The sequence below is a fragment of the Sinobaca sp. H24 genome (assembly GCF_023845525.1).
Map to the genome: position 1 here is coordinate 1 of NZ_JALBWT010000016.1, position 56,481 is coordinate 56,481.

The 56,481-nt window shown below is 44.1% G+C and carries 62 protein-coding genes and 6 pseudogenes (1 of these 68 only partly in view); 54 read left to right on the forward strand and 14 right to left on the reverse strand.

From position 1 onward, the window contains the following. The first annotated feature begins 248 nt into the window (after nt 1–248). The 3 genes and pseudogenes from MMY81_RS18455 to MMY81_RS18470 all read left to right on the forward strand — a co-directional run bounded on the left by MMY81_RS18455 (nt 249) and on the right by MMY81_RS18470 (nt 2,213). A complete protein-coding gene (locus tag MMY81_RS18455; RefSeq protein WP_252314021.1) occupies nt 249–1,169 on the forward strand; it encodes a ketopantoate reductase family protein in 921 nt (306 codons plus the stop codon). Between the two features lie 27 nt (nt 1,170–1,196). Further along, nucleotides 1,197–1,583, forward strand: a complete 387-nt coding sequence (locus MMY81_RS18460) for a rhodanese-like domain-containing protein (RefSeq protein WP_252314022.1) — start codon at nt 1,197–1,199, stop codon at nt 1,581–1,583. Then, a pseudogene (locus tag MMY81_RS18470) lies at nt 1,570–2,213 on the forward strand (hypothetical protein). Before MMY81_RS18460 ends, MMY81_RS18470 begins: the two are co-directional and overlap by 14 nt. A gap of 103 nt (nt 2,214–2,316) precedes the next feature. Here MMY81_RS18470 and MMY81_RS18475 read toward each other — a convergent pair. Beyond that, on the reverse strand, nt 2,317–3,729 hold the full coding sequence (locus MMY81_RS18475; protein ID WP_252314025.1) for a peptidoglycan-binding protein: 1,413 nt from the start codon (nt 3,727–3,729) through the stop codon (nt 2,317–2,319). A 264-nt stretch (nt 3,730–3,993) separates the two neighbouring features. Between MMY81_RS18475 and MMY81_RS18480 the strand changes: the two genes are divergently transcribed. From MMY81_RS18480 to MMY81_RS18510, 8 genes are all read left to right on the forward strand, one after another. Next, nucleotides 3,994–4,986, forward strand: a complete 993-nt coding sequence (locus MMY81_RS18480) for a LacI family DNA-binding transcriptional regulator (protein WP_252314026.1) — start codon at nt 3,994–3,996, stop codon at nt 4,984–4,986. A 97-nt stretch (nt 4,987–5,083) separates the two neighbouring features. Next, nucleotides 5,084–6,496, forward strand: coding sequence for a sucrose-specific PTS transporter subunit IIBC (locus tag MMY81_RS18485; RefSeq protein WP_252314027.1), 1,413 nt, complete (start codon nt 5,084–5,086; stop codon nt 6,494–6,496). A 104-nt stretch (nt 6,497–6,600) separates the two neighbouring features. Continuing rightward, nucleotides 6,601–7,974, forward strand: a complete 1,374-nt coding sequence (locus tag MMY81_RS18490) for a hypothetical protein (RefSeq protein WP_252314106.1) — start codon at nt 6,601–6,603, stop codon at nt 7,972–7,974. A 25-nt stretch (nt 7,975–7,999) separates the two neighbouring features. Further along, nucleotides 8,000–8,896 (forward strand): ROK family protein, encoded by an 897-nt coding sequence (locus MMY81_RS18495; protein WP_252314028.1) that lies wholly within the window; start codon nt 8,000–8,002, stop codon nt 8,894–8,896. 71 nt (nt 8,897–8,967) lie between these two features. After that, entirely contained in the window at nt 8,968–10,173 is a 1,206-nt protein-coding gene (locus MMY81_RS18500) for an MFS transporter (RefSeq protein WP_252314029.1), read from the forward strand. Between the two features lie 283 nt (nt 10,174–10,456). Next, nucleotides 10,457–10,582: a hypothetical protein gene (locus MMY81_RS33425; RefSeq protein WP_256497959.1), complete on the forward strand. Its 126-nt coding sequence runs from the start codon at nt 10,457–10,459 to the stop codon at nt 10,580–10,582. Between the two features lie 17 nt (nt 10,583–10,599). Further along, complete coding sequence (locus MMY81_RS18505; RefSeq protein WP_252314030.1) at nt 10,600–11,217, forward strand: DedA family protein; 618 nt, start codon at nt 10,600–10,602, stop codon at nt 11,215–11,217. A gap of 108 nt (nt 11,218–11,325) precedes the next feature. Continuing rightward, nucleotides 11,326–12,147, forward strand: coding sequence for an SDR family oxidoreductase (locus MMY81_RS18510; RefSeq protein ID WP_252314031.1), 822 nt, complete (start codon nt 11,326–11,328; stop codon nt 12,145–12,147). On the opposite strand, the gene MMY81_RS18515 is transcribed toward MMY81_RS18510, so the two are convergent. The 3 genes from MMY81_RS18515 to ytvI all read right to left on the reverse strand — a co-directional run bounded on the left by MMY81_RS18515 (nt 12,090) and on the right by ytvI (nt 15,062). Beyond that, the gene (locus MMY81_RS18515) at nt 12,090–13,082 is read right to left on the reverse strand and encodes an aldo/keto reductase (protein WP_252314032.1); all 993 of its coding nucleotides are present in this window, start codon (nt 13,080–13,082) and stop codon (nt 12,090–12,092) included. The two genes, MMY81_RS18510 and MMY81_RS18515, sit on opposite strands and share 58 nt — an antisense overlap. Before the next feature lie 29 nt (nt 13,083–13,111). Next, nucleotides 13,112–13,888: an SDR family oxidoreductase gene (locus MMY81_RS18520; protein WP_252314033.1), complete on the reverse strand. Its 777-nt coding sequence runs from the start codon at nt 13,886–13,888 to the stop codon at nt 13,112–13,114. Between the two features lie 73 nt (nt 13,889–13,961). Next, nucleotides 13,962–15,062, reverse strand: a complete 1,101-nt coding sequence (gene ytvI, locus MMY81_RS18525) for a sporulation integral membrane protein YtvI (RefSeq protein ID WP_252314034.1) — start codon at nt 15,060–15,062, stop codon at nt 13,962–13,964. Nucleotides 15,063–15,260: 198 nt separating this feature from the next. Between ytvI and MMY81_RS18530 the strand changes: the two genes are divergently transcribed. Both MMY81_RS18530 and MMY81_RS18535 read left to right on the forward strand, forming a co-directional pair. Beyond that, the gene (locus MMY81_RS18530; protein ID WP_252314035.1) at nt 15,261–16,019 is read left to right on the forward strand and encodes an SDR family NAD(P)-dependent oxidoreductase; all 759 of its coding nucleotides are present in this window, start codon (nt 15,261–15,263) and stop codon (nt 16,017–16,019) included. Nucleotides 16,020–16,032: 13 nt separating this feature from the next. Beyond that, nucleotides 16,033–16,585, forward strand: a pseudogene (locus MMY81_RS18535) (cysteine hydrolase family protein). On the opposite strand, the gene MMY81_RS18540 reads toward MMY81_RS18535, so the two are convergent. Continuing rightward, nucleotides 16,582–17,019, reverse strand: a complete 438-nt coding sequence (locus tag MMY81_RS18540; protein WP_252314036.1) for a DUF6884 domain-containing protein — start codon at nt 17,017–17,019, stop codon at nt 16,582–16,584. The pseudogene MMY81_RS18535 and the gene MMY81_RS18540 sit on opposite strands and share 4 nt — an antisense overlap. Nucleotides 17,020–17,136: 117 nt before the next feature. Here MMY81_RS18540 and manA point away from each other — a divergent pair, with 117 nt between their 5' ends. Then, nucleotides 17,137–18,105, forward strand: a complete 969-nt coding sequence (gene manA, locus MMY81_RS18545; RefSeq protein ID WP_252314037.1) for a mannose-6-phosphate isomerase, class I — start codon at nt 17,137–17,139, stop codon at nt 18,103–18,105. 98 nt (nt 18,106–18,203) lie between these two features. Here manA and MMY81_RS18550 read toward each other — a convergent pair whose 3' ends face one another. The 4 genes from MMY81_RS18550 to treP all read right to left on the reverse strand — a co-directional run bounded on the left by MMY81_RS18550 (nt 18,204) and on the right by treP (nt 23,224). Further along, nucleotides 18,204–19,163, reverse strand: a complete 960-nt coding sequence (locus MMY81_RS18550; protein ID WP_252314038.1) for a PD-(D/E)XK nuclease family protein — start codon at nt 19,161–19,163, stop codon at nt 18,204–18,206. A gap of 118 nt (nt 19,164–19,281) precedes the next feature. Continuing rightward, complete coding sequence (treR, locus tag MMY81_RS18555) at nt 19,282–19,995, reverse strand: trehalose operon repressor (RefSeq protein WP_252314039.1); 714 nt, start codon at nt 19,993–19,995, stop codon at nt 19,282–19,284. An 18-nt stretch (nt 19,996–20,013) separates the two neighbouring features. Beyond that, entirely contained in the window at nt 20,014–21,699 is a 1,686-nt protein-coding gene (treC, locus tag MMY81_RS18560; protein WP_252314040.1) for an alpha,alpha-phosphotrehalase, read from the reverse strand. A gap of 106 nt (nt 21,700–21,805) precedes the next feature. Then, nucleotides 21,806–23,224, reverse strand: coding sequence for a PTS system trehalose-specific EIIBC component (treP, locus tag MMY81_RS18565; RefSeq protein ID WP_252314041.1), 1,419 nt, complete (start codon nt 23,222–23,224; stop codon nt 21,806–21,808). Between the two features lie 255 nt (nt 23,225–23,479). Between treP and MMY81_RS34280 the strand changes: the two genes are divergently transcribed. The 4 genes and pseudogenes from MMY81_RS34280 to msrB (MMY81_RS18575) all read left to right on the forward strand — a co-directional run bounded on the left by MMY81_RS34280 (nt 23,480) and on the right by msrB (MMY81_RS18575) (nt 24,602). Further along, entirely contained in the window at nt 23,480–23,695 is a 216-nt protein-coding gene (locus MMY81_RS34280) for a hypothetical protein (RefSeq protein WP_308215395.1), read from the forward strand. Nucleotides 23,696–23,749: 54 nt separating this feature from the next. Then, a complete protein-coding gene (locus tag MMY81_RS34285) occupies nt 23,750–23,881 on the forward strand; it encodes a peptide-methionine (S)-S-oxide reductase (protein WP_308215396.1) in 132 nt (43 codons plus the stop codon). Nucleotides 23,882–23,937: 56 nt separating this feature from the next. Then, nucleotides 23,938–24,153, forward strand: a pseudogene (locus MMY81_RS34290) (peptide-methionine (S)-S-oxide reductase); the annotation flags it as partial. A gap of 20 nt (nt 24,154–24,173) precedes the next feature. Then, a complete protein-coding gene (msrB, locus tag MMY81_RS18575) occupies nt 24,174–24,602 on the forward strand; it encodes a peptide-methionine (R)-S-oxide reductase MsrB (RefSeq protein WP_252314042.1) in 429 nt (142 codons plus the stop codon). A 36-nt stretch (nt 24,603–24,638) separates the two neighbouring features. On the opposite strand, the gene mreBH is transcribed toward msrB (MMY81_RS18575), so the two are convergent. Then, nucleotides 24,639–25,646, reverse strand: a complete 1,008-nt coding sequence (gene mreBH / locus MMY81_RS18580) for a rod-share determining protein MreBH (RefSeq protein WP_120193653.1) — start codon at nt 25,644–25,646, stop codon at nt 24,639–24,641. A 136-nt stretch (nt 25,647–25,782) separates the two neighbouring features. Further along, a complete protein-coding gene (gene lplA, locus MMY81_RS18585) occupies nt 25,783–26,778 on the reverse strand; it encodes a lipoate--protein ligase (RefSeq protein ID WP_252314043.1) in 996 nt (331 codons plus the stop codon). 589 nt (nt 26,779–27,367) lie between these two features. Between lplA and MMY81_RS18590 the strand changes: the two genes are divergently transcribed. From MMY81_RS18590 to MMY81_RS18695, 23 genes and pseudogenes are all read left to right on the forward strand, one after another. Next, a complete protein-coding gene (locus MMY81_RS18590) occupies nt 27,368–28,072 on the forward strand; it encodes a phosphoadenylyl-sulfate reductase (protein ID WP_120193651.1) in 705 nt (234 codons plus the stop codon). 24 nt (nt 28,073–28,096) lie between these two features. Beyond that, the gene (gene sat, locus MMY81_RS18595; protein WP_252314044.1) at nt 28,097–29,242 is read left to right on the forward strand and encodes a sulfate adenylyltransferase; all 1,146 of its coding nucleotides are present in this window, start codon (nt 28,097–28,099) and stop codon (nt 29,240–29,242) included. Nucleotides 29,243–29,273: 31 nt separating this feature from the next. Beyond that, nucleotides 29,274–29,882: an adenylyl-sulfate kinase gene (cysC, locus tag MMY81_RS18600; protein WP_252314045.1), complete on the forward strand. Its 609-nt coding sequence runs from the start codon at nt 29,274–29,276 to the stop codon at nt 29,880–29,882. 127 nt (nt 29,883–30,009) lie between these two features. After that, nucleotides 30,010–30,660, forward strand: coding sequence for a uroporphyrinogen-III C-methyltransferase (gene cobA / locus MMY81_RS18605; protein ID WP_252314046.1), 651 nt, complete (start codon nt 30,010–30,012; stop codon nt 30,658–30,660). Then, the gene (locus MMY81_RS18610) at nt 30,633–31,442 is read left to right on the forward strand and encodes a uroporphyrinogen-III synthase (RefSeq protein WP_252314047.1); all 810 of its coding nucleotides are present in this window, start codon (nt 30,633–30,635) and stop codon (nt 31,440–31,442) included. The genes cobA and MMY81_RS18610 overlap by 28 nt, the downstream gene beginning before the upstream one ends. A 23-nt stretch (nt 31,443–31,465) precedes the next feature. Beyond that, nucleotides 31,466–32,236, forward strand: coding sequence for a sirohydrochlorin chelatase (locus tag MMY81_RS18615; RefSeq protein ID WP_252314048.1), 771 nt, complete (start codon nt 31,466–31,468; stop codon nt 32,234–32,236). Further along, nucleotides 32,229–32,687 (forward strand): precorrin-2 dehydrogenase/sirohydrochlorin ferrochelatase family protein, encoded by a 459-nt coding sequence (locus MMY81_RS18620; protein ID WP_252314049.1) that lies wholly within the window; start codon nt 32,229–32,231, stop codon nt 32,685–32,687. The genes MMY81_RS18615 and MMY81_RS18620 overlap by 8 nt, the downstream gene beginning before the upstream one ends. 85 nt (nt 32,688–32,772) lie before the next feature. Next, on the forward strand, nt 32,773–34,458 hold the full coding sequence (locus tag MMY81_RS18625) for a M20/M25/M40 family metallo-hydrolase (RefSeq protein ID WP_252314050.1): 1,686 nt from the start codon (nt 32,773–32,775) through the stop codon (nt 34,456–34,458). Between the two features lie 38 nt (nt 34,459–34,496). Next, nucleotides 34,497–35,339, forward strand: coding sequence for an MATE family efflux transporter (locus MMY81_RS34295; protein ID WP_308215397.1), 843 nt, complete (start codon nt 34,497–34,499; stop codon nt 35,337–35,339). Next, nucleotides 35,336–35,860 carry an MATE family efflux transporter gene (locus tag MMY81_RS34300; RefSeq protein ID WP_308215398.1) on the forward strand — a complete coding sequence of 175 codons (525 nt, stop codon included), beginning with the start codon at nt 35,336–35,338 and terminating at the stop codon, nt 35,858–35,860. The genes MMY81_RS34295 and MMY81_RS34300 overlap by 4 nt, the downstream gene beginning before the upstream one ends. Before the next feature lie 46 nt (nt 35,861–35,906). Continuing rightward, nucleotides 35,907–36,662, forward strand: coding sequence for a TspO/MBR family protein (locus MMY81_RS18635; RefSeq protein WP_252314051.1), 756 nt, complete (start codon nt 35,907–35,909; stop codon nt 36,660–36,662). Nucleotide 36,663: 1 nt separating this feature from the next. Then, nucleotides 36,664–36,894, forward strand: a complete 231-nt coding sequence (locus MMY81_RS18640) for a hypothetical protein (protein WP_252314052.1) — start codon at nt 36,664–36,666, stop codon at nt 36,892–36,894. 76 nt (nt 36,895–36,970) lie between these two features. Further along, a complete protein-coding gene (locus MMY81_RS18645) occupies nt 36,971–38,266 on the forward strand; it encodes a Na+/H+ antiporter family protein (protein WP_120193641.1) in 1,296 nt (431 codons plus the stop codon). Between the two features lie 115 nt (nt 38,267–38,381). After that, a pseudogene (locus tag MMY81_RS18650) lies at nt 38,382–38,731 on the forward strand (SidA/IucD/PvdA family monooxygenase). Continuing rightward, nucleotides 38,709–39,500 carry a SidA/IucD/PvdA family monooxygenase gene (locus MMY81_RS18655; RefSeq protein WP_252314053.1) on the forward strand — a complete coding sequence of 264 codons (792 nt, stop codon included), beginning with the start codon at nt 38,709–38,711 and terminating at the stop codon, nt 39,498–39,500. The pseudogene MMY81_RS18650 and the gene MMY81_RS18655 overlap by 23 nt, the downstream one beginning before the upstream one ends. Before the next feature lie 181 nt (nt 39,501–39,681). Further along, nucleotides 39,682–39,825, forward strand: coding sequence for a hypothetical protein (locus tag MMY81_RS18660; protein WP_252314054.1), 144 nt, complete (start codon nt 39,682–39,684; stop codon nt 39,823–39,825). A 139-nt stretch (nt 39,826–39,964) separates the two neighbouring features. Further along, complete coding sequence (locus MMY81_RS18665; RefSeq protein ID WP_252314055.1) at nt 39,965–40,348, forward strand: hypothetical protein; 384 nt, start codon at nt 39,965–39,967, stop codon at nt 40,346–40,348. A 15-nt stretch (nt 40,349–40,363) separates the two neighbouring features. Then, on the forward strand, nt 40,364–40,957 hold the full coding sequence (gene rnhA, locus MMY81_RS18670) for a ribonuclease H (RefSeq protein ID WP_252314056.1): 594 nt from the start codon (nt 40,364–40,366) through the stop codon (nt 40,955–40,957). Between the two features lie 24 nt (nt 40,958–40,981). Further along, the gene (locus MMY81_RS18675; RefSeq protein ID WP_252314107.1) at nt 40,982–41,980 is read left to right on the forward strand and encodes an LLM class flavin-dependent oxidoreductase; all 999 of its coding nucleotides are present in this window, start codon (nt 40,982–40,984) and stop codon (nt 41,978–41,980) included. A gap of 84 nt (nt 41,981–42,064) precedes the next feature. Next, nucleotides 42,065–42,577 (forward strand): type 1 glutamine amidotransferase domain-containing protein, encoded by a 513-nt coding sequence (locus tag MMY81_RS18680; protein ID WP_252314057.1) that lies wholly within the window; start codon nt 42,065–42,067, stop codon nt 42,575–42,577. Between the two features lie 124 nt (nt 42,578–42,701). Beyond that, the gene (gene msrA / locus MMY81_RS18685) at nt 42,702–43,235 is read left to right on the forward strand and encodes a peptide-methionine (S)-S-oxide reductase MsrA (RefSeq protein WP_120193635.1); all 534 of its coding nucleotides are present in this window, start codon (nt 42,702–42,704) and stop codon (nt 43,233–43,235) included. Beyond that, entirely contained in the window at nt 43,232–43,663 is a 432-nt protein-coding gene (msrB, locus tag MMY81_RS18690) for a peptide-methionine (R)-S-oxide reductase MsrB (protein ID WP_252314108.1), read from the forward strand. The genes msrA and msrB (MMY81_RS18690) overlap by 4 nt, the downstream gene beginning before the upstream one ends. A gap of 121 nt (nt 43,664–43,784) precedes the next feature. Continuing rightward, the gene (locus MMY81_RS18695) at nt 43,785–44,219 is read left to right on the forward strand and encodes a ferritin-like domain-containing protein (protein ID WP_120193633.1); all 435 of its coding nucleotides are present in this window, start codon (nt 43,785–43,787) and stop codon (nt 44,217–44,219) included. Between the two features lie 52 nt (nt 44,220–44,271). On the opposite strand, the gene MMY81_RS18700 is transcribed toward MMY81_RS18695, so the two are convergent. Further along, nucleotides 44,272–44,421 carry an FbpB family small basic protein gene (locus MMY81_RS18700; protein WP_252314058.1) on the reverse strand — a complete coding sequence of 50 codons (150 nt, stop codon included), beginning with the start codon at nt 44,419–44,421 and terminating at the stop codon, nt 44,272–44,274. 488 nt (nt 44,422–44,909) lie between these two features. Here MMY81_RS18700 and MMY81_RS18705 point away from each other — a divergent pair, with 488 nt between their 5' ends. The 7 genes from MMY81_RS18705 (at nt 44,910) to MMY81_RS18725 (ending at nt 49,053) form a co-directional block, all read left to right on the forward strand. Further along, nucleotides 44,910–45,380, forward strand: a complete 471-nt coding sequence (locus tag MMY81_RS18705; protein ID WP_252314059.1) for a hypothetical protein — start codon at nt 44,910–44,912, stop codon at nt 45,378–45,380. Nucleotides 45,381–45,463: 83 nt separating this feature from the next. Continuing rightward, complete coding sequence (locus MMY81_RS18710; RefSeq protein WP_252314060.1) at nt 45,464–46,264, forward strand: VLRF1 family aeRF1-type release factor; 801 nt, start codon at nt 45,464–45,466, stop codon at nt 46,262–46,264. Between the two features lie 138 nt (nt 46,265–46,402). Continuing rightward, entirely contained in the window at nt 46,403–46,789 is a 387-nt protein-coding gene (locus tag MMY81_RS18715; protein WP_253076022.1) for an OsmC family protein, read from the forward strand. Between the two features lie 32 nt (nt 46,790–46,821). After that, nucleotides 46,822–47,427: an MATE family efflux transporter gene (locus MMY81_RS35500; RefSeq protein ID WP_374562319.1), complete on the forward strand. Its 606-nt coding sequence runs from the start codon at nt 46,822–46,824 to the stop codon at nt 47,425–47,427. Further along, entirely contained in the window at nt 47,385–48,185 is an 801-nt protein-coding gene (locus MMY81_RS35505; RefSeq protein ID WP_374562321.1) for an MATE family efflux transporter, read from the forward strand. Before MMY81_RS35500 ends, MMY81_RS35505 begins: the two co-directional genes overlap by 43 nt. A gap of 25 nt (nt 48,186–48,210) precedes the next feature. After that, nucleotides 48,211–48,339, forward strand: coding sequence for a hypothetical protein (locus tag MMY81_RS33430; RefSeq protein ID WP_256497960.1), 129 nt, complete (start codon nt 48,211–48,213; stop codon nt 48,337–48,339). A 96-nt stretch (nt 48,340–48,435) separates the two neighbouring features. Then, a complete protein-coding gene (locus MMY81_RS18725) occupies nt 48,436–49,053 on the forward strand; it encodes a histidine phosphatase family protein (protein ID WP_256497961.1) in 618 nt (205 codons plus the stop codon). Between the two features lie 53 nt (nt 49,054–49,106). Here MMY81_RS18725 and MMY81_RS35510 read toward each other — a convergent pair whose 3' ends face one another. After that, a complete protein-coding gene (locus tag MMY81_RS35510) occupies nt 49,107–49,532 on the reverse strand; it encodes an AbgT family transporter (protein WP_374562324.1) in 426 nt (141 codons plus the stop codon). Nucleotides 49,533–49,560: 28 nt separating this feature from the next. Beyond that, nucleotides 49,561–50,606: pseudogene (locus MMY81_RS18730) on the reverse strand (AbgT family transporter); the annotation flags it as partial. Between the two features lie 359 nt (nt 50,607–50,965). Here MMY81_RS18730 and MMY81_RS18735 point away from each other — a divergent pair. The 6 genes and pseudogenes from MMY81_RS18735 to ald all read left to right on the forward strand — a co-directional run. Further along, a complete protein-coding gene (locus tag MMY81_RS18735) occupies nt 50,966–51,844 on the forward strand; it encodes a DNA-3-methyladenine glycosylase family protein (protein ID WP_252314063.1) in 879 nt (292 codons plus the stop codon). Nucleotides 51,845–51,857: 13 nt separating this feature from the next. After that, nucleotides 51,858–53,260 (forward strand): annotated as a pseudogene (gene rlmD, locus MMY81_RS18740) (23S rRNA (uracil(1939)-C(5))-methyltransferase RlmD). Nucleotides 53,261–53,299: 39 nt separating this feature from the next. After that, complete coding sequence (locus MMY81_RS18745; protein ID WP_252314064.1) at nt 53,300–54,019, forward strand: hypothetical protein; 720 nt, start codon at nt 53,300–53,302, stop codon at nt 54,017–54,019. Nucleotides 54,020–54,031: 12 nt separating this feature from the next. Further along, the gene (locus tag MMY81_RS18750) at nt 54,032–54,313 is read left to right on the forward strand and encodes a hypothetical protein (protein WP_252314065.1); all 282 of its coding nucleotides are present in this window, start codon (nt 54,032–54,034) and stop codon (nt 54,311–54,313) included. A 14-nt stretch (nt 54,314–54,327) separates the two neighbouring features. Continuing rightward, nucleotides 54,328–55,254, forward strand: coding sequence for a PucR family transcriptional regulator (locus tag MMY81_RS18755; RefSeq protein WP_252314066.1), 927 nt, complete (start codon nt 54,328–54,330; stop codon nt 55,252–55,254). Nucleotides 55,255–55,365: 111 nt separating this feature from the next. Next, nucleotides 55,366–56,481: the 5' portion of an alanine dehydrogenase gene (ald, locus tag MMY81_RS18760; protein ID WP_252314067.1), read on the forward strand. 15 nt of this gene lie beyond the right edge of the window; 1,116 of the gene's 1,131 nt are visible here — the first part of the coding sequence; its start codon is at nt 55,366–55,368; its stop codon lies beyond the right edge, outside the window.

A 56,481-nucleotide genomic window follows, 5' to 3' on the forward strand; every position in this document is an offset into this window, starting at 1 on the left:
TTAGACTCTTCTTCCTGGCGTCTTTTTTCCATACGGCTTAATGACTCCTGAACAGAGCCGGACCTGCTGCCATCTCCACGGCCTATCCAGCGGTTGATTGTCTGTACGGGATTCCATTCTCTAATTGCGGTAATCCATTTCATATTTTCATCTCCTGGTTGTCACGGAAATTAATTGTTTATATCATCCACGCTATCATATCTGATAATGGTTGAATGTGCAATCAGAGAAATAAAGGAGAGATATACATGAAAGTAATAGTGCACGGTGCCGGAGCAGTAGGGGCATATACAGGCGGGCGACTTCTTGAAGCCGGCCATGATGTAACGTTTTTTGTCAGGGAAGGGCGTCGTAAGCAGCTGGAAGATCACGGATTGACGTTACACAGTACCGCCGGCGATTTCAGCATACGTCATGTTAATACGGTGGTGTCTCCAGAAGAAGCTGAAGAGGCAGATTTAATTATATGGGCGGTGAAGGGATACCATATAGAAGAAGCTCTTCCGCAGCTCGCTGAACTGGCTGAAAAAACAGGTGCAGCCGTTCTGCCTTTACTCAACGGCATCTCTCATATTGATAAAATGAAGCAGGTTATTCCGGAAAACCGGATTATTGGCGGACTGGCGTTTATTATCGCAGCGTTGGATGAAAAAGGGCACGTCCATCACACGAGCGGTCAGCATGGATTAATTTACGGGGAACTGATGCCGGAACAAAAGTCAGTTGTAGATGAAGTAGAAACGCTATTTGAAACAGTCAACGCGGAGACGAAGAGAAGCAGGAACGTCTGGCATGACATGTGGAAAAAATATATGTTTATCACTGCTTTTTCAGGTATTACCACCGCTTCGGATTTGACGATAGGGCCCGTCGTCCGTTCAGAAGAGGCATGTAATACGATACTTTCCATGCTTATGGAAATGAAAGAAATTGCTAATATGGAGAACGGCGGCTTGACGACAGAAGAGGCAGAAGCAGCGCTGCAGCAGATGAAATCCCTTAATGCCGAAGCCACGTCTTCCATGCACAACGACCTTCTCCGCGGCGGAGAAATAGAAGTAGAACATCTGCAGGGAGAAGCATTAAAGCTCGCAGATACTCATCAGATAGCTTCACCTGTATTATATACGATGTACAGCCTGATAAAGCCAAAAGCCTTAAATAGGTAAAGCAGAGAAGGGAAGAGGATTCAAAGAATGTTACCTGAAAACAAGCAGTATATTGACGTAAGGTCTCCTAAAGAATTCGAAGAATATTCACTTCCGGGCGCAATCAATATTCCTATTTTTGACGATGAGGAAAGAGCGCTTGTAGGAACAGTCTACAAACAACAGGGCAAAGAAAAAGCAATGGATCTCGGCCTGGAAATACTATCACCGAAACTTCCTTCTATGTACCGCCTGATGCGTGACATCAGCGAAGGAGAACAGGAAGTGGAGGTTTACTGCTGGCGTGGAGGTATGCGCAGCGGCTCCTTCGTATCTTTTATGAATATGATGGGTATTTCATGTACCAGGCTGCCGGGCGGAATAAGATCTTTTAGAAAAGAGATGGAAAAGACTTTCCAAAATGAAAAAAAATAAGCGAAGAGATTATATTGTGCTTTCCGGCGGGACTGGTACCGGAAAAACAGAAATACTTGATCAGTTGGAAGAAGAAGGGTATCCGGTGATCTCACTGGAGCGTCTTGCCAATCACAGGGGATCTGCTTTTGGATCGATAGGACTGCAGAGAGAAGCCAGAAACAGTTCGAACTTCTTCTTTGGATACGAGTGAAGGAACTAGAAGATGCTCCTTTTTTTATTATTGAAGGAGAGAGCCGCCGGATCGGAAATATTCATCTTCCCGATTTTATTCAAAATGGAAAGTGGTATGGACACCGGATTGACGTTCAGCTGCCGATGAAAGAAAGGGAAAAAGTGCTTCTTCGTACGTACGATCCCAAGCTGTATCATAAGGAAATCAAATACGCTATTGAAAAAATAGAAAGCAAACTTACGGAAGAGTCAAAAGAAAGCATCCATGCCGCCATGCATGAGGAACGCTATGACAGAGTAGCTTCTCTTCTGCTGGAACATTACTATGATCCACGTTATGATCATGCATATGCTCAATATGAAAAAGAACCTATGCTTGTTAATGCTTCCGATATTGAAGAAGCAAAAAAGGAAGTAAGCCGATTTATAGAAAGCATTCATAAAGAAAAAGTATAAAAAATAGAAAGCTCTCTGCCAAAACGGCAGAGAGCTTTTTTCAGGTATTGGTTTATACAAAAAAACCTGAGACCATTAGATGGTCTCAGGGAGTTTAAATATATTAATCGATAACTGTTACTTCAAGGTTTTGACGGCCAAATGATACGGCGTCGCTACGATCAGCCATAAAGATATCAATTCTATTACCGTTGATTGCTCCACCGGTATCAGCAGCAGTAAATGTTCCCATGCCTTCTACTTCGACTGTTGAGCCTAGTGGAATAACATTAGGGTCTACAGCAATAACGTTCTGGTTAGGGTTGGCACGAAGGTCAACGCCTGTAGCTGTAGTACCTGAGCATCCTGTGCAGAAAGCAGTGTAAGCTGTAGCTTCAGCAGTGAATGAATCTCCAGATGCTTCAGAATCAGCGCTTGATTCTGAAGAAGAGGATTCCACTACCTCTTCGGAAGCTTCTTCTTCAGCTTCCTCGGCTTCAGCAGCTTCCTGTTCAGCGGCTTCTTCTTCAGCCTGAGCAGCTTCTTCCGCTTCTTGCTCTTCGGCTTCCTGTTCAGCCTGCTCGGCAGCAGCAGCTTCACGTTCAGCAGCCTCTTCTGCAGCGGCAGCCTCAGCAGCAGCTTCCTGTTCAGCATTTATTTCTTCCGCTTCTTCAGCCTCAGCAGCTTCCTGCTCAGCAGCTTCTTCACGTTCCTCAGCTTCCGCTTCTTCGGCAGCCTGTTCAGCGGCAGCCTCACGTTCAGCAGCCTCCTGTTCAGCAGCTTCCTGAGCTTCCGCTTCTTCTAAAGCGGCCTGACGCTCAGCGGCAGCCTGTTCTTCAGCTTCCTGTGCGCTGGTATCTTCAGAAGAAGTATCTTCAGAAGAAGTATCTTCAGAAGAAGTGTCTTCAGAAGAAGTGTCCTCAGAAGAAGTGTCTTCAGAAGAAGACTTCTCTTCTACAGGAGCTTTTTCTTTAGAATCAGTTGAAGCTTTAGGAGCAGCTTCATTTGATGAAGGAGCTTCTGTCATTACTGTGTGAAGAGCGCCAAACGTTTCAGGACCTGCAAGGCCATCAACGCTGATACCGCTCTTGCTTTGAAATTCTGTTACGGCTTTTTCTGTTTTATCTCCATAAATGCCGTCTACTTCAATATTATACAGACCAAGATCACTAAGGTCTTCTTGCAGACTCTCAACTGGCTGTCCTGTAGAACCGTGCTTTAAGACTTCAAGGGCACCAATTGTCTGCGGTCCGGCAACACCGTCAACTGCAAGGTCATGCTTTTCCTGATAAGCGGTTACAGCAGCTTTAGTGTCTTTACCGAACGTGCCGGATACTGCGCTTTTTTCCAGTGTTCCTTTATCATTTAGAAGCTCCTGCAGGCTCTCTACCTGTGAGCTTTCCTGGCCTTTTACTATAAGATCGTCTCCGAGTTCGCTTGCTTCTGAATTAACTGGACCTGCAAAGAAAATAAATCCTGCTGCTACGGCTGGTACGCCAAGCTTAGTCCATGATTTTAGTGATGGTTGAAATTTCAAAGTGTAAAACCTCCATTTAATAGTGAATCTCTTCTATTCTCTGTTCTCTCTCGACCTTTCACATCTTATCAGCCCGGTTTCTCCCCGCGCAACAGATAATCGTTGATTTAAACGAATTGAAATGTTTATGTAATGTGTGCAATTGAACCACAATATTTTAAAAACTATAATATTACTGAAGAAATACTCTGTAGTAACTGGTAGAATGGGAATAAAATAAAGCAGGAAAGCAAATACCCGGAAGCGGAAAAGGAAAGTGGTAATATGACAACAATAAAGGATATTGCAAGAATGGCTGATGTTTCAAGAACAACCGTTTCCAGAGTACTTAATGAATCTCCGGCAGTAAGTAAAGAAGCCAGGGAGCGGGTTCACAGAATAATAGAAGAAACAGGGTATATTCCAAGCGAACATGCGAAATCCCTGCGGACGAAAAAAACGAAAGTTATAGGCGTTATACTTCCAAGACTAAGCACGGAAACAACTACCAGAGTAGTTTCAGGCATAGATAGAGAGCTGGGAAAAAAGGGATTTCAAATTCTTCTGGCGAGTTCCGATTTGAATATCAATAAAGAAGTAGAGCATATTAAGCTGCTTGAAAGCAGAAGAGTGGACGGCATTATTCTTCTGGCGACGAATACCCTTGAACCGATAAAAACAGCAGTGTCTGAAGCAAAAGTACCGGTGATTGTCGTAGGCCAGGAATTCCCGGATGCAATTTGTCTGATGTACGATGACTTTCGGGCCTCGTATGATTTAACAAATCTCTTTATAAAAAAAGGCTACAGGAAAATTGGATTGATCAGCGTAGACGAAAAAGATGAAGCAGTTGGCTACTGGAGAAAAAAAGGATACATAAAAGCCCTTGAAGAAGCAGGGCTTCCGGTAGAAAAATCCTGGCAGGCAGAAGGAGCCTTTACAATTGAATCAGGCTACAGCGCAATGAAATCTATTTGGGAACAATCAGACATAAAGCCTGACAGTATCGTTAGTGCTACGGACAGGATGGCGATCGGCGCAGCCGATTATCTTAATGATGTTGGAATAGCCATACCTGATGATATTGGGATTGCAGGGTTTGGAGCGTCGGAGCTTTCCCAATATGCAAAGCCCGCACTTACTACAGTTGATTATTACAATGAGCAGGGAGGCATCGAAGCGGCCAGAATTCTACTGGAAGAAATGGAAAACTCTGCTGTTAAAAAGAATAAAAAAAATATATTAAAGTATGGACTTATAGAAAGAAATAGCTTATGATGAGAATGTAATCGATTCCAAAGAGGGGTCGACTATCATTTTGCTTCTTTTTGGAATCGATTCCAAAAGAGATAAAAGGGAAACAGGAGGGTGAAAAATGGCAGCTGATAACAAGGAAATTGTTAAAAAACTGGTCGAAGCAGTAGGGGGAAAAGAAAATATTGCTTCCGTATCTCATTGTGCAACACGGCTGAGGATAATGGTTCATGATAAGGACAAAATTGACCAGGACAGCGTAGAAAATATTGATAAAGTAAAAGGTGCTTTTTACAACTCGGGCCAGTATCAGGTTATTTTTGGAACCGGTACGGTAAATAAAATGTACGAAGAAGCTTCTAAGCTTGGTGTAGCAGAGAGCACGAGTTCTGAGCAGAAGCAGGAAGCAAAAAAACAAGGGAATATGTTTCAGCGGGCTATCCGGACCTTTGGTGATGTGTTTGTTCCAATCATTCCGGTTCTTGTAGCGACAGGACTTTTTATGGGATTAAGGGGACTTTTTCTGCAGGAAGCGGTACTCGGCTGGTTTGGGCTCACGCCTGAAGATGTACCGGCAAATTTGATAACGTTTACAGAAGTACTGACCGATACAGCGTTTGCCTTTCTTCCGGCTCTGATAGCATGGTCTGCCTTCAGGGTATTCGGAGGAAGTCCCATCCTGGGTATTGTTCTGGGTCTGATGCTTGTCAATCCTTCTCTTCCTAACGCATATGAAGTAGGGGAAGGTGTAGCGGATCCACTGACCTTTTTCGGTTTTATTCCGGTGATCGGCTATCAGGGTTCTGTTCTGCCGGCATTTATTGCTGGGTGGCTGGGAGCATTGTTTGAAAAGCAGCTTAGAAAAAGAGTTCCGGAAGCTCTGGATTTAATTGTCACTCCATTTTTAACGCTTCTTGTCATGATATTTCTATCACTTTTCTTCATTGGTCCGGTTATGCATGGTCTGGAAAATCTCGTGCTGTCCGGCACAGTAGCTTTATTGGAAGCACCATTTGGAATCAGCGGTCTGATTATTGGCTTTTTCCACCAGGTTCTCGTCATCACTGGAGTGCATCATGTATTTAACTTTTTGGAAATTCAGCTCCTGGAGCAGTTTGGTTCCAACCCGTTTAACGCCATCATTACATGCGGCATTGCAGCGCAGGGCGGGGCAGCTCTGGCAGTAGGTCTGAAAACAAAGTCGAAAAAGCTGAAGGCACTGGCTCTGCCATCTTCGTTTTCCGCATTTCTTGGAATTACGGAGCCGGCTATATTCGGTGTCAATCTTCGTTACGTTAAACCTTTTCTAATGGGACTTATCGGCGGGGGTGTGGGAGGATTCATTGCCTCACTTTTTCAGCTGGAAGCAACAGGTATGGCTATTACGGCAGGTCCGGGAATTCTGCTCTACTTGAATGAACAAATTATTTTATATATTGTTGTTAACCTTCTTGCAGCGGCAGTCGCATTCGCGTTAACGTGGCTGTTTGGCTACAGCGATAAAATGAAAGAGGATTTAGAAAAAGCTTCATAATTCAGGGGAAAACACCGGCCGGAAGCGGCTGGTGTTTTTTATTGTCTAAATTCTTGTCCTGTGGCAGACTAAAGAAGCACTGCATCGGGGAGAGGACGTTTTTGATGAAATCTTTAATTAAGGAAAACCGCTACATAATTTATACCCTTATGCTCGGAATTTATCTTGTGAATATATTTCTAGACAACAATATACTGCTTTATACAGCAGGTATTATAGCGGTACCTGTTTTTGTTATTTCCTTCGTGGCCGCTTCCAGGCTTTTTAAAATTCTGGGTACTTTCTTTATCGGAGTGGGTATGATCCTTTTTATCGTAAGCGGAGAAAGTGCTTCCCAAATTCCTATTTTCTTAACATCAAACATGCAGCTGCTTGCTTTTTTAGCTGTACTGCCATGGATGAACAGTGTCGTTCATGCAGGAAGATTCGATAGGAAGATCAGCCAGCTCTTAAGAGCGAATGTTGATGACTTAGGAAAGTTGTACGCCAGAAGTTCAATCACTTCCTATCTGCTTGTATGTTTTATTAATCTTTCTGCACTTCCATTTTCTCAGCAGGTGCTGCAGGATAATCTGTCAGCCGTGTCGAAAAAGCTAAGAGAGTCATTTGTCAGCCGTACAACGCTGCGGGCCTTTGCTATCGCTCTTGCCTGGAGCCCGATGGAGATCATGGTAGCTATTACCATTGACGCTACAGGTGTAGGGTATGTGGCATACCTTCCCTGGCTTCTCCTCTGTTCTCTGCTCGTTCTTGCTATTGAAATGCTGTGGGGACGACTTGAATTCAAAAAGCATCCGTACACTCCAGCCAATCAGCAGATAAAGGAAGAATCAATCAACTGGAAGACGTTACTATTTAAAATCATTGAATTGTTTGCTGCTTTGTCTGTATTTCTTACAGCTGTTTTGCTTATCGGCAATTGGACAGGACTTAATTTCATATTAACCGTTACCCTTGTGCTGATTCCGTTTTCTTTCTGCTGGGCCTTAGTTATCAGACGCTGGCGCACGTTTCGTATAGTGGGCTGGTCGATGTGGAAACAGAGGACGACGAATATGCAGAATTTTGTTGTTTTGTTTTTAGCTTTGGGACTCTTCTCGAGCAGTCTGAATGAAACGCCGGTGCTTACAGTTATGCAGACCCCTTTTGAAGCAGCAGCAGGCTTTCCGCTTGCGATTCTCCTTTTGATTCAATTTACGTATTTAGGGCTCTCGATGGTAGGAGTGCACCCTATTGCAACGATAGGGATTTTAATGGAAATTCTGCCGCCTCTTTATGAAACGATGAATCCGTTAAGCATTGGCCTGGTTTTAATTACAGGCGGACTGGCAACTGCCACAGTAGGAACATTTGGTATTACTGTTACGATGACCGCGCAGAATACGATGCAGAATCCGTATAAGATAACATACCGAAATATGCCGTTTGCGCTGCTTTATGGAGGAATGGGAACGCTGATAGCATACTTATTGCTTTAATTTAGTTTAGAAAGGAACTCTGCCCATGACCAGCACATATCAAATCGCCATTGATCTGGGAGGTACGAGTCTGCGTACCGCTCTTATTGAAAATAAACAAACGATCAAACAGATTAAAACGATCCCCACACCAGCTACGGCTGAAGAAGGAATAAAAAAAATCACGGAAATGATAGATTCTTTTGGGAATCATCAGGCTGAAACAATTGGATGCGGGGCACCCGGACCGCTCGATCCATGGAACGGTGTAATTCTTGATCCGCCTAACTTACCGGGCTGGCATGATTTTGCGTTTAAAAAAGAACTGGAGGCCGCATCCGGACTGCCCGTTACGCTCGACAACGATGCCAACGCCGCTGCTGTAGCAGAACATCAGCTTGGAGCAGGAAAACATGCCTCGAGCATGATTTACATTACAATAAGCACCGGAATCGGTGCCGGCATTATTATTGGGAATTCGCTTCTGACCGGTGCCCTCGGTGCAGCCGGCGAGGTAGGACTAATGAGAATAGGAAATGGAGAATCTCCATCTCCCAGAAATAAGACCTGGGAGCAGATAGCTTCCGGAACAGCGCTGAAAGAAAAAGCGGTAGAGCTTTACGGCGGGAGTAGTCATGCGGGTGAACTGTTTGAAGCATACCGGGAAAATCAAACAGAGGCAGTTCGGGTTCTCGATCCGATAATTGAATATCAGGCTGCGGGAATTGCCAATATTTATTTGACTATAAATCCGGAGCTGATTGTGCTTGGCGGAGGAGTCATTCAGCATAACCCTTTCCTCGTCCAGGTGCTGGAACAAAGAATCAACGAGTATGTATATAAAAGTTTAAAAGGAAAATGCCTGACAGTACAGGCAGAGTTCGAAGGAAATGCAGGTGTGATTGGAGCCGGACTTCTTTCTTCCACTGTGCGGCTGGGATGAGTCCAGGTATTCCGCGGAAGCGGGATGCTTTCTTCTTTGCCTGACCGGTACCGGAAGAAAGGGGAGAAGCAATGAAAAAAAACCGCTGGTATGCTTTATCAATAATTTCTTTATCTGTTTTCTTCTCATTGAGTTTATGGTTCAGCGCTTCAGTAATTGCAGATGATTTACGGGAGCGGTGGGCTCTGACTCCGTTAATGGAGGGCTGGCTTTCAGCAGCTGTGCCTGTTGGTTTTGTCGCAGGAGCCTTTCTGAGTGCTGTACTTGGTCTGGCTGACCGTTTTAATACAAGAAAACTATTTGCTCTGGCTGCGCTGGCAGGGGGCATATTGAACATGCTGATTTTGTTTGCAGATACTATTGCGATTGGTCTGCTTTTAAGAATACTTACGGGTGCGGCGCTGGCTGGGGTTTATCCTCCGGCGGTTAAATTAATTTCATTGTGGTTTCCTAAACAGCGGGGAGCAGCCATTGGTATTTTAATTGCCGCTTTGACCCTGGGAACCTCCCTTCCGCACGCCTTGTTTTTATTTACGTCCGGCGCGGAGGCAGGTATTGTACTGATCCTCAGTTCCCTTCTGGCGTTCACAGCCGCCGTTTTGATGTATGGTGCTCTCGGGGAAGCTCCTGTGAAACCGAATCCTTCTATTTTTTCTATCGGGCTTTTGTCGAAAGTAATAAAAAACCGGCCGGTAATGCTTGCAAACTACGGCTATTTTGGCCACATGTGGGAGCTGTACGGCATGTGGACATGGCTGCCTGCTTTTTTGGCGGCGAGCTTTGCCCAGTCTGCCGTCCCGGAAGAATGGAGTACGGCAGCTGCTTTTACTGCAATTGGAGCCGCCGGTGCGATTGGGTGTATAGCAGGCGGATTGCTTGCAGACCGAATTGGAAGGTCGCTGCTGACTATTGCCGCTATGGGGATAAGTGCTGCCTGCGCGCTGAGCATTGGCTGGACATTCGGTTCCGCTCTCTGGCTGACTATCCTCCTGGCGGTTATTTGGGGAGCTTCTGTAATAGCTGATTCTGCCCAATTTTCGGCAGCTGTATCAGATTTTGCAGAGCCGGAGTATACGGGAACGGCTTTAACTTTTCAAATGTGCATCGGATTTCTAATATCGGTTATTTCTATCAATTTAATTCCTGTTTTTCAGATGTGGATGGGATGGGAGTGGGTATTCGCTATACTGAGTATAGGGCCGGTTCTGGGAATGGCTGCTATGTGGAAAGTAAGAGCGTATGAAAAAAAATCCGCTTCTTCAACGCCTGTAAATTAATAATTGACAATAACCTATTTTCGGCATATTATTATTTAACAATCTATACTTACCATTTCAAAGGGGAGTAGCTTACAGTTATGTCGTCATTACGTGGTGCTTATGCTCCGCCGGCCTGACTGGCAACCATTGCGTTGTTTGCGAGACCTTTGCCTGCTGTTCAGGTGAAGCCCTTTCCTTTGAAGATAAGAGCCTTTACCTGATCACGGGTAAAGGCTCTTTTTTGTTTTTTTCGGCCTCAGCTTTAGGTTTGGAACAAATGAAAGAAAGGATGGAACAGTGTATGGCAAAGCAGGATTACCAGGAAGGCAAAGAAGCGCTCTACATGATCGGAGGAAGTATTCTTTTCATTATCATCGTGTTTACTGTTCTTCATTTTGTATTTGGAATTCCTGTTTTTTCATCTTAAATAAGGAGCTGTCATTAATGGAAGCATGGATCACAAATGTCGTGGAAGAGTTTGGATACTGGGGAATCTTCCTGCTTATTGCTGTGGAAAATATATTCCCTCCAATCCCTTCTGAAATTATTCTCACCTTTGGTGGATTTATGACGACTGTCACCGGACTGGGAGTCACGGGAGTTATTTTAGCTTCAACTGCCGGCTCACTTGCCGGCGCTGTCTGCCTTTATGGCATTGGACGTCTGCTCGATGTAGAACGGCTGGAAAAACTAATTGGAAAATATGGAAAATACATTAGAGTAACCAGCGAAGATATACACCGGGCGGACAAATGGTTTGATAAATATGGAGTTTGGACAGTTTTTTTATGCCGGATGGTTCCGCTGCTGAGAAGCTTGATATCTATTCCTGCCGGCATGTCTAATATGAATATTTTTACGTTCTTATTATTTACCACCGCCGGCACATTAATCTGGAACACGGTGCTGGTTTCCATAGGAGCAGGAATGGGATCTTCGTGGCATACCATTGTTGATTTTATGGATGTTTATTCTTACATCGTATATATTATGGCAGCGATCGCCGCAGGGTGGTTTTTACTAATGCTTTCCCAAAAAAATAAAAGAAATAAAAAAGCCTGAAGCCACTGACAGTAAGCGATTACAGCTGATAGAGAGGACGTTTATAATCTATAAATGGTGGTATGAATAAAGAGCGTGCGAAATCGACAGAAAAGAGGTTTTTATAAAATGAATAGACTGGAAAATTATACAGCCGTTATTACAGGAGCAGCTACGGGTATTGGTCGTGCTACAGCAAAAGTATTCGCAGAAGAAGGAGCGGAAGTGCTTTGCGCAGATAAAAATGAAGAACAGGTAAAAGAGCTTGCAGAAGAAATTCAGCAGGCCGGAGGAAGAGCGCAGGCTTACGTGCTCGATGTGTCCAAAGAATCGGAAGTAACCGGCTTTGCTGAAAAAATAAAAGAACAGTATACAACGATCGATGTATTATTTAACAACGCAGGCATTGACCAGGAAGGCGGAAAGCTTCATGAATATCCAGTGGAGCTGTTTGACGATATTATCAGCGTTGACCTGCGCGGCACGTTTTTAATGAGTAAGTACCTTATTCCGCTCATGCTTGAAAAGGGAGGATCGATCATAAACAACTCTTCCATGTCCGGTTCTGCAGCTGATCTGGACCGCTCGGGCTATAATGCGGCCAAAGGCGGCGTGACCAACCTGACAAAAGCGATAGCGATTGATTACGGACGTCAGGGCATTAGGGCGAACGCCATCGCACCCGGTACAATTGAGACACCGCTGGTATCAGGACTGGCAGGAACAGAGAATGATGAAAGCGGTAAGGCTTTCCGTGACGCTCAAAAATGGGTTACTCCTATGGGCCGGCTTGGGGATCCAAGAGAAATGGCGACCATTGCTTTATTTTTAGCTTCAAAAGACAGCTCATTTGTAACAGGAGAAACGATTACAGGGGATGGAGGGCTGACAGCTTATACATGGCCCGGAAAAATGCTCTTTGAAAAAGGCTGGAAAGAAACGACAGAATAAAAACGAGCCCGTGCTGATCTAATCAGCACGGGCTTATTTTTTACAATATCCAATGGTTCTTTCCGGGAAGGGGGAGGGAAGGCTTCATCGAGCAGGGTCAAGTCTTCAGACGTCAGCTCGATGCCTGCGGCCTGAGCATTTTGCAGAACATGTTCTTCTCTGCCTGCTTTAGGGATACTCAGAACATCGCCGGAACGGATACTCCATGCCAATAGAAGCTGCATCGGTGTTATCTGATGCGAATCGGCCACTTTCTGTACGGATGGATTGGTTAAAAGCTGGCTGCGCAGATTTCCGCCCTGGGCGAGCGGACAATATGCCATAGCGGGAACAGCACGCTTTCTCATGTAGGGCAGAAGGCTGTGTTCAATACCGCGGGAGCCGAGATGGTACAATACCTGGTTTACAGCACATGACTGGCCGCCGGTGACATCGTTAAGCTCCTGCATATCGGCGGTGTCGAAATTGGAGACTCCCCATCGTTTAATCAAACCCTGTGCTTTCATTTTTTCCATTTCTTCTACGGTTTCCTGCAGAGGCACGCCTCCCCGCCAGTGAAGCAGGTAAAGATCCAGATAATCGGTCTGGAGCCTGGAAAGGCTGTTTTCCAAAGATGCCTGAAGGTTTTTTCTGCCGGCATTGGAAGGGAGAACCTTGGATACGAGAAAAGCTTCATTCCGGAAATGTTTCAATGCTTTAGCTGTCACTGTTTCAGCCCGGCCGTTTCCATACATTTCTGCGGTATCTACTACGCGGAGCCCGAGCTTTAAGCCGAGCTGCAGCGCCTGTATTTCATCTGCCTCGCGGGCAGGGTCATCTCCCATATGCCACGTACCCTGGCCAAGGCTGGGAAGCGTCGTTCCATCAGGAAGAGAAACCGTGCGGTTTTGGACCTGGGTTTGAATTGCTTTGATTTGGTTATCTGTTATCTGCATAGAATTTATCAGTCCTTTTATCGTTGGAATTACATAAGAGATTGAGCGCCGTCGAGATAAATTTCAGAACCGGAAATGTGAGAAGAATTTTCTGAAGCTAAAAACACGACCAGATCAGCAGCTTTTTCTGCTTTAGCAGGCTGGTTTAACAAAGTATCAGCGGACTCGTCCATTTCAACTTTAACTGGAAGTTCAATTTTCTCCACGCCTTCTGTATAAGTACGGTCAAAAATGTTTGTTTCCACGTACCCTGGACACATGATATTTACACGTATTTTATAGCCGGCAAGCTCCAGGGCTGCCATCTTGCCAAAAGCCATCTGCCCTGCTTTGGAAGAGGAATAGGCTGTCATCCCCATGTTGGAAAACGTGCGGTTTCCATTCACCGAGCTGGTAATAATAATGCTGCCTCCCTGTTCCTTCATATGAGGAATGGCATACTTAACGGATAAAAATGTACTGCGCAGATTGGTTTCGATCGTTTTATCCCATTTATGGGGCTCCATGTCTTCAATAGGGGCAACTGTACCGTTCATACCGGCATTGGCAAGCACGATGTCAATCCGGCCCCATTCTTTGGCAGTGGCTGAAAAGCTTTCCTGCATTTGTTCCGGATCGGAAACATCTGTTTCAAAACAGAGGGCGGATGCGCCTTCTTTTTCAATTAACCGCTTTGTTTCTGATGTATCCTGAAGGTCAATCAAAGCGACATTGGCTCCTTCCTTTGCAAGCTTGATGGCAGATGCCTGCCCAATACCTGAAGCTGCTCCTGTTACAACAGCAATCTTATTTGACACTAGTCCCATTTGTCTTCTCTCCGCTTCTTCATATAGTAGTTTACCTACATTACCCTTCCGCGTTCCTGTAAAAACAATTCTTTTACACAAATCCTTCTTTAATAAAACGATTCAATGCCTTAAAGACACCTATATCAATACAAATAACAATAATGACGAGAATAACAGGACCTATAATAAATCCTAATGCGCCGAAAAGCTGAAGTCCGGCAAACAAAGAAACAAGAACAGCTATAGGATTAAGGTTCATGCTCGATGAGAGCACCTTAGGCTCTACAGCCTGTCGGACGACAAGAATAATGACGTACAAAACGATTAAACTAAGCCCAAGGCCGAAATTGCCGGTAATAATAAGAAAAATGCCCCAGGGGATAAGAATAGTACCCGTTCCCAGATAGGGAAGAAATTCCGCCAGTCCGATGATCAGGGCGAGCAGAACAGCGTTATCGACCTGAAGAATAAGCAGGCCGATAAATACGATAACTCCTGTAATAAACATTAAGATAAGCTGGGCTTTAATATAGCCGAAGACCCGGACCCACATCGCTTTATAAAACTCTTTCATTTTCAGTACGATCTGGTCAGGGAGTGCCTTTCGAATCCCGCCTGACATTCGTCCCCAGTCTTTTCCTATGAAATAAATGGCGATAAGCACAAACAAAAATGCCACCAGAAAAGCAGGAATGCTCAAAGCAAGCTGGGCAGCAGCATCTCCGGCGCTCTGCGCCAGCCTGCTGAGACCGGCTCCTATTTCAGCGCCAACTTCCGGCAGGCCTCCTCCGGCACCGCCAATGCCATCAGCTATTCCGCTGACCTGCTGCCATAATGGCAGAATAGTGGTATCAAGAAAATCCTGAATTTGATAAAAAGCATCTTCCATAATAGCAGGAGCGCGCTCAGCGAAACGCTGAATAGGATCGATAACAAGAAAGGTAATCCCAGTAATAATCCCGCCGATTACGGCGATGCCGAACATAAGTGTTGTTACAGCGGCTATACCTGCCGGAAAGTGCAGTTTTTTCTGAAGGAAAGTAGACAAAGGTTTTAGAATCCAGGCAAAAAAAGCAGCAATCCAAAATGGATAAGTAAGAGAAAAAATAAAGGCTGTCACCCAAAGAACAGCAGCTACTGCTCCTATTACAAGGAGCAGGCGCATGATCATCCACGCTGTTTGTTTTTTCATAGCCAGTGCACCTGCCTTATCCTGTCTTATATGAGTATATATACTTATTTTAGCCTAATTGCTGCCAAATAACACGTTCCCTATTTTAGTGAATTTAAAATTATTCATTTAATTAGGAGGGATTTTTAAATAAACAGCTAATGTTAAAGTAGAGAAGAAGCATACATGATGGACACTACATAGAGAGCAGGGATACAAATGAATATTAAAGGTCATGTGTTTATGGTAACAGGCGGGGCTACAGGACTGGGCAGAGGCGCTGCAAAGGTACTGGTGGAGCATGGAGCGAAAGTGGCGATTATAGATACCAACAGCAAAAAAGGAAAGCAGCTGGCAGAAGAGCTGGGAGAAAGTGCTCTTTTCTTAAAAACCGACGTAACCTCGGAAAAAGATTCATTGGAAAGCCTGGAGAAAACAGCCGATTATTTTGGCGGATTTCATGGCCTCGTCAACGCTGCGGGAATTGGAGTAGCAGAAAAAATCCTGAATAAAAAAAGCGTCCATTCGCTGGACCATTTTAAAAAGGTGGTTGAAGTTAATTTAGTAGGCACCTTTAATATGATGAGGCTTGCGGCCGATAAGCTTCGGTATAACGAGCCTAATGAAGATAAAGAGCGCGGGGTGATTATCAATACAGCCTCTATCGCAGGACTAGAAGGCCGCGTAGGACAGGTGGCCTACAGTGCTTCCAAAAGCGGAGTGGCCGGCATGACGCTTCCGGCCGCCCGTGAAATGGCAAGATATGGAGTGCGCGTGATGACCATCGCTCCCGGTGTGTTTGAAACCATTTTATACGATCCGCTTCCTAAAGAAGCTTTGGAACGACTTGGGGAAAAAGTACCTTTTCCCAACCGGATTGGGAAGTCGACAGAGTATGGCAGCCTGGTTCAGCACATAATCAGCAACCCTATGCTGAACGGGGAAATTATCCGCATCGACGGCGCTATGAGGTTATAAAAGGGAGGCACTTATGTCTAAAGCACTGCTTGTAATTGATTATACGAATGATTTTGTGGCAGAAGACGGAGCGTTAACCTGTGGAGCTCCCGGACGTGAAATTGAACATGCCATTGTAGATCGTGTCAAAGAGGCGGTTGAAAAAGAGGAAGAAATCTTTTTTGCCGTTGATCTTCATGAACTCGAGGAGCCGGATCATCCGGAAGCAGCTTTGTTTCCTCCTCATAATATCAGAGGGGAGCCGGGCAGGGAATTGTTTGGGAAAGTAAAAGAGCTGTACGAATCGATAAAAGACAGGCCGAACGTACAACTGGCTTGATAAGACCCGTTACAGTGCGTTTGCCGGAACGCCGCTTCAACTGCTTCTCCGTCAGAAAAAAATTAAAACGGTAGTGCTTGCAGGCGTATGTACAGACATCTGCATTCTCCATACGGCAGTGGACGCTTACAATGAAGGCTTTCGCATACATGTAGATCAAGCGCACGTAGCAAGCTTCAATAAAACAGGTCATGAATGGGCACTGAGTCATTTTAAAAACACGCTTGGAGCGGAAGTGAAACGTTAGTGCTGAACCGACTGGTCCAGAATGCGAAGCATGTCACCGATTCCACGGGCATGTGCGAGTGGGAATTCCCATTGGTGAGGTGTGTCTATAACCCGGTTCAGGACACGAATATGTTTTTTTCCGGTCAGCACAACAATTGTTTCTGTCCTGGAAAAGCCTTTTGCGTGCCACTGTGAAATTAGTGCTTCATCGTTAATGACGCCGGAGTGGTGCTGAAATCCGACGTCATAGTCAGCGGGGACAACGTCATCAGGCTTTAGGAAGCCATATTTAGCTGAAAGGATTACCGGATACAGGTGATGAAAGCGGGCGTACTGCGTGCATTTTTTATGCAGCGTTCCTTGATAAGCTTCCTTTGCATAAACAGGTCCCGTCCGGGGGTCCATATCCCATATTTTCTTTTTACCGCATGGAATGACAGCAATTTGTTTCATCTTATAACCTCCGCGCTGAGACCAGGCTCCGAAAGCCCGGTTTCAGCTTTTCTTTTTTCCTAAAGTTTTCTACAATGAATAAGTACATAATACAACAGCATACAAAAGGAGGCACTTATGTATAACGAACCAATTTTTCTGGAACCGGTTTTTCAAGAACGTATCTGGGGCGGCGAAAAGCTTCGTACCAATTTTGGTTATACTATTCCATCGGATAAAACGGGAGAATGCTGGGGGATTTCTGCACATCCAAATGGAGAAAGCGTCGTGAAAAACGGCCCGCTTCATGGCAGGAGACTGTCAGCGCTCTGGTCCGGCCATCCGGAACTTTTCGGGAATCCTAAAGAAGATACCTTTCCGCTGTTAGTGAAAATACTGGATGCGGCCGAAGACCTTTCTGTTCAGGTTCATCCGGACGACAATCAGGCTCAGGAGCTTGAAAAGGGCGAAGCCTACGGAAAGACGGAATGCTGGTATGTACTCGAAGCAGAAGACGGGGCAGAGCTTGTTCTGGGCCATCATGCAGAATCAAAAAAAGAACTAAGCGAATATATGAAAATGGGTGCCTGGGACCGTCTTCTTCATAAAGTCCCTATTCAAAAAGGTGATTTTTTCTATGTGCCGAGCGGTACCATTCATGCGATCGGCAAGGGAACGCTTATTTTGGAAACGCAGCAGAGTTCGGATACGACATACCGGGTATACGACTATGACAGATTGAATCCTGATGGCAGCAAAAGAGAACTTCATACAGAAAAATCAATATATGTAACCAGGACGCCTCATGAAAACGTACAGCCTGAGCGCAGCAGCGTTTTGGAGACGGAAGAGGCGAAAGTGGAGCAGCTGGTGTCTTCTCCATTTTTTTCCGTAATCCATCTGCAGGTGAATGGCAGCTATGAGCCTGATTTCAATTCAAGCTATCAGCTGATCAGCGTCACAGAAGGAAAACTGGAAATAATCACAGAGGATGAAACGTTTCAAGCAGAAAAAGGAGAGCACTTTATTCTGCCCTCTACCCTCAAGAGCGTTGTGTTTCAAGGCAGCGGGGAAATGATTGCAAGCAGTCCTGATTCTCTCTTATAAAAAAAGACAAAAAACTGTACAGGGAAGGCTTTCCGAAGGCCATGCCTAAGCTAAAGTGGAAAAAGCAGCCGGTTAACAATCCGGCTGCTTTTTCGTTTTCACTTGAAAAGAATCTCTCCTGGAAAACAGAGTTCATGAAAATTACAGCGCGTACAGGCCCGCTGGTATTCGGTAGTTTGTGGAAATTGTTCAATCGGCAGCGGTTTATTTAAGGAAGGATCTTCCAAATAGCTTTTCATCCGGCCTACGCTTGTTTTCATTAACTGCTGGACTTCTTCGAGCACTTCATTTGTTAGTACGTGTTCCTCATTCGTCCCTTCGAGCAGGTATTCATTGCGTATAACAATGTGTTCAATATCCGGAACCGGATAATTCTCGAGAATATACAGCACATACAGCGCGAGCTGATGAGGGTCCTCCGCTGATTTTTTTCCCGTTTTCCAGTCGACGATAGTCCATACCTCCGTCTCTTTATTATGATAAAGAAAATCGAGTACAACGTAGACTTTTTCGCCGTTCAGCCGGATAGTCCTGAACTGTTCTGCTTCCATAAACGTAACGGAGTCTTTGAATTCGCTTATTTCCCGGTATGTTTTACTAGTGAAAAAATGGGCAAAGGCGAGCTCCAGGCGCTGTTTTATCTTTTCGATTTTATCTTTAGGAAGCACGGGTGCAGTTCCATAGTATATTTCATGAAACATTGTGCCTTTTTTGGGACGGTTCCACCATATTTCTCTTTCATTAACCGCTTCGAGAAAGCCGCTGTTCAGCTCGCTGCGTATCTCTTTTTTTAGTGTTTCTTCTTCTGCAGGCGGGTTTCCTTTGTAAAATTCATTTATCATATGTTCCACTTTGTCATGTACGAGCGAGCCGAAAAACATTTCCAGGTTCGTAATGTTTTTTAAGCGGTAAGCATGCTTCTGTGATTCTTCTGCCTGACGGAGCCAGCCGTTGTGAGCCGAATAATATTGATGGGCATACTGCCTTGCACAGTTCAAAAGCGTCTTGTGCCTGGAAAGAGACCATGAAAATTCGGGGTAGGGCTTAATTTCAAACATATGTTCACCTGCTTTCATTCCTATCGTACCACAGGATCAGCCGATAATTCACCTTTTGCAGGGAGCGGGTCCGTCAAAATCAAAAACAGGACCCTTTTTTAACAAGGGTCCTGCATTATTACCGGTTTCTTCTTGCGAAATCTACAAAACGGAATTTATCTGTCCGATGCCTCGATTCAGTGTATTGAAAAAGCAGGGCATTGTCGAGATAGACATAATTTCTCACTACGACAATCGTAGAAAACCCCTCAAGGTCAAGCAGTTCCCGGTCTTCTACTGTAGGCTCTTCCACAGTGATTTCCTTTTTGGCGAAACTGATCGTTAAAGAGAGCGAGTCTTCTAAATACTCATAAATAGAAGAAGCACAGATTTCTTTTGTTAATTCAGGGGCCGTACGCTTTAATATAACATCTTTATCCAATATAATTCGTTCGCCGTCAATCTCTCGTACCCGGGAGATATTCCAAAGCAGCTCACTGGAATCAATATCAAGCGTTTTTTCAAGAAAAGGAGTCGGGAGGATGGTCTCAAACGTCGTAACCGAGGTGGACGCTCTTTGACCGAGTTTGCCTGCAAGCTCTTTGAAACTTACCAGGCCGGAAATAGGAAAGTTCACTTTATCTATTTCCAGCACGACCGATCCTTTTCCTTGAATCCGCTGAATATAGCCATGTTCGGACAATAATTTTAATGCTTTTCTTATAGTTTCTCTTGATACACTGTATTTTTCCGTCAGTTCCGATTCAGAAGGAAGGAGCTCCTGAGATTGATAAAGTCCGGTGCTGATCTCTTTAGCCAGCTCATCGTATATAAGAATATATTTATTTTTCATGCCTGTCACCAGCTCGTCTTATTGATTTGTTATCCGGTATATCGCTGTTTCGTAAGGGCGGAGCGATAGGTTTTCAGGATTGGGCGCGCTGTTATTGTAATTGGAGAGAAGAAGCTCGGCGCTGCCGTGCAGACGTTCTTTTTCCTGTGCACTCCAGCTTACTTTGGTTTCATAGCCGTAAAAGTTGCTTACTGTTAAAAGCTTTTCTGTCCCGGATGATCTTATATAAGCAAATACGGATGGATCTTCTTCCAATAGCAGCGTGAAATCGCCTTCCGTAATAATGTCATATTCCTTCCGTAGTTCAATGAGCGCCTTATAAAAATAAAAAATGGAGTTTTCATCGGCAACGGCCTGTTCGGCGTTAATTTCCTTGTAGTTGGAAGCCGGATGTATCCAGGGTGTTCCACTTGTGAATCCCGCATGCTCAGAAGCATCCCACTGAACAGGTGTACGGGAATTATCGCGGGAGCGCTCCTTAATAATGGTCAGGGCTTCCTCGTCTGTCAAGCCGGAATCCAGAAGCTCTTCGTATACATTAAGCGTTTCAACATCCCGGTAGTCTTCAATACGGCTGAAGCCGGGGTTGGTCATGCCGAATTCCTCTCCCTGATAGATGTACGGAGTGCCCTGAAGCATGTGAATAGTCGAGGCCAGCATTTTGGCTGATTCAACGCGATAGGCGCCATCATCGCCATAACGGCTGACTACCCGGGGCTGGTCGTGGTTGCACCAGAATAGAGCATTCCAGCCGCCGCCTTCATTCATTCGTGTCTGCCAGGTGGATAGAATCCGCTTCAGTTCGAGAAAATCAAAAGGCGCAAGCTTCCACTTTTCACCGTTGGGATAATCTACTTTTAAATGATGAAAGTTAAACGTCATATCAAGCTCCCGGCGCTCCGGATTTGTATATTTAATACAGTGGTCAATCGTCGTGGAGGACATTTCACCTACCGTCACGCTGTTGTATTTAGAAAACACGTGCTGGTTCATTTCCTGCATATATTCATGCACACGCGGACCATCTGTATAAAATTTCCTTCCGTCTCCCGGTGGTATAGAACCATCGTCGCTCGGGAAGGACTGATCCTTTGAAATTAAATTGATCACGTCTAAACGAAAGCCGTCGACTCCTTTTTGGAACCAGTAATTCATCATCCGGTAAATATCTTCGCGGAGGTTTTCATTTTCCCAGTTTAAATCAGCCTGCGTTTTATCAAAAAGGTGAAGATAATACTGGCCGGAAGCTTCATCGTATTCCCAGGCGGATCCGCCGAACTTTGATTTCCAGTTGTTCGGGGCTTCTCCGTTCACGGGATCCTTCCAGATAAAGTAGTCACGGTATTTATTCTCTTTAGAAGACAGAGCCTCCTGAAACCATTTAGAGTCGGTGGAAATGTGGTTAACAACTATGTCCATAATTATTTTTAAATCCCTTCGCCTTGCTTCATGGAGAAGGCGGTCAAAGTCAGCCATCGTTCCATACTCTGAGTAGATGGAATAATAATCGCTGATATCATAGCCGTTATCTTTCTGCGGTGAATCATATATAGGCGTCAGCCATAAAATATCGACACCCAGTTTTCGTAAGTAATCCAGTTTCTCGATAATCCCCTGGATATCTCCAAGGCCGTTTCCCTGTGTATCATTGAAGCTTTTCGGATATATTTGATAAACCGTTGATTTTTTCCACCAATCCGCCATTTCAAAAACCACCTTTGCTGTAATAATAAGCATTTCCCCTATTTACTTTAGTATAAATAAGGGAAATGCTCCAGTTTTGTTTTTTATGAGGCTGTTCGGCAGACGATTATACTTCTATTTTTTTCACTTTTGCATACGTGATAGTCAGAACAAATGGAACGACTATTGCTATTACCATGCCGATAATGAAAGGAATCCAGTCTTCCGGGAAAATCGAGAAGACGCCTGGAATGCCTCCAACCCCGATCGAAGTAGCGAGAACCCCGTTTACCGTAATAAACATGGAGGCCATGGCAGAGCCGATAATGGCACATACAAACGGGAAGCGAAAGCGCAGGTTAACCCCGAATAATGCCGGCTCGGTTACGCCGAGAAAAGCCGATATCCCGGAGGAACTCGCCAGCCCGCGGAGATTCTGGTCTTTCGTAGCAAGAATCATCGCAAACGCAGCAGCACCCTGGGCGATATTGGACAAAGCCAGGATCGGCCACAGGAAGGTGCCTCCGGTAGAACCAATCAGCTGCAGGTCGACTGCAAGGAACGTGTGGTGCAGGCCGGTTACAACCATCGGCGCGTACAGCAGGCCGTACAACAGGCCGCCCAGCAGTGCAAAGGAATCAAATGTTGCGACAAAGAAGTCCGTAATTGCATTACCAATGGCAAACGTAACGGGGCCGATGATAATAAAAGAAAGCAGGCCGGTGATGAGAAGTGCACCGGGTGCTACGACGAGCATGGAAATAACATCCGGTACCCGTTTTTTTAAGTAAAGCTCTATTTTAGCGAGAACGTAGGAGGCTAATAATACTGGAAGAACCTGGCCCTGGTAGCCAATACTTTCTACCTCAAGTCCAAATAAATTCCAGACCGGTACTTCGCCGGCGGCGCTTGCGTCTGCATAGCCATAAGCACTAAGCAGATCGGGATGCACGAGAATTAAGCCGAGTACAATACCGAGCAGCGGGCTGCCGCCGAATTTTGTTACGGCAGACCAGCCGATCAATGCCGGGAGAAACACAAAGGCTGCGCTGGCGATGACGCTGATCATAGCGGCGATGCCGGACCACTGTGGATAAACATCAATAAGAGACTGTTCGTCAAAGAAAATTCCCGGACCTGTCAGAATGTTGTTAATACCAAGCAGAAGACCGGCAGTTACAATGGCTGGAAGGATAGGGATAAAAATGTCTGCAAGCATGCGGATAAACCGCTGAAACGCATTTTGCTTTTTACCGGCTTTTTCTTTTACTTCATCTTTGGAAGATCCTTCCTTCCCGGTAATCTCCTGCAGAAAAGCGTAGGCTTTTTCGACAGCTCCCTGTCCGATAATAACCTGGTACTGGCCGCTTGATGAAAAAGAACCTCTCACAATGTCAATATTCTCAAGGGTTTCCTGGTCGACTTTTGATTCATCATGGAGAATAAAACGAAGTCTTGTAACACAGTGGGTAACGGATTCGATGTTATCGGTGCCGCCTACTGCTGAAACAATTTCTTCTACGGACTTCTTTGTTACTTTTGCCATAAGATCCCTCCTGGAAAACGTTCTCATTTTTTAGAAAAAATAAAATTGAAGTAGCTTGTATATACAAGTAATGCGCTTACATTTATATTAGCTTGTATATACAAATTAGTCAATCAGTAATTAAAAATAAAAATAATGAACTGTTTAGGTTATATATACGTATACTTTATATAAGCAGAGAGCAAAAGCTGTAATGATTTTAAAGCTGGTTACTTTTCGTTATAATGGAGGAAGAGATATTAAAAGGGGGACAATATGAATAAAAAACGATGGCTGGTTAGTATAACGGCAGTTATTCTACTGGCGGGCGGATGGTTTTTGTATCAATCGCTGACAGACTCTGAATATGAAGAAGTACTTGCAACAGAACAGTCGGAGGTGCAGGGGGATCTGGAAGGACTGGAACAGGCTACGTTTGCCGGTGGATGTTTCTGGTGCATGGAACCGCCATTTGAGTCCAGCCCGGAGTAATAAGCGTTATTTCGGATATACCGGCGGTGACGAAGAGACCCAACTTATGAAGAAGTGTCAGGTAAGCAGACGGGTCATCAGGAAGCAGTACAGATTACGTATGATCCGGAGCAGATCAGTTATGAAGACCTTCTGCAGATTTTCTGGCGCCAGATTGACCCGACAGACGATGAGGGACAGTTGTAGATAAAGGAGAACCTTATTTATCAGCAGTATTTTATCATGATGAAGCGCAAAGACAGGCAGCGGAATCATCATTGATGGAAATGGAAGAATCTGGCAGGTTTGATGGGGATATTGTTACTTCCATTGAAGAATTTGACACTTTTTATGAAGCTGAGGAGTACCATCAGGATTATTATAAGAAAAATGAAGGAAGGTACGAATTTTACAGAAACAACTCCGGGCGTGACGCCTATCTTGATGAAGTAGGGGCGATGATAAAGAGTACGAGGTAAGTAACGCATCTCCGTATACGGTGGAAGACAAAGAGGCGGCTGTTTCGGAATTAAGCAGCATGCAGCATGAAGTGACGCAGGAAGACGGTACGGAACCGGCTTACGATAATGTGTATCATGACAACACGGAGAAAGGAATATACGTTGATATCGTATCAGGGGAGCCTTTATTCAGCTCGCAGGATCAATACGATTCCGGTACGGGCTGGCCGAGTTTTACCAGACCGCTGGAACTGACAAATATCACCTATGAAGAGGACAGCGGTGTGTTTGGAACAAGTGTGGAAGTACGGAGCAAACATGCCGATTCCCATTTGGGCCATGTTTTTCAGGACGGTCCGGAACCAACGGGTCTCAGGTACTGCATGAATTCAGCAGCAATGGAATTCATCCCTGCCGATGAGTTGGAAGGAACCGAATACGAAGCCTATGCGGCTGATTTTGAATAAGAAAACTCCCGGCTGTTTTTGCAGCCGGGAGTTTTCTTATATGTTTGCCTTTTGTAGACGGTCAATAATTTTTAGTGATTTGCCGGTACCGATAACCACCGCTTCGAGCGGGGAATCTGCAAGATGAACAGGGACAATAATTTCTTCGTTCAGCCATTCTTCCATACCGTGCAGGAGAGAGCCTCCGCCTGTGAGAACAATTCCCTGATCGACGATATCACCGCTGAGTTCAGCAGGGCAGTTTTCAAGTGTGCTGCGGATCGTTTCCAGAATCTGCTGGAGCGTTTCATTAATGGCCTGGTGAATTTCTTCAGTAGACACCGTAATAGGCTTTGGCAGGCCGGACACCAGATCACGGCCTCTAATTTCGAGAGTTTCTTCGCGAAGGTTTGCTTTGGCACTGCCGACTTTTATTTTTATCTGCTCGGCCGTACGCTCTCCAATAAGAAGGTTATGCTTCTTGCGGACGTGCTGGATAATATCTTCGTCGAAATGATCGCCGCCCCGCCGGATGGACTGGGAGGAGACAACGCCGCCGTAGGAAATAATGCCGACTTCTGTTGTGCCGCCGCCGATATCAACGATAACATTAGCGACGGGTTCTTCCACGGGGAGGTCTGCACCAATGGCTGCCGCTACCGGTTCTTCAATAAGGTGAACCGTTTTTGCGCCAAAGGCAAGGACAGCATCACGGATGGCTCTGCGCTCAACGGAAGTGGATCCGCATGGGGTACAGATGATAACTTTAGGTTTTCTCATGGAAACCCCGGATGTCCGGCTGATTTTTTTCATTACGTGTTTCAGCATGGTAGCCGTAATATCGAAATCAGCAATAACGCCCTCTTTTAAAGGACGGATAACCACAATCTTGCCCGGCGTTTTACCGGCCATATCTTTTGCTTCCTGACCGACAGCAAGCACTTCGTTGGTCTCTGTATTCAAAGCAACGACAGAAGGCTCGTTTAACACAATTCCTTTGTCTTTTATATAGACTAAAATGTTAGCTGTGCCTAAATCGATGCCAATTTCAGTAGAAGAAAACATTTTTTCACCTTCTTATATTATTTCGTTATGTAAAAATTGCTACAATTTATAATACCATGTTCACTGAGGAGGAACAATTGCTAATAAAACCTAAAAGAGAGGCAGACTGAACGCCTCTCCTTTAGAAAATGATTACTTAAAGCAGCATGGAAATAAATTCGGAGCGGTCGACCTGCCCGAAATATTTCGTCAAGTCATAGTCAGCAAGAGCTTCTTCGAGAGACTCCCTTGAATATTTCGAACCTGCGAGCGCATTCTCTATATCATTAATATCTTCGGTACCGAAAAAATCCCCGAAAATTCTGCATTCCTGAATAGTCCCTTTTTTAACATTAAAACGTACATCTATTAGACCAGAAGGGAATTTATGAGACTTTTCCACGTCAAACGAAGGAGATCTGCCGTAATTCCAGTCCCAGTTTCCATAGCGTTCTTCTGATATGGCATGTATTTCTTTCCAGTCTTCATCCGTCAGCTTATAGGAAGGAATGTTATCCAGACCGGAGAAAATGTGCTGAAGAATGACTTCTTTAAACTCTTCTACAGTAAGCTTGTTTTCAAGATAATCATTGATGTTGCCGACACGGCTTCGGATTGATTTTATCCCTTTGGATTTTATTTTTTCATCTCTTACTTTTAAGGCGGAAACAACATTTTCAATTTCTGAATCAAGCATCAGCGTGCCATGGCTGAACATACGTCCCTTTGTTGCAAATTGGGCGTTTCCTGATATTTTCTTTCCTTCTATCTGAATATCGTTCCTGCCGGACATTTCAGCCGGGACTCCAAGCTCATGAAGGGCTTCAATAACAGGCTGGGCAAATTTTTTGAAATTATGAAAGCTGTCGCCGTCGTCTTTTGTAAGAAAGCTGAAGTTAAGGTTTCCCTGATCATGGTAGACGGCGCCGCCTCCTGAAAGCCTGCGTACTATGTGAATATTGTTTTTCTCTACATAATCTGTATTAATTTCTTCTATTGTATTCTGGTTTTTTCCAATAATAATAGAAGGCTCATTCACATAAAAAAGCAAATAGATGTTATCTTCTTCAAGATCCATTGTTTTTAAGGCATACTCCTCAATGGCGAGATTGATGCGTGGGTTGGTAATGCCTTCGTTATTGATAAATTTCATGAAATGCCTCCTGCCTTTATAATAAGTAGTATTCTTTTATTTTACTACATTCCCAGGCGGATATCGCGCATGAAATATGGATGGATGTACCTGACTTACATACAGCCAGTATATATACATTAGAAAGCCATTAAACGTGCTGATCAGTAATTTTCTGCTGAATACCTGTTCTTACCGAAGGTACAGCGCATTGGTCCGGAACAGATAACCTTATATAATAGAAGAATAGATAATAGACAGGAAGGAAATGCCATGAAAAGACTCCTCTTATTCCTTGTGCAATATGTGCAGGTTATATTATGCAGCTTCAGGATGACCTGAGGATGATTCCGAAAAAATGGCAGTAGAAGTATGGCGTAAATAAACAGAAAGCAGAGCCGGATAAAGGCTCTGCTTCTTTCATATAAAAAATAGTTCGAGCCAATTTCAGCAGGCAGCAGAGAAAAAAAGAATAAGACTAACAGGAAGATTGACATTTTTGCAAATACTCACTAAAATGACGTTAACGAGTAAACATATAATATCGATAAACTTACTGAGGATTAAAAATCTTTCAAATAGATACGATTAAAAAAGGAGACGGTAGAGCATGATAACATTCCCTACGCTCGATCAAGAACAGCTTGATCAGGTGAATAAAGAAACGCTGGCTGGTAAAGATGCTTTAGACGTTATCAAGTGGGCCTATGCCGAATACGGCGATGAGCTGGTTTATGCATGCAGCTTCGGAGCGGAGGGTATGGTGCTCATCGATTTAATTACACGCGTAAAACCTGATGCTAAAATTATTTTTCTCGATACCAATTTTCATTTTAAAGAGACATATGATTTAATTGAAGAAGTGAAAGAGCGCTATCCAAAGCTTAGAGTGGATATGCTGCAGCCGATTACACCTGCCGAGCAGGAAGAGCAGGAAGGACCGGAGCTTTGGAAAACGAATCCTGACAAATGCTGTTCGATCCGGAAACTGGTTCCGCTTGAAGGAGCTTTAAATCAGCACACAGCATGGTTATCCGGATTAAGACGTTCCCAGTCTTTAACAAGAAAAGATACTCAGTTCGTTAATAAAGACAAGCGTTTTTCTTCCGTGAAAATCTGTCCGCTGATCCATTGGTCCTGGGATGACGTATGGATGTATATTAAGGGCTTCAACCTTCCGTACAATCCACTCCACGATCAGGAATATCCAAGTATCGGCTGTGTACAGTGCACGGCAAAGGTTAAGGATGGAGAAGATTTACGCAGCGGACGCTGGTCCCAGACAGGCAAGACAGAATGCGGCCTGCACAAATAATGAAAAATCAAAGGAGTTAATAACATGCCAAAGAGTATCCCGCACGGTGGAACATTAATTAACAAAAAAGAAATTGGAATGGATACAAGCTCAATTACCCACAGTATTCCACTGGACGAAACGGCTTTATCCGACCTGGAACTTATTGCCAACGGCGCCTTCAGCCCGCTGACTGGATTTTTAAATGAAGCGGATTATCAGTCCGTAGTAGAAAATACGAGGCTGGCCGACGGCACAGTGTGGAGTATTCCTATTACACTTCCAGTCGAAGACGAGTTTGCAGCAAGCCTGCAGCCCGGCGAAAAAGCCCTGCTTACGTTTGACGGGAAAACGTACGGCGTTATTGAAATAGAACAAGTATACTCGCCCGATAAAGAAAAAGAAGCAGAACACGTATATAGAACAACAGACAGCGAACATCCGGGAGTTAAAAAAGTGTACGACCGTCCGGCGCTTTACGTAGCAGGAGAAATCACCCAGGTGGAAGAAATCGTTCATCCGCAGTTTGATACGTATTATTTGGATCCTTCCGAAACAAGAGCGGAATTTGATAAAAGAAAATGGGAAACGGTCGTTGGATTCCAAACGAGAAACCCGGTTCACCGGGCGCACGAGTATATTCAAAAAACAGCACTTGAAACAGTAGATGGACTTTTCCTCAATCCGCTTGTCGGAGCAACCAAGTCTGATGATATTCCAGCAGACGTCCGGATGAAAAGCTATGAAGTTCTGTTGAAAGACTATTATCCGGAAGACCGCACTTATCTTGCTGTTTTCCCGGCAGCGATGAGATATGCAGGACCGAGAGAAGCTATTTTTCATGCAATGGTGCGCAAAAACTACGGCTGCACCCACTTTATTGTCGGACGGGACCACGCGGGCGTAGCTGATTATTACGGTACGTATGACGCCCAGCACATTTTTAAGAATTTTACAGAAGAAGAGCTTGGCATTAAGCCGCTGTTTTTTGAACACAGCTTTTACTGTAAAAAATGCGAAAACATGGCTTCGGCTAAAACATGTCCACATGACAAAGAGGATCACGTCATTTTATCCGGAACAAAAGTACGCGCGATGCTTAAAAACGGAGAGATGCCTCCTGCAGAGTTCAGCCGTCCGGAAGTAGTAGCGGTTCTAATCGAAGGCATGCAGGAGCCGGCACCTAAATAATCAAAAAGCGCGGAAGGGGTATGATGGAAAAATGAGTGAAAATCAAAATATTGTATGGCATCAGGCCTCCGTTTCCAAACAGGAGCGGGAGAAAGCAACAGGGAATAAAAGCCTGGTACTCTGGTTTACCGGTTTATCCGGTTCCGGCAAGTCAACGGTAGCAAACGTTGTTTCCCGGAAGCTGTTTGAAGCAGGAAAAAATACGTATGTTCTGGATGGAGATAATGTCCGTCACGGCCTGAATAAAGACCTCGGGTTTTCCGATGAGGACAGAACAGAAAATATTAGACGAATCGGCGAAGTGGCCAAGCTGTTTGTAGACGCAGGACATATTGTAAGCACAGCTTTCATTTCCCCCTTCCAGGCAGACAGAGACCAGGTCCGCGGGCTTCTGGAGGAAGGCGAATTTATGGAAGTGTTTGTAAAGGCAAGCCTTGCTGTCTGTGAAGAAAGAGATCCTAAAGGTCTGTATAAAAAAGCAAGAAGCGGGGAGATTCCGGAATTTACCGGGATTACTTCCCCATACGAAGAGCCGGCCGCTCCGGAGCTCGTAGTAGATACCGAAAATAACAGTATTGAAGAAGCGGCGGATCTTGTCATTCAAGAGCTCGAGAAAAGAAATCTGATCCGCTCTCAATAAGATAAACTAATAAACAACATGGAAAGGTGCTCCTCTTGCAGGAGCACCTTCCCTGCATACATAAGCATTTTTTTATATAATAAACACTAACGCAAAAAAAGCAGGCAAGCGTAAATGGAGGAACCCCATGGAAACAGGTACAGTATATTTAGTCGGAGCAGGTCCCGGGGATGTAGGGCTTATGACGATAAGAGGCAGGGAGTGCCTGGAGAAAGCAGATGTCGTTTTATATGACCGCCTTGTGAACCCGCTTATACTATCTTCTGCGAAAGCAGGCGCTGAAACAATTTACTGCGGCAAGCTGCCCGACCGCCATCACCTGAGGCAGGAAGCTATTCAGGAACTGATGGTGCAGAAAGCAAAGGAAAACAAAACAGTCGTCCGTCTTAAAGGAGGCGATCCCGGCATGTTCGGCCGGTCCGGGGAGGAAGCTGCGGCCCTGGTGGAACACGGCATTACGTATGAAGTAATACCAGGTATTACTTCTGGAATAGCTGCCCCTCTTTACGCGGGAGTTCCGGTGACCCACCGGGATTATTCCGGAAGCTTCGCCGCGGTAACGGCACATTCCAAATCAACGACCGGCGAGCCTGAGGTGGACTGGGGTGCCTTCGCCAAAATTGATACGATTTCTTTTTATATGGGAGTAAAAAACCTTCCGCATATCGTAGAAAAACTTATTGATCACGGTAAGCCGGAAACAACTTCTGTACTTATCGTTGAATGGGTACAACTGCAAGGCAGAAAACGGTGTCCGGCACCCTGGCTACGATCGTAGAAGAAGCGGAGAAATACAACGTTCATAACCCTGCCATTACCCTGGTAGGTAATGTCTCTTCTTTATACGAGAAGCTGAACTGGTTTGAAAAGAAGTACCTGCATGGAAGATATGCCTGGATTGTAAAAACAGCTCCGGGTGCAGGCAGGTTTGCATCAGAATTAAGAGAATACGGAGCGGAAGTATTGGAATATCCCAGATACACGATAGAATGGGAGAACAAAGAATTTCCTGAAATACCAGAGACGATCGAGCAGATTCTTTTTCATTCCCCGGACAGTGTGCGCATATTTTTCCAGGCCCTTAAACACGCAGGGAAAGATATCCGCTCCATCAGCTGCTCTCTTGGAAGCGAAAGCAGACGGACAAACGATGAGCTAAAAAACTATGGAATTATTCCAGCATTTCTTGAAGGACTGCAGCCGCAGCAGATTTTTCATGCCGGACCGCAGGAAAAGCTGAAAAGCCTTCCGGATAAAACAGCAGGAAAGTGGCTCACTCACACTATTGAACGATCTGCATCTGCAGAAGAAGTGGCCGGCCACATTTTTGAAGAAGAATATATTAATACAGTTATTTTGCCTTCGGCCCAATCCGTAGCTGTTCTGGCAGAAGAATTAAAGCGGGCGGGAGTAAAAAGCAGGAGCTGGCTGAAGCAAAGAGAAATTATCTGCTTTGGGCCGGCCACCGAAAAAGCCCTCAGAGAAAATGGCTGGTACAGTAACAAAACCCTGGACGAGCCCGATATTGCCCACCTTATTCAGGCACTGCATTACATTTAAGAGGTTATAAGGAGGTCGTTTTTATGGAAGCGATATTGTATGTAGGCCACGGCAGCCGCGTTAAAGCCGGTAATGAACAGATGAAGGATTTTGTAGAAAAAGCCAAACAGGCCGTAGACTGCGATATTCAGGAAATCTGTTTTTTGGAGTTAGCCGCGCCTGATATTACTGAAGGAATGAAACGCTGTGTGGAAAGGGGAGCAACTTCTATTTTAGCGGTTCCTGTGCTGTTATTTTCAGCAGGCCACATGAAAGTTGATATCCCTGAAGAACTCGTTAAGGCAATGGAACATTTCCCCGATGTACCCGTTAGATTTGGAAAGCCATTTGGTGTACATGAAGAGATATTGAATGTTCTCGAAAAAAGACTCAGCGCGGCAGGGTGGAAACAGGGAGACGATGCCGATTTTCTTATGGTGGGGAGAGGAAGCAGTGATATCGGTGCGCTCCGCGACTTCAGTGCAATGTGTACCCACCTCCAGAATAGAACAAAAGCCAAACGGGTGGAAAAAGCCTATCTGGCAGCAGCGCTTCCTACGTTTGATGAAGGACTGGAGTCGATTTCCTCTTCAGAAGCGCAGGCTATTTACGTTCTGCCATACCTGCTGTTTACAGGCATGCTTATGAAAGAACTTAACGAAAAAATTGCTGCAAAATCACGTGAGATAGACATTCCCATTATATTATGCGATCCGCTGGGATTTGATAAGGATCTGGTACGGATCCTCTGCGAAAGAGTAGAAGATACAAAGTCCCGGCCGGTATTTACTGGAGAAGTTATTCCTTATGTATGATTTTCCGGTTTTTCTCTCTCTTTCCGATATGCCTGTTGTTATAATAGGCGGAGGGAAGATTGCTTTTCGCAAAGCAGTGAAGCTGGAACCGTCAGGAGCTGATATTACGGTAGTCGCACCGGAATTTCATGCTGATTTTGAACAGTGGGCCCTAGGGAAAAAAATCAGGATGATAAAAGACAAAGCCCGACCGGAACATATAAGCGGTGCCTTTCTTATTATTTCAGCTTCCGGAAGCAGGGAAGCAATCAACATGCTAAAAGCACATCACAGCCCGAACCAGCTTATTAACGGAGCGGACGATAAGACGTTTGGAAATACGGCTTTTCCAGCTGTGATTAAAGAAAAAGAGTTTCAAATAGCTGTTTCCACCGGCGGCCGTTCCCCCCGGCTGGCAAAAGCGATAAAAAACTATCTTCATTCTATAAAAAAACAGCTTCGGCATCTTTGAGCGTTCCAGCTTAAAGATGCTTTTCTATTTTTGTAAAAATACGATCATGCGATACAATAAAGAAAACAAAAGGGGGAAGGAACATATGCAGCTGCCGGAAAATAAAACAGGCCTTTCTCCAGAACAGCTGTACAACCAGCTTGATGGAAGATCGTTCGCAGAACAGCTGGAACTGGTTACAAAAAGGCTGATAGAGATAACGAGCGTAACAGATACAAAAGGAGAGAATGATATTTCTTCGTTTTTGTATCAATTTTTACAGCAGTTTCCCTGTTTTAAAACAAATCCCGGAGATGTATGGAAGCAGACTATTCCCGGAGATGATCTGCAGCGGAAAAATATTTTCGCGTTCAATTCAGGTACAGAACCATCCCCGGATACGGTGATATTTCATGCACATTATGACACTGTAGGAATAACCGATTATGGAAATCTCCAGCCTATAGCCGGCGCCCCGGAAAGATTGAAAGAGTACTTTTCCAGTCAAAATTTCCATATAGGTGCAGCAGCAGACGCATTGGGAGAAGACTGGCTTTTTGGCCGCGGTTCAGTAGATATGAAAAGCGGTATTGCCGTCCACCTTTTAAATTTTCTTTATTACAGCACGCATGGTAACGAGTGGAAAGGTAATATCGTACTACTATTGAATGCGGGAGAAGAGAATGATCACAGTGGAATGAAGGCGGCGGCAGAGGAGTTTCTAAGACTGCGCCGGGAAAGAAATCTTCATTACAGCCTGGCGGTCAACAATGATTACACCACTTCTTTGTATGAAGGGGACCCCAATTATTATGCCTATTTGGGATCGGCTGGAAAAATGCTTGCCTGTTTTTCCATTTTCGGGCGCCCGGTGCATGCAGGTGAAGTAATGGAAGGGCTGGATCCTACCTTTATCTCTTCAGCACTGAATCAGGCGGTCAGCTACAATACAGAATTTATGGAAACACTTCCCGGCGAATTTACGCTTCCGCCTGTCTGTCTGCAGCAGAAGGATTCCAAGCAGGGATATAATGTGCAGACAGCAGAAAGTGCCCGCATGTATTTTAATTATTTTCTGTATCAAGAGTCAATTGAAGATGCTGTCCAGAAGCTTTATGAGGCAGCAGAGAAGATAGCTGATGAGATTGCTGAAGATATGAGAAAGAGGTACGATACATTCCTGGAAAAAACCGGAAAGCAAGCCGGGACTCCGCCTTCATGGGAGATACGCATAGAAAAATGGGACACTTACTGCGGAGGGCTTGAAAGAAAAGGAGTAGATGTCCTGGCGGCAGTAGAAAAAGCGGAGAAAGAATCAGAAACGCTGGATGCAAGAGAAAAAAGCTTTTACATAGCAGAGGCTGTAAAACGTGAAGACCCGGATAAGTCTCCTTTGATTCTTTTGTTTCTTAGTGCTCCTCTTATTCCTCCTGTGGCGGTTAAAAAGTCAGATATTCAGGAAAAGCTTCAAAGGGCGCTGGAGGCCGTGCAGAAAACGTATCAGCTCCGCATTGCTGCCAGACAGTACTTTCCTTTTATATCCGACAGCAGTTTTTTATCGTTGGAAAATAAGTTTCTGCCGGAAGGGGAACGAGCTGTGGTTCCTCATATGCCGGGAGGATTCAAGGCGCATCAGCTGCCTCTGCAGTCTATGAAGGAACTTGCGGTTCCGGCAGTTAATCTCGGGGTTTACGGACGGGATGCCCATCAGTATACAGAGCGGCTGTATAAGCCTTATAGTTTTGAGATCCTGCCTTATTTTATCAGGAGGGTCGTACGGGAATTTTTATAAGAGCACGGAAAAAGTGTGCATGAAACAGAGGGAAAGCTATGTATGAAACAAAATCCACCAGGGAGAAATTCCGGTTATTTATTTTTATTATGATGCCGATTCTTATTACACAGTTTGGTTTATTCGGCATGAACCTGGTCGATACGATGATGTCGGGACGGGCAGGAGCTTCAGAACTGGCCGGTGTTGCCATTGGATCCAGCATCTGGCTTCCTGTGTCGACAGGTATTATGGGAATCATGATGGCGCTGCCGCCTATTTTATCACAGCATATCGGCGCAAAAGAGGAAGACGTTGTCTCCATGAAAGTAATCCAGGGAGCTTATCTGGCCGTTGCTTTGTCTCTTGTGATTCTGGCTGCAGGAGCCCTTACGCTCAATCCTATTATTGGATTGATGGAACTCGAGCCCCAGGTCGCCCATGTTGCCAGACATTATTTGATCGGCCTTTCGTTTGGCATTCTCCCTTTATTTATCCAACAGGCACTAAGAGGATTTATTGACTCGCTCGGCCATACAAGAGTCACGATGGTCATTACGCTGCTTGCGCTGCCGGTCAATGTTGTATTGAACTATGTCTTAATTTTTGGGCATTTCGGTTTTCCAGAGCTTGGCGGAATAGGCGCAGGCTATGCTTCAGCTGTTACTTATTGGTTCATACTGTTTATTACTATTTATTTCGTAGCAAAAGTAACGCCTTTTCGGGAATACCGGATTTTCCGTACGAGCTATCGTGTTCTTCCTGCAATTTGGAAAGAAATCTTATTCATCGGTCTGCCTATCGGCTGCACCATTTTCTTTGAAACGAGTATTTTTGCAGCGGTCACGCTTTTAATGAGCGAATTCAGCACTGCTGTAATTGCCCCCATCAGGCGGCTTTGAATTTTGCTTCCCTTCTTTATATGCTTCCCCTCAGTATTGCTTTCGCATTAACGATTGTCGTTGGACATGAAGTAGGGGCAGGGCGCTACAGCCATGCGAGAAGCTACGCAAAGCTGGGCATGCTGACAGCACTGGCGATGGGAGTAGCAGCGTCTATAATTATTTACGCCACCAGAGGACCTGTCATATTTTTGTATACTACAGACAGTACCGTGGCAGAGTGGATGAATGTATTTTTGATTTATGCTATTTTCTTTCAGCTTTCGGATGCGATTGCGACTCCGATACAGGGCATTCTGCGCGGCCATAAAGACGTTAATATTCCATTTTTGTATGCTTTTATTGCGTTTTGGATTATTGGGCTTCCCCTGGGAATTGTCCTTGCGAGGTTCAGTGCGCTCGGGCCGTTCGGCTACTGGGTAGGATTGATTGCAGCCCTGGCGGTTATTGCTTCAACGCTTGCTGTACGGCTGAGAAATATTCAAAACAAAAAAGAAAAACTCCATCCCGAACGTGTATAACGTTCGTATAACGGGTATTATACCCGTATAGAAATGGGGGGATTACTTGAATAAGCTGGAACCAAACACACTTAGAATAGCCAACGCGGCAGCTTTTGTGCTCGTTATTATTATGAATGGACTTGCTAATGCTCTTCCTTTGAATAATAACAGCACAGGGGCTCTGTCCGACAGGCTGAATGTACTATTCACACCAGCGGGTTATGTGTTTTCCATTTGGGGGGTTATCTACCTCGCACTTTTAGGATGGATTATTGCATCCTTTCTTGTAAAAAGAAAACAGCAGTATATTTTTACGGCCATAGGCCCATGGTTTCTAATCAGCAGTTTCTTTAATATTTTCTGGCTTTTTATGTTTCATTACGAACAGTTTCTGCTCACGTTTGTCGCAATGACAGGGCTTTTGGCAAGCCTGCTGGTAATTTACAGGCGTCTTAGCATGCAGGGAGCATCTTTTCTGCAGAAATTGCCCTTTTCCCTCTATACAGGCTGGGTAACGGTTGCTTTTATCGTCAACGTTGGTATTGTGTTTGTGACGCTGGGTATTGATGGCCTGATCTTTCCAGGTTCCTTTTGGACAGGACTGGTTGTAATCATTGGAACAGCTATACCTGTGTACGTGATGAAAAAACAAAAAGATATTATTTATCTGCTCGTGTTTGTATGGGCATATTTTGGAATTTTTGCAGAGAGAAACGAAGCACATCCATTTCTAGCTGCCGTTGCGTTTATTGCAGCGCTTGGCATTCTGGCATTTGGTGTGTGGGAAATTTGGAAAAGTAAAGGAAAGGCAGTGAGATAGGATGGCAGTAACAAGAGAAGAGCTTCATCAAATGGTTGATCACTTAACAGACGAAGAAGCGGACGCAGTGTACACGTATATTAAAGAACTGCAGGAGCTTGAAGAAGAGGAGCTTTCAGAAGGGCAGGTAAACGGCCTTTACGATCAGGAAGCCTACCTGGAAGAAGGAGAAATCAATCCGGATGATGATCCGGCCGGTCTTGAAAAACCGCCGAAAGGAAGAAACCTTTAATTCGGCGTTGAATAAACAATTGATCCCCTTTATACTTTATTTTGGCAGAGTGCTAATATAATAAAGGGGATTCTATATGTTAATTGTTATTTCTTCTGTACTCATTATGATTATTTTAAGCCTGCTCCGGGTAAACGTGGTGCTGGCTATCCTTATCGCCGGTATTGCAGGCGGAATGCTCGCAGGACTTGATATTACCGCTTCACTTGAACTGCTCGTTGAAGGAATGGGCGGCCAGGCTAATACAGCTCTGAGCTACATTATGCTGGGAGTATTTGCGATTATGATCGGTTACTCCGGCATAACAAATGTATTGGTGCAGTACTTGATTAAAACACTAAAAGGTAAGCGGGGAGTGCTTCTGCTTACAATTGCAGGTGTTGCCTGTCTTTCACAGAATGTGGTGCCGGTGCATATTGCATTTATTCCTATTCTTATTCCGCCGCTCTTATCTTTATTTGACCGAATGAGAGTAGACCGCCGTGCGGTTGCAGCAGCTTTGACTTTTGGGCTGAAAGCACCTTACGTTATGCTTCCTGTTGGTTATGGATATATTTTTCATAATACGATAGCGGTCGAAATGACTTCAGGCGGCATGGATATGACACATACTGAAATTTGGAAAGCGATGCTGCTTCCGGGTATCGGCATGATTATTGGATTATTCATAGCTTTATTTATTACTTACAGAAAACCAAGAAACACGAATCCGGAGAGTGTTCCGGAAGAGGAACCTGCTGCAGGCACTGTTTCATTTACAAAACAGCATCTGCTTACTATTATTGCCATTGCAGCAGCGCTCGGTTCGCAGATTTATTTTGACTCGCTGATTCTCGGAGCGCTTACCGGGATTGTATTAATGTTCTTGTTTGTAGTCGTGCCTTTTAAAAATGGTGATAGTGTTGTAAACGAAGGAATTAAATTAATGGGGATGATTGCTTTTGTTATGCTGATCGCGTCTGGTTTTGCCAACGTACTTCAGGAAACAGGTGCTGTGGAGCAGATGGTTGACCAGACTATTCAATACTCTGCCGGTGCTACTTTACTGACAGCAGCAGTGATGCTTTTGACGGGGTTGATTATTACTATGGGGATTGGTACTTCTTTTGGTACGATTCCTATTTTAGCGGCGCTGTTTGTGCCTTTTTGTTTGAGTGTAGGATTTTCTCCTCTTGCAACAGCTGCTATTGTCGGTACGGCTGGTGCTATGGGAGATGCCGGTTCACCCGCTTCCGATTCGACGCTAGGCCCAACTTCCGGTTTGAATGCGGATGGACGTCATAATCATATTTGGGATACATGCGTGCCGACGTTCCTTCATTACAACATTCCTTTGTTTATCTTCGGGCTGATCGCAGCTATGGTTCTTTAAAAAGGCAACTTTCGGAAAGAAAAGAGTGTGCAGATGAATAATGAAAAGATTTATGATGTTATCGGCATAGGTATCGGTCCTTTTAAACTTAGGGCTGGCCGCACTGCTCGACCAGGTGGAGGAAGTAGAGGAAATATTCTTTGAGCAGAAAAGCCAATTTGAGTGGCATCCCGGCATGCTGATTGAAGGCACAGTGCTTAATTCTTCCTTCCTGGCTGACCTTGTTACGTTTGCTGATCCTACAAGTCCCTACAGTATGCTTAATTATTTTCACAAGCATAATCGTATGTTTCAATTTTATTTAATGAGAAAATGCAGGTGCCCCGCCGGGAGTATGACTCCTACGGCAAATGGGTGTCAGGACAGCTTGCTTCCTGCCGGTTCGGGTATGAGGTAAGTAATGTAGAAGAAATAAAAGAAAAAGGCTGCTACAAAGTAAAAAGTGAAGCAGGTTGGTGGAGATAGAACAGATATTTACTATGCAAAACATGTAGTACTCGGAGTTGGAAATACTCCGATCGTTCCCCCTGGATTGGAAGGCACCAATCAGGAGGACATTTATCACACAGAAAACTACAGCTTTAATAAAGAAGCGCTTCGTGATGCTAAAGCCGTTACTATTATCGGATCCGGCCAGAGCGCAGCAGAGGTGTTTTATGATCTGCTTCAGGATCAGAAGTATTTCGACTACCGTCTTTCCTGGTTTACAAGGTCTCCACAGTTTTTCCAGGCAGAGAATGCCAAAGTAGCTCGTGAAATTTTCTCGCCTGATTATGTCGACTATTTCCGTTCGCTTGATTTTGATACAAGAATGAAAGGACTTCCCAACCTTGACCAGGCAAGAAAAGGAATAGAGCAGGACATTCTCTATAAAATCTATGATCTGCTTTATCACCGGTCGATAGAACGGGAGGATCCAAAAGTTACGCTTCAGGCGATGACGGAAATGAAAGGTATCACCGAAGCCGAGGAATATTCTTATATAGTGGAATGCTTCCAGTGGCAGAAAGAAAAAACCTTTTATCATCCCACAGATAAATTAGTGCTGGGGACAGGATACAAGCCAAGTCTTCCGGATTGGCTGGAAAACATGAAAGAGGAGCTTTCCTGGGAAGATGACACACCTTTGAAGTGGATGATCATTACCGGATTAAGTTCAAGGACAATAGAGAGCATTCTTTATTTACGCTCGTTAATATTGACCACTCGCACGGAACGGCAGCTACCAATCTGACGCTGTCTGTTCTCCGAAACCAGGCTATTATAAACGCAGTCTGCGGCTATGAACGCTTTCCCATACAGAAAGACACAGTATTCCAGCAGTTTTTCCCAGAGTGAAAAAAAGAAAAAATCTGTTTTAAGTAAGCCTTTTCAGGAAATAGGTAATTAAACTATTTCTTAAAGGAGGTACGTAAGTGAGCAGAAAAATGCTTTACGCAGCTCTTTCTGGTTGTGTTGACTGTCAGTATGCTTTCAGCTGTGGAGAAACAGACACGGAAGAAGAACCCGAAATGGAAGAAGACCCAGCCGGAGAAGACATGGAAGAAGGCGACATGTAATACGAAGAACTCTCCTGACATGGAGAGTTCTTTTTTTGTGTAATGCGGTTATCTTTGAAGCAGAGAGCTGCCATGATAAAATATCACTACTATAATAACCGTCCGGGAAGCCTCAGCTTAAAAGAAAAGAGGAGAGATTATGCTTTTGCTGACTCTTGCTTTTTTAATACTGCTGCCTGTCACGATTGCTTCTATAACCATAGTAGTCAGCCTGATTATGAAGTGGCTGCTGGAAAAAGAGGTAAATAACCGAAAAGAGTATTCGGTTTTTCATTTTGTAAACATCGCGTTCACTATAATGATGTGGGGGACGACCAGCATTGTTTTCTACGGGCTTGTTCTGGAAAAAATCACGGAAACCGGCTGGGTAACAATGACAATGTATGCTTATGTGTATCCGCTTCCTGTAATTCTGCTGCTGTATACAGCAGCTTCCCGGCTGTTTCGATCCTGGATATATCCGGTCAGCAGCCAGACGGATAATATTATTTATTTAAAAAGAAGAAGCGGTTTGTTTCGATAGGAAAGAGGGAGTATAGTGGCGAAAACGAAATTCTACGTTGTATGGAAAGGCAGAAAACCGGGCATTTATAGCACATGGCCGGAGTGCCAGAAGCAGGTAAAGGGTTATCCCGGTGCCCGTTTCAAATCTTTTCCTACGAAAACAGAAGCAGAACAGGCTTTTGCAGGTGAAAAGAAAGAAGTGTTACAAACAGAACCGGGCAGTTATATTGAAGAAAGTTTGTCTGTTGATGTCGGCTCAAGGGGGAACCCGGGTCCGGTCGAATATAAAGGCGTGTATACAAAAACAGGTGAAATAGTATTTGAGCATGCCGGATTTCCTAAGGGGACAAACAACATGGGGGAGTTTCTGGCGATTGTTCATGCCCTTCAGTATTTAAAAGAAAAAAACAGCTCTATTCCTGTTTATTCAGATTCGATGACCGCCTTAAAGTGGGTGAAAGATAAACAAATAAAGTCGACCCTTGCACGTGACAAGGAATCTGAACCGATATGGAAGGCTGTAGACTTCGCAGAAACATGGCTGAAGGAAAACAGCTGGAGCAATGCCCTGTTGAAATGGGAAACAAAGCAATGGGGCGAAATCAAAGCGGATTACGGAAGAAAATAAATATACAAGAAAGGCTGGTCTAAAATAATGAAACTAGGCGTACTTGATCAGTCCCCGGTGATAGAAGGAAAAACACATGCAGAAGCACTTCAGGACACAGTCGCGCTGGCAGAAGAAGCGGATCGGCTGGGTCTCTCCAGATTCTGGGTATCCGAGCATCACGCAGCCCCCAACTTAGCGGGAGCAAGCCCGGAAGTCCTCATTCCGCACATTGCTGCACGTACCAGAAATATAAAAGTGGGCTCCGGCGGAATTATGCTATCCCACTACAGTGCTTTCAAAACAGCAGAGAATTTCAGCGTTTTGGAAAATCTCTATCCAGGACGCATAGATCTGGGCATCGGCCGGGCTCCGGGCGGAATGCCGCTTGCAACCATGGCACTTCATGATAGAAGAAAACGGGATACGCATCGTTATCCAGAACAGGTGAAAGATTTAATAGGCTACCTTCATCATTCACTGCCGGAAGATCATTTCTTTAAAGACCTTCGCGTTACGCCTCAGACAGAGTCGCCGCCGGAGATCTGGATGCTGGGCTCCAGCGCGTCCAGTGCCTCTCTTGCGGCAGAGTACGGCATGCCATACTGCTATGCGCATTTTATTAATGCAGAAGACGGGGAAGAAGCCACCAGGCTGTACCGTGAGCATTTCAAGCCCTCTGCTTTTTTGAAAAAACCGAAAGTGATTACGGCTGTTTTTGCCGCTGCGGCACCAACCGCAGAAGAAGCCGAAGAAATGGGACGCGTGATGGATCACGTGCTTTTATCAGGTGAACAGGGAAAACCGTTAAGCGGCATACCTTCTTTTGAATCTATTGCCTCGGTTACATACGAATCGTATGAACAAAAGCGTATAGATTACAACCGTGCGAGAATGGCAGTAGGGACTCCTGAAGAAACTGTTTCTGTGCTGATGGATATTGGAAACAGATACCTTGCAGAAGAAATAATGCTTGTGTCCCTTGCTCCAGCCTCTTCCCGGAAGATTAATTCCCTGCGCCTGATTGCGGACGCATTTTCATAAATTTTTCATATTATGTTTAGATGTATCCGCACAGCGGGTAAACCTATCATTGTAGACGAAATTTGATTGAAGGAGTGAATCACATTGGCTAAAAAAATTGCCGTAGTAATGACAGACATGTTTGAAGATGTTGAATATACAGATCCGAAACAAGCTTTCGAAAAAGAAGGCCATGAATTAACCGTAATTGAATCGGAAAAAGGAAAAACTATCGAAGGAAAGCAGGGAGAAGCAAAAGTAACGGTAGATGCATCTATCGATGATGTGAAACCTTCTGACTTTGACGCACTGTTTATTCCTGGTGGATTTTCCCCGGATCTTCTCCGCGGAGACGAAAAATTTGTTTCCTTCGCTAAATCCTTTATGGATGAAGATAAACCGGTATTTGCTATCTGCCACGGACCGCAGCTTTTAATTACTGCAAAAGCTCTGGAAGGAAGAAATGCAACCGGATTTACATCCATTCAGGTGGATATGGAATATGCCAAAGCTAAAGTGCATGATAAAGAAGTTGTTGTCTGCCACAATCTGGTAACGAGCAGAACACCAGATGACCTTCCTGCATTTAATAGAGAATCGTTAAAGCAGCTTCAATAATAAGCAAGAGGCAGATCCAGCCGGATCTGCCTTTTTTAATTAATGTAAAAGATAATTTGTCTGAGCAGATAAGAAGAAGGCCGCAAACTACAGTGATATAATAAAAAGCGAGGAGTTGATTTGGATGAGTGAAAAGACAGAATTAGCTACGTTTGCCGGCGGCTGCTTTTGGTGTATGGTAGGTCCCTTTGAACAGGAAGAGGGAGTGCATACGATCATCTCAGGCTACACCGGGGGACATACGGAAAACCCAACCTATCAGGAAGTGTGCTCAGATACGACCGGGCATGTGGAAGCAGTGCAGATAGAGTTTGATCCGGATAAAGTAACGTATGACAAACTGCTGGAAATTTTCTGGCGCCAAATCGATCCAACAGATGCAGGCGGACAGTTTAATGACCGCGGCGAATCTTACGGAACAGCTATTTTTTACCACAATGAGAGCCAGCAGGAACAGGCCGAAGCATCGAAAGAGAAAATGCAGAATGAAGGGCCTTTTAAAGGAAGAATCGTTACACCTGTGCGTCCTGCAAAAACGTTTTACAGAGCTGAAGAAGGACATCAGGAATATCACAAAAAAAACAGTTATCACTATAATATGTACAAAAGAGGATCCGGAAGAGCCGGATTTATAGAAACTCACTGGGGGAATGCATAATGGCAAACAAAGAAGAATTAAAAAAGAAGCTGACGCCGATCCAATTTGAAGTAACTCAGAATAACGGAACGGAGCGTCCTTTTGAAAATGAATACTGGAATCTAATGGAAGATGGGCTGTACGTTGATGTTATTTCGGGCCGGCCGTTATTTTCATCAAAAGAAAAATTTGAATCAAGCTGCGGCTGGCCGAGCTTTACGGCTCCTTTAAAAGAAGAGGAAGTAGCAGAGCATTTTGATACAACCTTTGGAATGAGACGTACAGAAGTAAGGGCGAAAAATTCAGATTCTCATCTGGGACATGTATTTAACGACGGTCCTAAGCCGACGGGTCTCCGGTATTGCATTAATTCAGCTTCCCTGCGCTTTATTCCGAAAGACAAGCTAGAAGACGAAGGATACAACGAATACGCAGAACTGTTTAAATAAGAGGTTTAAGCAGAGCAGAACAGGGAATTATATATAGTGTACGAGTTAAATGCCTATGGAGCAGGCAGTAGGTCTGCGGGCACATGTTATGATATTAAATGCAATCAAGGAGGACGTTTCTATGGATTCAAAAACACAAGAACTAGTAGAAGGACTAAACACAGATCTCGCAAATGAATACGCAGCTATGATTATGTACAGCAATAATGCAGCTGTTGTATCCGGATTATACCGTCAGGTACTAAAGCCTTTTTTTGAAGGCGAAGTAGCCGACGAGCAGGGCCACGCGATCTATCTTGCAGAAAAAATCAGCATACTTGGCGGCACACCTACTACGGTTCCTGCCAAAGTACAGCAGACAAGTAATGTAAAAGAAATGCTTGAGAACGCAAAGCAGTCTGAAAAAGACACCATTGACCGTTATAAAGTGCGGGCAAAGCAGGCAGAGGAGCTTGGTTTGATTGAACTGCAGCTCAAACTCGAAGACTTAATTTCTGACGAAACGGGTCATATGGAAGAAATCGAAAGACTACTAGCCGATCCACGCATGCATTAAAAAAAATGAAAAGACCAAAGCCAATCGGCTTTGGTCTTTTTTGTCTTTTCACTTATAAAGCAGAAGCAGAAGACTGGGTACTCTGTGATGTCTTATCATCTATTCGGTCTTCTATTGCTTTCATAGCTTCAGGATCGTTCAGCAGGGCTTCACGATTTTTATTTATCAGCTCTTCTAAAGTTGATCTGTTTGGTTTTCTCATTTATTCTCTCCTTTTCTCTTCTCTATTTTCATTATAATAGCGTTTTAGTTGAAAAAGATGCTTAAATTGTTACTATTTTTTGAAAACTTTGTATTATCTAAAAAATAGACTATTCGCTTTACAAACTTATTTTTTCCTGCTAAACTTTGTATCAAATCACTTTACAGAGAGAGTGAGCAAACGCTCACTAAGTATTTTCAGAATATTTTATTAAAGGAGTGCGGGAGATGACGGGAGAGAGAGAAGAAGCAGAATTTCAGTTTTCTTTAGAAGAAGAAGGATTTGAAATGCTGGAAACAGATGTATTTATGACAGAAGTCTACAATGGCTGATTAATAGTAAAAAGAGGGCTGATACGTTCAGCTCTCTTTTTTAATACAGTAAAAACCGCTATGGGAGATTTTTTCTTTACAAAGAGGAGTAAACAGCAGGGAAAAGTGGTATGTTAATGTTATATCAAATAAAATGCCTGAAAGGTGGATGTATCAATGACAGAACAGAATAAAAGCAGAAAAGGATTAGGAATAGGTTTAGGAATCGGGATTGCAGCTCTTTTAGCAGTAGTGCTTGGCAATAAGACATCAAGAGAAAAAGTGACGAGCGGCACTAAAACAACTGCATCAAAAGTGAATGGGGCAACTCAATATATTTCACAGAACAGAGAAGAAATCATCGACACTTTAAAGAAAGCATCAAACCAGATTTCAGAGCTTCTGGAAGCAGCAAACAAAGACGTACAGAAAATTTCTGAAACAGCAGGCAATCTAAAAGAGACAACAATGAATATTAAAGATACTACGAAGAAAACAGCCCAGGAAATGAAGGAAATCAAAGAAGAAACAGTTTCCAAGCTGTCTGAAGAAGTTCCTTCCATGCCAGAAGCCTCTGATTCAAACGGGGAAACTTCAGCAGATGCAGATAATGTACACCCGCTTCCAAGAGGTAAAGAATCCATCTAGGTTAAATGATAAAATTTTATGTTTACTACGACCCGATTTAGGAAAAACAATTTTTAAGAAGACTTTTCCAAGGGGGATTCATCATGAGTGAAGTAGAAAATATAAAAAAACTATCCAATGTACAGGACGAAAATGGAATACTTTCCATTTATTTGAACACCGATTTTACAGAAGGAAGCCAGCAGGGCGGCGAATGGAAAATCCGGCTGAAAAACGGATTAAAAAAGCTGAAGGAATATGCTGAGGCAAGTGAATCAAAAGAACAGCTTAAAACATATAAAAGTACAGCTGAAAAAGCCGATCAGCGTATACATGATCTGCAGGCTGACATGCAGAAGGGTCTCGTACTCATTGTAGATTCAAAAGGCAGTATCCTGCTGGAAAAAATCCTGCAGGTACCTATCGAAACGGATTTTCAATGGGAAAAGCATCCGGTTGTAGACCAGCTGGATTTTCTGCAGAAAGATTATCCAGCTGCCGGAATTCTGCTGGTGCAGCAAAGAGATGTTATTCTTTTAGACACCGCATTAGGAGAAATCCGGGATCAGCGGAAATTCAGCTGGGAGCTTGAATCTGAAGACTGGAAGCAGTACCAGGGAACAGCAGCACGTGCTAAAACAGCTTCAGGATCAACGCATGTGGACGAGCTGCAGCAGCGTTTTGAAGAGAATCAGCAGAGATGGTACAAAAAGCTGGCGCCAACGCTGGACAAAGAAGTTAAGAAACGCGGTCTCGAAGGTGTATACCTTGTCGGAAGCAAAGAGTATGTGAGAGATTTGGAACAGCATTTAGGTGCAGAGATTATGGATACCATTCCGAAAAACTTAATATCCAAACCTGCTCATGAAATTGTAAATGAAGTATACGGCGAAATTGTCCGCTAAGAAAAATCTGCTGATAACTTATCAGCAGATTTTTTTTGCTGTTTTCGAGTACTATCTTTGTAAAGTGAAAGCTTGGAGAGTGGACGAAGCGTCGACACTAGATTAAAATGCAGAAGAGACGTTTGATGGAAAGGGTGCATGTATGTGGATTTTTCAATGACAGAACACGGATTTATAACCGAAACAAACTATGGGACACTTCATATTTCAAGTGATGAAGAGCATGGATTTCGTCCGTATCAGCTTATGACCGCATCGCTTGCTGTATGCAGCGGCGGCGTGCTGAAAAAAATAATGCAGAAGCAGCGCATGGATGTACAGGACATAGCAATACGGACAAACGTAGAGCGAAGCGGAACAGAAGCAGATGAAATTACAAAAGTATCCATTCATTTTGTTATTGACTCTCATGATAAAAACGATAAAAAAATGCTGAAAAACATGGAGTTAACACGGAAATACTGCTCAATGGTGCAGTCTGTCAAAGACAGCATACAAGTAGAAGAAACGTATGAATGGAAATAAAATAGGCTGGACAGCAAGAAGAGGAGAAACAAATGGCAGCAAGTACCCGTATGGATTTTACAGAAGGCAGCATAATGAGAAAGATGATTCTCTTTTCCTGGCCTATTTTTTTGGGCAACGTGCTGCAGAGCTCTTACCAAATTGTAGACAGTCTTTGGGTTGGTAACCTTCTTGGAGCGCAGGCTCTAGGAGCAGTAACGCTTTCCAGTACCGTCATTTTTACAATTTTATCTTTTATTATAGGTATAAACAGCGCTACGCTGACTATTCTGTCGCAGCGTATAGGAGCAGGCGATAATGAAGGGCTGAAAAGGTCCTTAAACGCATTCGTTACGGTTCTTGGTATATTGGCCGTAGGGCTGGGCGTTGTAGGCTTTTTTATGTCCCCTTATATTCTTCAGCTGATGGGGACGCCGGAATCAATCATGCCGATGGCTTCGACGTATCTGCGAATCAACTTTATCGGTATTTTATTTTTGTTTGGGTACAACTTCATTGGTACCGTGCTTCGATCCTTAGGGGACAGCAAAACACCTCTTCGTTTTATTATGCTGGCGGTAGCATTGAACATTGTCCTGGATCCTTTTTTATTCATGTGTTCGACTTGGGCATCAGCGGTGCTGCTTATGCGACAGTGATTTCGCAGGGAATTGCGTTTTTATTTGGAATCATTTACTCCATTGTAAAAAAAGGAGTACCGTTCTCGATTCCCTACATTCCTGCGATAGAGGAATGCAGACGCATTGTAACAATAGGACTGCCTTCCGGTTTTTCTATGGTTGCCATTTCAGGCGGTGTGCTTGCCGTAATGACCGTAGTCAATTCCTTCGGTGAGACAGCTGTTTCCGGATTCGGGGCCGCTCAGCGGCTGGACAGCGTTATTATGCTTCCTTCGCTTACGCTGGGTTCCGCTATTACAAGCATTGCCGGCCAGAACATTGGGGCAGATAGATGGGACAGAATAAAAGAAATTGCCAAAAGCGGACTTATTCTCATTTTTTCAGTATCTCTTGTCATCAGCACCATTGTGTTTATTATGGCTGAATTTTTGATGGGGCTGTTTGTAAGTGATCCGGGAACGATTGAATTCGGGGCACAATACCTGCGGATCGTTGCGTTTTGTTATCCCTTCCTGGGCATAAATTTTGTACTAAATGGAATTGTCCGTGCATCCGGTGCCGTTATGCAGGTGCTGGCGCTTAATATTATTTCGTTTTGGCTTCTCCGCTTTCCGCTGGCCTGGCTTTTTTCTTCCATGTATGGAGAAATCGGCATTGGCATGGGAATTGGATTGAGCTTTTTAATAAGCAGCTTGTTCGCTGCGGGCTACTACAAATTCGGAAAATGGAATAAAATCGATATTTTTAAAGAAGAAAAAGAAGCATCTGCTAAATGATAAAACAGAAAGGAACTACTATAATATGAGCACTCCTATTCACACGAAAGAACAGCATCTTGATTATTTACAAAAGCAGTTTGGTTTAATACAGCAGATGGTTGCCGGGTCTGCCTTCGGATCAGGCGGGGATAGAAGATTTAGAGCGCCTTGAAAAAATGCTCGATAATCTTATGATTAAAAATTCAGCAGTTCAAGCCGGATTGGAAAGAGCAGGGGGAATCGTAATGGAAGTTTTTTCTCGTCCGCCATGGGAATCAGAGGGCAACCGACTAAAAACCTGCAGGGTTGTATGAATTTTGACCTGACGGATAAAGGCAGAAGCCAGGCAGCAAAGCTTGGAGACTTCTGGTCCGGCCGCCATACGCTGGATGAAATTTTCAGCAGTGACCTGACAAGAGCACATGAAACAGCGAAAGCAATCGGTACAGAACAACGTCTTTCCGTGCAGACGAAAGAGCTGTTCAGGGAGATAAATCTGGGTCCTATGGAAGGCAAAACAAAAGAAAAATATATGAAGAATTTTCCGGAAGTGAAAGAAAAAACCTGCTTTGCAGCGGGCTTGACGGGGCGGAACGGTGGGAAGACATTACGAATCGATGTGAAAAAGCTAAGAACGATGCTGCTGGCGGCAGAGTTTGAAAAAGCGGCCATTGTATCGCATGGAGGATTTCTAACGATTTTCCTTATGTATCTTATTCTTGGAAAAGACTGGCACCGGGTGGAAAGACCATTTCATATGGATAATACCGGTATTACAAAGCTTGTGCGCCGAGGAAATAAGCTGCAGGTTGCTTATTTAAATAATCGTCCCATTTACTATAGAAAAAAGGAGCAGTCCGCGATGGACTGCTCCTTTTTAATATGAATATGTCTGATAGATAAATAATTAACCGTCGTAATTTATAGGCGAGCCGGGTCCTAAGTCAAGACGAGCAGCATCCATACGATGAGAGGATGGACCAAGGTGACAAGGAAAACGAGTGAGTACGGCAGCATAACAGAGATAAGCGAACCGATTCCCATTTTCTTATCATACTTTTGAGCAAATGCGATAATAATGCAAAATACGTCATAAGCGGAGTAATAATATTTGTTGATGTCAGCAACACGATAGGCCATCTGGGTTAATTCGGGAGAATAGCCGAGCTGCATCATGATCGGAACAAATACGGGAGCCATAATAGCCCATTTCGCAGACGCACTTCCAATAAATAAGTTAATAAAACCGGTAATTAATATAAACATAATTAAAAGCGGAATTCCCTGCAGATTGATGCTTTGCAGAAATTCGGCGCCATATACACTTAAGACCAGTCCCATGTTGGTTTTCATTAAAATAGGCAACAAATTGTCCGGCAGTAATGCGAGAACAATAAAACATCCCCATGGAAGCCATCGTCTCAGAGAGTTGATTGGCTACGTCTTTATCGTTGCGGATAGATTTGGTAACAATTCCATAAACTACTCCGGGAATAAAGAAAAGAATTAAATCGCTACAACAAGGGAACTCATGAATGGAGAAGTGGCAACGAAATCGCCGGGTTCACCGTGAAGCGGCGAGTTCTGCGGCACCACGAGAAAAGCGAGCAGAACAGCTGTTATAAGAAAAGAAACACCGGCCCAGATCATGCCTTTTTTCTCTTCAGATGTTGCTTTGCCAATTGTTTCGCGGTAATCTCCCTTGTATTCCCCAAGGCGGGGTTCAACAATCTTCTCACTGACAATCGTACCAACGATAGTCAGGAAAAAAGTAGAAACGATGATGAAGTAATAATTCATTGCATTGTTCATCGTATCTGCATAAGCAGGGTCAATCGTTGCCGCTGCCTGCATGGTTAACTCCCCAAGCATTGGGTCTGTAGCAGATAAAAGCAGGTTGGCACTGAAACCTGCCGATACACCGGCAAAGGCGGCTGCAAGGCCCGCCAATGGATGACGTCCCAATGCAGCAAACAGCATAGCTCCCAGCGGCGGAAGCACCACATAGCCTGCGTCAGATGCTACACTCGACATGATCCCGGCGAATACTAAAGCTGCAGTCAGCAGTCTTGTTGGGACGGAGAAAACAAAGGAACGAAGAAGCACGCTGATTAATCCGGTTCTCTCGGCAATACCGATACCAATCATGGTAGCAAGCACTACGCCTAAGGGAGCAAAGTTAATAAAGTTATCAACCATGCTTTCAAATAAATAAACTATACCCGAACTGGATAAAAGACTTGTAATACCAATCGTTTCTCCCGGGGCGGCCGGATCTTCAACAGAAATTCCAGTAGCTGATAGAATAGCTGAAAGAAAAACGACAATTACAGCCAAAATGGCGAAAAGAGTAATAGGATGCGGCAGCTTGTTTCCTGATTTTTCAACAATATCGAGAAAACGCTGCAGCAGCCCGCGTTTTTTAGCAGAGTCTGCCATATGTAGTATCCTCCTAATAATTAATTATTGAATATATAGAAATATTCAGAATTAGTGCATGCTTCATAACACACAACGTACATTATAGCGGCTATTTATTATAATTGAAACATTTAATCTTAAAAATTATGACTAATTTTCTTACAAAGATAATAATTTCAGAAAATAATATCGTTTAATACCAGCATAGTAAGCGTTTTATTAAAAACAAGGTTAAAAAGTTAGAAAAAAAAGAATTATCAAATTACTTTACTAGTATAAAGTATTAAAGATATTAAGTTAAAATGCTTTGTTCAAATAACTTAGCAGACCAGTATAAATGTTATAATATAGAACGATGGATTTTTGGAGGATTTATAATGAACCAATGGGTATATGAAGCAGCAATTGAACCTGTTTACAATTACAAAAGAATGCTGCAGAGAACAGGAGCTGATCCTGTTCATTTTGTAGATCTGCATAATAATAGGATTCTTTTCCCTTATAAAGAAGAAGGAAGACAGGAAGTACTCGATATATCTTTTCAAACAGTGAAGAATGAAAATAGGATAACGATCAGTGGAGCAGCGAAAGCAAAGGATAATGCAGTGGAAGCGGTATATAAGGCTTTTGCGCTTAACACAGCATTAGAAAGTGTGGCCCGCCATTTTGAAGGCACAGAACTTGCTCCTTTATTTGAAACCTATAAAGGGGTTCCGCTCGTAAGAGAGCCTGAGCTTTACGGTTGTTTAATGAAAACAATTATTCATCAGCAGCTTAATATGGCATTTGCTTACACGTTGTCCACAAGGTTTGTTGAGCATTATGGAGAAAGATCAGATGGGGCATGGTTTTACCCCTCTCCTGAAAAAACAGCTTCTCTCTCTACAGCAGATCTGATGAAGCTGCAATTCAGCAGACGTAAAGCAGAATATGTAATAGATACCTCGAGACAGATTGCTGAAGAATCGTTAAATCTGGAACGTATGGAAACAGAAACGTCTGAAGAAGTGTTCAAAACCCTTACCGCAGTGCGGGGTATTGGTCCCTGGACTGCAGAATGTTTTCTTTTATTTGGATTGGGCCGGCTTAACTTAATGCCTGCTAAAGACGTTGGGATACAAAACGGGCTTAAAAAGCTGTTGGAATTGGAGAGCAAGCCTACAGAAGAAGAGATCAGAAAAAAAGCATTGAGATGGGCCCCCTATGAAAGCTATGCAGCTTTATATTTATGGCTGAGCACCGAATCAGTAACTTAATGGAGTGAAACGTATGAAACAATATAATCGAACACCCAAAGATGTACTTTTGAAAAAGCATGAGGAAATCCCGTTGACTATAAAAAAATTAGGTATCAATGGAGAAGGTATTGGCTTTTTTAAACGAAAGGCCGTATTTGTCGCAGGAGCTCTCCCCGGAGAAGAAATAGTAGCGTCTATCAGCATGGTGAAGCCAAACTATACGGAAGCAGTAGTGAAAAAAATCAGGAAAGCTTCCCCAGAGCGGGTATCGCCGCCATGTCCGGTTTATGATCAATGCGGCGGCTGCCAGATTCAGCATATTTCCTACAAAGGCCAGCTGGAAAACAAACGCGATATCGTAGCCCAGGCATTTGAACGCTATACGAAGAAATATAAGGTTACGGTCAAGGAAGTAAAGGGAATGAAAGACCCATGGCATTATCGGAATAAAAGCCAATGGCAGCTTCAAAAAAAAGAAGGAAAAACAGCGGCCGGCCTGTACTCGCTTGACAGTCACCGCCTGGTTGATCTGACCGGCACGGGGTGTATGGTGGAGCATCCGCTGGTGGAAAGAATCAACCAAAAAACGGCAGCGGTCATTAAAGAGCTTGATCTGCCTATATATGATGCCAAACGAAAGAAAAATGGACTTCGTACTATCGCGGTCCGCATTTCTACAGCGGAAAACACGGCGCAGCTCACATTTATTTCTTCAAGCGATGACCTGCCAAATAAGAAAAAAGTTATTTCCCGAATCAAACAGGATATTCCTGAAGTAGTATCGATCTTCCTGAATGTTCAGCCTTCCAGAACCTCTACAGTTTTCGGGGAGAAAACAGAACATCTATGGGAAGTAAGATCATTACCGAAACGCTGGAAAGCTATTCTTATTCGCTTTCCCCGCAGGCTTTTTTTCAGTTGAATCCTTCCCAGACTATAGTTCTTTACAATGAAGCAAAAAAGGCAGCCGGACTGACCGGTGAAGAACGGATTGTAGATGCCTACTGCGGAAGCGGAACAATTGGAATATGGATGGCTGACCAGGCCAAAGAAGGCCGGGGAATGGATATTGAAAAAGCGAGCATCAACAATGCCTCTGAAAATGCAGCCGCATACGGCTTCAGCCATTTAACATTTTATGAGGGGGCAGCTGAAAAACTTCTGCCTGAATGGAAGCAGGAAGGCTGGCAGCCGGATGTAGTGTTTGTGGATCCGCCGCGAACAGGCTGTGATGATGTTTTTCTCGATACGATTGCTCAAATAAAACCTAAAAAATTAGTGTATATTTCCTGCAATCCGTCGACGCTGGCAAAAGACGCCGGCGTACTTCTTGAAAAAGGTTTTTCTATAGGGGAAGTACAGCCCGTGGATATGTTCCCGCAGACAGCGCAGGTAGAAGCAGTAACGACTTTTTATTCCTCTTCAAATGAGTAAAAGAAAGAGTATAATAGAGATATACAAGGAGGGCTTATCATGAGAAATTTTCAATATGCAGATACCCCGGCAGGCCAGAAGATAGCGATCAGTTCAGACTTTGCCGCCGGAATTGGGGAAAAAGAAGGCGATAAAGTTAAATGTTCCTATGACATGCTGGCATCCATGACTATGCGAGTGGTTTTTATGGAAATGCTCAGCGGGGGAGGCTCTCCTTTTGCCGTAACGATAGCAAACGGGTGTTATGAAAACACCTGGGGTACTATTGAAAAAGAAGTAGCAAGAACATCAACAGCCCTCGGATACCCGGATATAGTTGTAACGGGTAGTACGGAATCCAATATAGAGCTTCAGGAATCTTCTCTCGGCATTACTGTAATAGGAGAAGGCAACAGCCGGATGGCTGGGCGCGAAAGGCCATCGATCGATCACCTTGGCTTTGCTGTTATTGGAGAGCCGCTTTCTGGAGACGACGTACTAGAACTGAGCGATCACATGGTTCCTCTCCACATGTTTAAAGTACTGGTTGAACACGACCATGTGTGGGATATCGTACCGGGCGGCTCCAAAGGTATCGCCTATGACTGGCAGAGACTCATTGAAAGAGAAGGAACGGTTCCGGAAGATATTCCATTTTCCACTGTTAATTTATACGTATCCTGCGGGCCTTCATCAGCTATCCTTATAAGCTATGACAAGCACAAAGAAGATGAAATTTACCAGCTGTGCGGTTCTCATTTTCATCCTATCCAGACGTAAAGGAGGACCAGGATGAAAGACAACACTTCTTTATTTCAAAAAAAATTTCAGTCTCTTGAAGAATTTGCGGACTATATAAGCGGAATATTAGGCGGCCCTGTGACGATTGAAGATGCCGGCCACAGGCTGCTGGCCTACAGCACGCACAGTGATTATTCAGACGAAGCAAGAGTTTCCACCATTATGAGCAGACGTGTGCCGGAGAATGTTATAAGCAGGCTCTGGAAAGATGGAGTGATCCGGCGCTTCACAAACGGGAGGATCCGGTCGTTATTCCCCGGATCAAGGACATAGGGCTGGGCAACAGAATGGCAATAGCCATCAGACGAAAACAGGAAATCATGGGATATATCTGGGTTATCGAAGGAAACAGCCCGTTTTCAACGGTTCAGGAAGACCTGCTCAAGAGTGCGGCTGATAAAGCAGCAAAAGAACTGCAGCAGCGGCACATGCAGAACAAGCTGCAGGAAAAAAGTAAAGAAGAATTTTTCTGGAGACTGTTAACGGAGGATATTAAAGAACTTCCCGTTATTACGAAACAATTTGAACACTGGCATGGTAAAGCCCCGGGACGATCATTAATCGTCGTACTCGAATCAGAAGAAGCGATTGATGATATTATGTTTCGGTCCATTATGTATTTAGCCCGTGGATCTCAAAAAATAAAGCTGTGGCTGCAAACGAGAACAGCCGATCAGGTGATTATGCTGGTTGAACCATCCGCCGATGCCTCCCGGTATACTGAGAAACATTTTATGGAAGAACTGCTGCAGCTGCTTAAAGAACGTTTTTCCTCCCGGCAGTTTATAGGAAGCGGCAGAGAGGTTTCCCTTACCCATATAAAAAAAAGCTATGAAGAAGCCCAGATGGTTATAAGAATGCAGAGGCGTCTGACGTGGACCCGGCAGCATTTATACACGTTTGAACAGCTTGGCTATTTGAAATACCTGGAAGCAGCGGCAGAGAATGAAGCAGCTCATGATATGCCTCATCCGGTAATTAACAAATTAATCATGTATGACAATAAAAATAATACAGATCTTTTAAACACATTATATGTTTTTCTTCAGTCTGTGAGTGTGAATAAGGCTGCAGAACATATGCATATTCATGCTAATACAATGGCCTATCGGATAAAGCGAATTGAAGAAATTACTGAAATGAATACGAAAAACCCTCATGAACAACTGTCCTTATTAATGGAATTTACTTTGCGGGAGTACATAAGCAGCTAAGTTTGTGTTTTTTCACAAACAAGCGGCTTTTTCTTTTCAAAAGTACACGAAGATTTTTCATAAATGAATAGATATACTGGTTGTACAAATATATCTTAGGGGGTCATTTTTATGATTATCGGTGTACCTAGAGAAATTAAGAACAATGAAAACAGAGTAGCCATTACGCCGGCAGGAGTTATGAGTCTAACGAAAAGTGGCCACAGCGTATTAATTGAAGTATCTGCCGGAGAAGGCAGTGGATTTACAGATGTTGATTACCGGGAAGCAGGGGCGGAAATCGTTCATTCGGCAGCAGAAGCATGGAACAAGGCAGAAATGGTAATGAAGGTAAAAGAACCGCTGCAGGAAGAATACCAGTATTTCCGGAAAGGTCTTCTGCTTTTTACGTATCTTCATCTTGCCGCAGAACCGGAGCTTGCAGAAGCACTGGTAAAGCATGAAGTGACGGCAGTTGCCTATGAAACGGTGGAAACGAACAGGACGCTTCCTCTTTTAACGCCAATGAGTGAAGTAGCAGGTAGAATGGCCACTCAAATTGGAGCCCAGTTTCTTGAAAAAACAAAAGGCGGGAAAGGCATTCTACTTTCCGGTGTTCCAGGGGTGCAGCGTGCAAAAGTTACCGTGATCGGCGGCGGGATTGTCGGATTGAATGCAGCCAGGGTAGCTGTAGGACTAGGAGCTGATGTTACGATTATCGATTTGAGTCCGGTGAGGCTGCGTGAAATTGATGATTTGTATGGCAGGGAAATTCAGACACTAATGTCCAATCCATTAAACATCATGGAAGCAGTAAAAAACTCTGACTTAGTAATTGGCGCAGTGCTTATTCCCGGCGCAAAAGCACCTAAACTCGTAACGGAAGCAATGATTCAATCGATGAGTGAAGGCTCCGTTGTTGTGGACGTAGCGGTTGATCAAGGCGGTATTATTGAAACAGCCGACAAAATCACAACCCATGACAATCCAACGTATATTAAGCATGGCGTGGTTCATTACGCAGTAGCGAATATGCCGGGCGCTGTCCCGAGAACGTCCACCCAGGCACTTACCAACGTGACAATGCCTTACGCACTTCAAATTGCTTCTAAAGGAATTGCTGAGGCCGTCAAAGAAAACGATGCCTTGAAAAAAGGTGTTAATACAGCTAATGGTTATGTGACCTATGAAGCGGTCGCGAAAGATCTAGGCTACGAATATGCCGACCCTTACGAAGCTTTAAATCTG

What these genes read in the sequence shown, in the direction of transcription:
- MMY81_RS18455 (WP_252314021.1), top strand. Translation starts at nt 249, where the DNA reads ATGAAAGTAATAGTGCACGGTGCCGGAGCAGTAGGGGCATATACAGGC.
- MMY81_RS18460 (WP_252314022.1), top strand. Translation starts at nt 1,197, where the DNA reads ATGTTACCTGAAAACAAGCAGTATATTGACGTAAGGTCTCCTAAAGAA.
- MMY81_RS18480 (WP_252314026.1), top strand. Translation starts at nt 3,994, where the DNA reads ATGACAACAATAAAGGATATTGCAAGAATGGCTGATGTTTCAAGAACA.
- MMY81_RS18485 (WP_252314027.1), top strand. Translation starts at nt 5,084, where the DNA reads ATGGCAGCTGATAACAAGGAAATTGTTAAAAAACTGGTCGAAGCAGTA.
- MMY81_RS18490 (WP_252314106.1), top strand. Translation starts at nt 6,601, where the DNA reads ATGAAATCTTTAATTAAGGAAAACCGCTACATAATTTATACCCTTATG.
- MMY81_RS18495 (WP_252314028.1), top strand. Translation starts at nt 8,000, where the DNA reads ATGACCAGCACATATCAAATCGCCATTGATCTGGGAGGTACGAGTCTG.
- MMY81_RS18500 (WP_252314029.1), top strand. Translation starts at nt 8,968, where the DNA reads ATGAAAAAAAACCGCTGGTATGCTTTATCAATAATTTCTTTATCTGTT.
- MMY81_RS33425 (WP_256497959.1), top strand. Translation starts at nt 10,457, where the DNA reads ATGGCAAAGCAGGATTACCAGGAAGGCAAAGAAGCGCTCTACATGATC.
- MMY81_RS18505 (WP_252314030.1), top strand. Translation starts at nt 10,600, where the DNA reads ATGGAAGCATGGATCACAAATGTCGTGGAAGAGTTTGGATACTGGGGA.
- MMY81_RS18510 (WP_252314031.1), top strand. Translation starts at nt 11,326, where the DNA reads ATGAATAGACTGGAAAATTATACAGCCGTTATTACAGGAGCAGCTACG.
- MMY81_RS18515 (WP_252314032.1), bottom strand. Translation starts at nt 13,082, where the DNA reads ATGCAGATAACAGATAACCAAATCAAAGCAATTCAAACCCAGGTCCAA.
- MMY81_RS18520 (WP_252314033.1), bottom strand. Translation starts at nt 13,888, where the DNA reads ATGGGACTAGTGTCAAATAAGATTGCTGTTGTAACAGGAGCAGCTTCA.
- ytvI (WP_252314034.1), bottom strand. Translation starts at nt 15,062, where the DNA reads ATGAAAAAACAAACAGCGTGGATGATCATGCGCCTGCTCCTTGTAATA.
- MMY81_RS18530 (WP_252314035.1), top strand. Translation starts at nt 15,261, where the DNA reads ATGAATATTAAAGGTCATGTGTTTATGGTAACAGGCGGGGCTACAGGA.
- MMY81_RS18540 (WP_252314036.1), bottom strand. Translation starts at nt 17,019, where the DNA reads ATGAAACAAATTGCTGTCATTCCATGCGGTAAAAAGAAAATATGGGAT.
- manA (WP_252314037.1), top strand. Translation starts at nt 17,137, where the DNA reads ATGTATAACGAACCAATTTTTCTGGAACCGGTTTTTCAAGAACGTATC.
- MMY81_RS18550 (WP_252314038.1), bottom strand. Translation starts at nt 19,163, where the DNA reads ATGTTTGAAATTAAGCCCTACCCCGAATTTTCATGGTCTCTTTCCAGG.
- treR (WP_252314039.1), bottom strand. Translation starts at nt 19,995, where the DNA reads ATGAAAAATAAATATATTCTTATATACGATGAGCTGGCTAAAGAGATC.
- treC (WP_252314040.1), bottom strand. Translation starts at nt 21,699, where the DNA reads ATGGCGGATTGGTGGAAAAAATCAACGGTTTATCAAATATATCCGAAA.
- treP (WP_252314041.1), bottom strand. Translation starts at nt 23,224, where the DNA reads ATGGCAAAAGTAACAAAGAAGTCCGTAGAAGAAATTGTTTCAGCAGTA.
- MMY81_RS34280 (WP_308215395.1), top strand. Translation starts at nt 23,480, where the DNA reads ATGAATAAAAAACGATGGCTGGTTAGTATAACGGCAGTTATTCTACTG.
- mreBH (WP_120193653.1), bottom strand. Translation starts at nt 25,646, where the DNA reads ATGTTTTCTTCTACTGAAATTGGCATCGATTTAGGCACAGCTAACATT.
- lplA (WP_252314043.1), bottom strand. Translation starts at nt 26,778, where the DNA reads ATGAAATTTATCAATAACGAAGGCATTACCAACCCACGCATCAATCTC.
- MMY81_RS18590 (WP_120193651.1), top strand. Translation starts at nt 27,368, where the DNA reads ATGATAACATTCCCTACGCTCGATCAAGAACAGCTTGATCAGGTGAAT.
- sat (WP_252314044.1), top strand. Translation starts at nt 28,097, where the DNA reads ATGCCAAAGAGTATCCCGCACGGTGGAACATTAATTAACAAAAAAGAA.
- cysC (WP_252314045.1), top strand. Translation starts at nt 29,274, where the DNA reads ATGAGTGAAAATCAAAATATTGTATGGCATCAGGCCTCCGTTTCCAAA.
- cobA (WP_252314046.1), top strand. Translation starts at nt 30,010, where the DNA reads ATGGAAACAGGTACAGTATATTTAGTCGGAGCAGGTCCCGGGGATGTA.
- MMY81_RS18615 (WP_252314048.1), top strand. Translation starts at nt 31,466, where the DNA reads ATGGAAGCGATATTGTATGTAGGCCACGGCAGCCGCGTTAAAGCCGGT.
- MMY81_RS18620 (WP_252314049.1), top strand. Translation starts at nt 32,229, where the DNA reads ATGTATGATTTTCCGGTTTTTCTCTCTCTTTCCGATATGCCTGTTGTT.
- MMY81_RS18625 (WP_252314050.1), top strand. Translation starts at nt 32,773, where the DNA reads ATGCAGCTGCCGGAAAATAAAACAGGCCTTTCTCCAGAACAGCTGTAC.
- MMY81_RS34295 (WP_308215397.1), top strand. Translation starts at nt 34,497, where the DNA reads ATGTATGAAACAAAATCCACCAGGGAGAAATTCCGGTTATTTATTTTT.
- MMY81_RS18640 (WP_252314052.1), top strand. Translation starts at nt 36,664, where the DNA reads ATGGCAGTAACAAGAGAAGAGCTTCATCAAATGGTTGATCACTTAACA.
- MMY81_RS18645 (WP_120193641.1), top strand. Translation starts at nt 36,971, where the DNA reads ATGTTAATTGTTATTTCTTCTGTACTCATTATGATTATTTTAAGCCTG.
- MMY81_RS18665 (WP_252314055.1), top strand. Translation starts at nt 39,965, where the DNA reads ATGCTTTTGCTGACTCTTGCTTTTTTAATACTGCTGCCTGTCACGATT.
- msrA (WP_120193635.1), top strand. Translation starts at nt 42,702, where the DNA reads ATGAGTGAAAAGACAGAATTAGCTACGTTTGCCGGCGGCTGCTTTTGG.
- MMY81_RS18695 (WP_120193633.1), top strand. Translation starts at nt 43,785, where the DNA reads ATGGATTCAAAAACACAAGAACTAGTAGAAGGACTAAACACAGATCTC.
- MMY81_RS18700 (WP_252314058.1), bottom strand. Translation starts at nt 44,421, where the DNA reads ATGAGAAAACCAAACAGATCAACTTTAGAAGAGCTGATAAATAAAAAT.
- MMY81_RS18705 (WP_252314059.1), top strand. Translation starts at nt 44,910, where the DNA reads ATGACAGAACAGAATAAAAGCAGAAAAGGATTAGGAATAGGTTTAGGA.
- MMY81_RS18710 (WP_252314060.1), top strand. Translation starts at nt 45,464, where the DNA reads ATGAGTGAAGTAGAAAATATAAAAAAACTATCCAATGTACAGGACGAA.
- MMY81_RS18715 (WP_253076022.1), top strand. Translation starts at nt 46,403, where the DNA reads ATGTATGTGGATTTTTCAATGACAGAACACGGATTTATAACCGAAACA.
- MMY81_RS35500 (WP_374562319.1), top strand. Translation starts at nt 46,822, where the DNA reads ATGGCAGCAAGTACCCGTATGGATTTTACAGAAGGCAGCATAATGAGA.
- MMY81_RS33430 (WP_256497960.1), top strand. Translation starts at nt 48,211, where the DNA reads ATGAGCACTCCTATTCACACGAAAGAACAGCATCTTGATTATTTACAA.
- MMY81_RS18725 (WP_256497961.1), top strand. Translation starts at nt 48,436, where the DNA reads ATGGGAATCAGAGGGCAACCGACTAAAAACCTGCAGGGTTGTATGAAT.
- MMY81_RS18735 (WP_252314063.1), top strand. Translation starts at nt 50,966, where the DNA reads ATGAACCAATGGGTATATGAAGCAGCAATTGAACCTGTTTACAATTAC.
- MMY81_RS18745 (WP_252314064.1), top strand. Translation starts at nt 53,300, where the DNA reads ATGAGAAATTTTCAATATGCAGATACCCCGGCAGGCCAGAAGATAGCG.
- MMY81_RS18750 (WP_252314065.1), top strand. Translation starts at nt 54,032, where the DNA reads ATGAAAGACAACACTTCTTTATTTCAAAAAAAATTTCAGTCTCTTGAA.
- MMY81_RS18755 (WP_252314066.1), top strand. Translation starts at nt 54,328, where the DNA reads ATGGCAATAGCCATCAGACGAAAACAGGAAATCATGGGATATATCTGG.